This is a genomic window from Janthinobacterium sp. GW823-FHT03B06 (assembly GCF_058796955.1).
In genome coordinates this window covers 393968-451638 of the sequence record NZ_JBXAJE010000004.1, presented here as the reverse complement: position 1 = coordinate 451638, position 57671 = coordinate 393968, and the positions used below count along the sequence as shown (strand labels likewise).

48 protein-coding genes, 2 tRNA genes and 1 pseudogene (2 of these 51 running past the window's edge) are annotated in these 57671 nt (G+C 58.8%); 37 read left to right on the top strand and 14 right to left on the bottom strand.

All coding sequences use genetic code 11. From position 1 onward, the window contains the following. The 18 genes from AC1RBA_RS16710 to AC1RBA_RS16625 form a co-directional block, all read left to right on the top strand. Positions 1–643: the 3' portion of an ABC transporter permease gene (locus AC1RBA_RS16710; protein ID WP_070219239.1), read on the top strand. Its footprint begins 473 nt before the window's first position; 643 of the gene's 1116 nt are visible here — the last part of the coding sequence; the start codon falls outside the window, past its left edge; the stop codon is at positions 641–643. Positions 644–652: 9 nt separating this feature from the next. Continuing rightward, positions 653–2344 carry an ABC transporter ATP-binding protein gene (locus AC1RBA_RS16705; protein ID WP_492419192.1) on the top strand — a complete coding sequence of 564 codons (1692 nt, stop codon included), beginning with the start codon at positions 653–655 and terminating at the stop codon, positions 2342–2344. A 27-nt stretch (positions 2345–2371) separates the two neighbouring features. Further along, positions 2372–3334, top strand: a complete 963-nt coding sequence (locus AC1RBA_RS16700) for a VTT domain-containing protein (protein WP_492419190.1) — start codon at positions 2372–2374, stop codon at positions 3332–3334. Between the two features lie 378 nt (positions 3335–3712). Further along, positions 3713–4732: a glucokinase gene (locus AC1RBA_RS16695; RefSeq protein ID WP_070219236.1), complete on the top strand. Its 1020-nt coding sequence runs from the start codon at positions 3713–3715 to the stop codon at positions 4730–4732. Positions 4733–5146: 414 nt separating this feature from the next. Continuing rightward, entirely contained in the window at positions 5147–5941 is a 795-nt protein-coding gene (gene scpB, locus AC1RBA_RS16690) for an SMC-Scp complex subunit ScpB (RefSeq protein WP_070219235.1), read from the top strand. Next, on the top strand, positions 5934–8006 hold the full coding sequence (rluB, locus tag AC1RBA_RS16685) for a 23S rRNA pseudouridine(2605) synthase RluB (RefSeq protein WP_099410269.1): 2073 nt from the start codon (positions 5934–5936) through the stop codon (positions 8004–8006). Before scpB ends, rluB begins: the two co-directional genes overlap by 8 nt. A gap of 344 nt (positions 8007–8350) precedes the next feature. Then, positions 8351–8839, top strand: a complete 489-nt coding sequence (gene rimP, locus AC1RBA_RS16680) for a ribosome maturation factor RimP (RefSeq protein ID WP_035828693.1) — start codon at positions 8351–8353, stop codon at positions 8837–8839. Next, positions 8836–10401, top strand: coding sequence for a transcription termination factor NusA (nusA, locus tag AC1RBA_RS16675; RefSeq protein WP_070222358.1), 1566 nt, complete (start codon positions 8836–8838; stop codon positions 10399–10401). The genes rimP and nusA overlap by 4 nt, the downstream gene beginning before the upstream one ends. A 46-nt stretch (positions 10402–10447) precedes the next feature. Beyond that, on the top strand, positions 10448–13306 hold the full coding sequence (infB, locus tag AC1RBA_RS16670) for a translation initiation factor IF-2 (RefSeq protein ID WP_034760145.1): 2859 nt from the start codon (positions 10448–10450) through the stop codon (positions 13304–13306). Between the two features lie 120 nt (positions 13307–13426). Then, a complete protein-coding gene (gene rbfA, locus AC1RBA_RS16665; RefSeq protein ID WP_035825200.1) occupies positions 13427–13843 on the top strand; it encodes a 30S ribosome-binding factor RbfA in 417 nt (138 codons plus the stop codon). A 2-nt stretch (positions 13844–13845) separates the two neighbouring features. Further along, positions 13846–14781, top strand: a complete 936-nt coding sequence (gene truB / locus AC1RBA_RS16660; protein WP_492419188.1) for a tRNA pseudouridine(55) synthase TruB — start codon at positions 13846–13848, stop codon at positions 14779–14781. Between the two features lie 342 nt (positions 14782–15123). After that, on the top strand, positions 15124–16956 hold the full coding sequence (typA, locus tag AC1RBA_RS16655; RefSeq protein ID WP_070223676.1) for a translational GTPase TypA: 1833 nt from the start codon (positions 15124–15126) through the stop codon (positions 16954–16956). A gap of 119 nt (positions 16957–17075) precedes the next feature. After that, on the top strand, positions 17076–18071 hold the full coding sequence (gene dusA, locus AC1RBA_RS16650) for a tRNA dihydrouridine(20/20a) synthase DusA (RefSeq protein ID WP_070291210.1): 996 nt from the start codon (positions 17076–17078) through the stop codon (positions 18069–18071). After that, positions 18071–18535 (top strand): hypothetical protein, encoded by a 465-nt coding sequence (locus AC1RBA_RS16645; protein ID WP_492419186.1) that lies wholly within the window; start codon positions 18071–18073, stop codon positions 18533–18535. The genes dusA and AC1RBA_RS16645 overlap by 1 nt, the downstream gene beginning before the upstream one ends. A 521-nt stretch (positions 18536–19056) precedes the next feature. Then, positions 19057–20820 carry a methyl-accepting chemotaxis protein gene (locus AC1RBA_RS16640; RefSeq protein WP_254679555.1) on the top strand — a complete coding sequence of 588 codons (1764 nt, stop codon included), beginning with the start codon at positions 19057–19059 and terminating at the stop codon, positions 20818–20820. Between the two features lie 60 nt (positions 20821–20880). Next, the gene (locus AC1RBA_RS16635; RefSeq protein WP_070218202.1) at positions 20881–21228 is read left to right on the top strand and encodes an energy transducer TonB; all 348 of its coding nucleotides are present in this window, start codon (positions 20881–20883) and stop codon (positions 21226–21228) included. A gap of 168 nt (positions 21229–21396) precedes the next feature. Further along, complete coding sequence (locus AC1RBA_RS16630) at positions 21397–21969, top strand: hypothetical protein (RefSeq protein ID WP_492419184.1); 573 nt, start codon at positions 21397–21399, stop codon at positions 21967–21969. A 150-nt stretch (positions 21970–22119) separates the two neighbouring features. After that, positions 22120–22503 carry a hypothetical protein gene (locus AC1RBA_RS16625; protein ID WP_070311565.1) on the top strand — a complete coding sequence of 128 codons (384 nt, stop codon included), beginning with the start codon at positions 22120–22122 and terminating at the stop codon, positions 22501–22503. A 516-nt stretch (positions 22504–23019) separates the two neighbouring features. On the opposite strand, the gene AC1RBA_RS16620 is transcribed toward AC1RBA_RS16625, so the two are convergent. The 3 genes from AC1RBA_RS16620 to AC1RBA_RS16610 form a co-directional block, all read right to left on the bottom strand. Further along, on the bottom strand, positions 23020–23469 hold the full coding sequence (locus tag AC1RBA_RS16620; RefSeq protein WP_492419182.1) for a hypothetical protein: 450 nt from the start codon (positions 23467–23469) through the stop codon (positions 23020–23022). Between the two features lie 259 nt (positions 23470–23728). Beyond that, the gene (locus tag AC1RBA_RS16615; protein WP_070218193.1) at positions 23729–24388 is read right to left on the bottom strand and encodes an FxDxF family PEP-CTERM protein; all 660 of its coding nucleotides are present in this window, start codon (positions 24386–24388) and stop codon (positions 23729–23731) included. A 326-nt stretch (positions 24389–24714) separates the two neighbouring features. Next, positions 24715–26820 (bottom strand): TonB-dependent receptor family protein, encoded by a 2106-nt coding sequence (locus tag AC1RBA_RS16610; RefSeq protein WP_492419181.1) that lies wholly within the window; start codon positions 26818–26820, stop codon positions 24715–24717. Positions 26821–27107: 287 nt separating this feature from the next. Between AC1RBA_RS16610 and AC1RBA_RS16605 the strand changes: the two genes are divergently transcribed. From AC1RBA_RS16605 to AC1RBA_RS16595, 3 genes are all read left to right on the top strand, one after another. Beyond that, on the top strand, positions 27108–27554 hold the full coding sequence (locus AC1RBA_RS16605) for a response regulator (RefSeq protein WP_162995554.1): 447 nt from the start codon (positions 27108–27110) through the stop codon (positions 27552–27554). A gap of 151 nt (positions 27555–27705) precedes the next feature. Next, positions 27706–28092 carry a BPSL0067 family protein gene (locus AC1RBA_RS16600; protein WP_492419179.1) on the top strand — a complete coding sequence of 129 codons (387 nt, stop codon included), beginning with the start codon at positions 27706–27708 and terminating at the stop codon, positions 28090–28092. 8 nt (positions 28093–28100) lie between these two features. After that, a complete protein-coding gene (locus AC1RBA_RS16595) occupies positions 28101–28556 on the top strand; it encodes an STY0301 family protein (protein ID WP_492419177.1) in 456 nt (151 codons plus the stop codon). An 82-nt stretch (positions 28557–28638) separates the two neighbouring features. Here AC1RBA_RS16595 and AC1RBA_RS16590 read toward each other — a convergent pair. From AC1RBA_RS16590 to AC1RBA_RS16575, 4 genes are all read right to left on the bottom strand, one after another. Beyond that, positions 28639–28714: transfer RNA gene (locus AC1RBA_RS16590), tRNA-His, on the bottom strand. Between the two features lie 133 nt (positions 28715–28847). Continuing rightward, positions 28848–29693 (bottom strand): glutamate racemase, encoded by an 846-nt coding sequence (murI, locus tag AC1RBA_RS16585; RefSeq protein WP_492419175.1) that lies wholly within the window; start codon positions 29691–29693, stop codon positions 28848–28850. A gap of 67 nt (positions 29694–29760) precedes the next feature. Beyond that, positions 29761–31302, bottom strand: coding sequence for a fumarate hydratase (locus tag AC1RBA_RS16580; protein WP_086144995.1), 1542 nt, complete (start codon positions 31300–31302; stop codon positions 29761–29763). A 71-nt stretch (positions 31303–31373) separates the two neighbouring features. Next, entirely contained in the window at positions 31374–31988 is a 615-nt protein-coding gene (locus AC1RBA_RS16575) for a YqhA family protein (protein ID WP_070218187.1), read from the bottom strand. A 294-nt stretch (positions 31989–32282) separates the two neighbouring features. Between AC1RBA_RS16575 and acs the strand changes: the two genes are divergently transcribed. The 5 genes from acs (at position 32283) to AC1RBA_RS16550 (ending at position 37502) form a co-directional block, all read left to right on the top strand. Continuing rightward, complete coding sequence (gene acs / locus AC1RBA_RS16570) at positions 32283–34289, top strand: acetate--CoA ligase (RefSeq protein WP_492419173.1); 2007 nt, start codon at positions 32283–32285, stop codon at positions 34287–34289. A gap of 213 nt (positions 34290–34502) precedes the next feature. Then, positions 34503–34593: transfer RNA gene (locus AC1RBA_RS16565), tRNA-Ser, on the top strand. A 221-nt stretch (positions 34594–34814) separates the two neighbouring features. Next, on the top strand, positions 34815–36104 hold the full coding sequence (locus AC1RBA_RS16560; RefSeq protein ID WP_219117035.1) for a tyrosine-type recombinase/integrase: 1290 nt from the start codon (positions 34815–34817) through the stop codon (positions 36102–36104). Positions 36105–36114: 10 nt separating this feature from the next. Then, complete coding sequence (locus AC1RBA_RS16555; RefSeq protein ID WP_492419171.1) at positions 36115–36738, top strand: Arm DNA-binding domain-containing protein; 624 nt, start codon at positions 36115–36117, stop codon at positions 36736–36738. Positions 36739–36950: 212 nt separating this feature from the next. Next, positions 36951–37502: a hypothetical protein gene (locus tag AC1RBA_RS16550; RefSeq protein ID WP_492419169.1), complete on the top strand. Its 552-nt coding sequence runs from the start codon at positions 36951–36953 to the stop codon at positions 37500–37502. A 162-nt stretch (positions 37503–37664) separates the two neighbouring features. Here AC1RBA_RS16550 and AC1RBA_RS16545 read toward each other — a convergent pair whose 3' ends face one another. Next, positions 37665–37973 carry a helix-turn-helix transcriptional regulator gene (locus tag AC1RBA_RS16545; protein WP_492419167.1) on the bottom strand — a complete coding sequence of 103 codons (309 nt, stop codon included), beginning with the start codon at positions 37971–37973 and terminating at the stop codon, positions 37665–37667. Between the two features lie 898 nt (positions 37974–38871). Here AC1RBA_RS16545 and AC1RBA_RS16540 point away from each other — a divergent pair. From AC1RBA_RS16540 to AC1RBA_RS16525, 4 genes and pseudogenes are all read left to right on the top strand, one after another. Continuing rightward, a pseudogene (locus tag AC1RBA_RS16540) lies at positions 38872–39169 on the top strand (integrase domain-containing protein); the annotation flags it as partial. Positions 39170–39440: 271 nt separating this feature from the next. Next, entirely contained in the window at positions 39441–40463 is a 1023-nt protein-coding gene (locus AC1RBA_RS16535) for a DNA cytosine methyltransferase (protein WP_492419166.1), read from the top strand. Further along, the gene (locus AC1RBA_RS16530; protein WP_492419164.1) at positions 40438–42243 is read left to right on the top strand and encodes an ATP-dependent nuclease; all 1806 of its coding nucleotides are present in this window, start codon (positions 40438–40440) and stop codon (positions 42241–42243) included. Before AC1RBA_RS16535 ends, AC1RBA_RS16530 begins: the two co-directional genes overlap by 26 nt. 17 nt (positions 42244–42260) lie before the next feature. Beyond that, complete coding sequence (locus tag AC1RBA_RS16525; protein ID WP_492419163.1) at positions 42261–42962, top strand: hypothetical protein; 702 nt, start codon at positions 42261–42263, stop codon at positions 42960–42962. 265 nt (positions 42963–43227) lie between these two features. Here AC1RBA_RS16525 and AC1RBA_RS16520 read toward each other — a convergent pair whose 3' ends face one another. Then, positions 43228–44547, bottom strand: a complete 1320-nt coding sequence (locus AC1RBA_RS16520) for a hypothetical protein (protein WP_492419161.1) — start codon at positions 44545–44547, stop codon at positions 43228–43230. Positions 44548–45280: 733 nt separating this feature from the next. Then, positions 45281–46735 carry an MFS transporter gene (locus tag AC1RBA_RS16515; RefSeq protein WP_492419159.1) on the bottom strand — a complete coding sequence of 485 codons (1455 nt, stop codon included), beginning with the start codon at positions 46733–46735 and terminating at the stop codon, positions 45281–45283. Between the two features lie 118 nt (positions 46736–46853). Here AC1RBA_RS16515 and AC1RBA_RS16510 point away from each other — a divergent pair, with 118 nt between their 5' ends. From AC1RBA_RS16510 to AC1RBA_RS16495, 4 genes are all read left to right on the top strand, one after another. Beyond that, positions 46854–47684 (top strand): AraC family transcriptional regulator, encoded by an 831-nt coding sequence (locus AC1RBA_RS16510; protein WP_492419158.1) that lies wholly within the window; start codon positions 46854–46856, stop codon positions 47682–47684. A gap of 466 nt (positions 47685–48150) precedes the next feature. Then, the gene (locus AC1RBA_RS16505) at positions 48151–49137 is read left to right on the top strand and encodes a hypothetical protein (protein ID WP_070291185.1); all 987 of its coding nucleotides are present in this window, start codon (positions 48151–48153) and stop codon (positions 49135–49137) included. 262 nt (positions 49138–49399) lie between these two features. Continuing rightward, a complete protein-coding gene (locus AC1RBA_RS16500) occupies positions 49400–49786 on the top strand; it encodes a BPSL0067 family protein (protein WP_492419156.1) in 387 nt (128 codons plus the stop codon). Between the two features lie 10 nt (positions 49787–49796). Continuing rightward, positions 49797–50231, top strand: a complete 435-nt coding sequence (locus AC1RBA_RS16495) for an STY0301 family protein (RefSeq protein WP_492419154.1) — start codon at positions 49797–49799, stop codon at positions 50229–50231. Between the two features lie 181 nt (positions 50232–50412). On the opposite strand, the gene AC1RBA_RS16490 is transcribed toward AC1RBA_RS16495, so the two are convergent. Together AC1RBA_RS16490 and AC1RBA_RS16485 are read right to left on the bottom strand one after the other, a co-directional pair. Continuing rightward, positions 50413–51993 (bottom strand): isocitrate lyase, encoded by a 1581-nt coding sequence (locus AC1RBA_RS16490; protein ID WP_070310553.1) that lies wholly within the window; start codon positions 51991–51993, stop codon positions 50413–50415. 338 nt (positions 51994–52331) lie between these two features. Beyond that, positions 52332–53636, bottom strand: coding sequence for an MFS transporter (locus AC1RBA_RS16485; protein ID WP_492419152.1), 1305 nt, complete (start codon positions 53634–53636; stop codon positions 52332–52334). 152 nt (positions 53637–53788) lie between these two features. On the opposite strand from AC1RBA_RS16485, the gene AC1RBA_RS16480 reads away from it, so the two are divergent. Then, the gene (locus tag AC1RBA_RS16480) at positions 53789–54505 is read left to right on the top strand and encodes an SDR family oxidoreductase (protein WP_492419150.1); all 717 of its coding nucleotides are present in this window, start codon (positions 53789–53791) and stop codon (positions 54503–54505) included. A gap of 3 nt (positions 54506–54508) precedes the next feature. On the opposite strand, the gene AC1RBA_RS16475 is transcribed toward AC1RBA_RS16480, so the two are convergent. Together AC1RBA_RS16475 and AC1RBA_RS16470 are read right to left on the bottom strand one after the other, a co-directional pair. Further along, positions 54509–55027, bottom strand: coding sequence for a hypothetical protein (locus tag AC1RBA_RS16475; RefSeq protein ID WP_492419148.1), 519 nt, complete (start codon positions 55025–55027; stop codon positions 54509–54511). Positions 55028–55078: 51 nt separating this feature from the next. Next, positions 55079–56269, bottom strand: a complete 1191-nt coding sequence (locus AC1RBA_RS16470; protein ID WP_492419146.1) for an Lcl C-terminal domain-containing protein — start codon at positions 56267–56269, stop codon at positions 55079–55081. 129 nt (positions 56270–56398) lie between these two features. Here AC1RBA_RS16470 and AC1RBA_RS16465 point away from each other — a divergent pair, with 129 nt between their 5' ends. Then, complete coding sequence (locus AC1RBA_RS16465; protein ID WP_492419144.1) at positions 56399–56830, top strand: hypothetical protein; 432 nt, start codon at positions 56399–56401, stop codon at positions 56828–56830. An 83-nt stretch (positions 56831–56913) separates the two neighbouring features. Then, a protein-coding gene (locus tag AC1RBA_RS16460) for a bifunctional helix-turn-helix transcriptional regulator/GNAT family N-acetyltransferase (protein ID WP_492419142.1) crosses the window boundary here: on the top strand, positions 56914–57671 show its 5' portion. It continues 199 nt past the right edge of the window; 758 of the gene's 957 nt are visible here — the first part of the coding sequence; it begins with the start codon at positions 56914–56916; its stop codon lies beyond the right edge, outside the window.

Here is a 57671-nt window from a genome sequence, read left to right as displayed (position 1 = left end):
CGATATCGTGCAGAAAACCATCAAGGGCGGCGAGACGTCGATCGTCGTGGGCCTGGTGGCGGCCTTGCTGGCCGTGGTGCTGGGCACGATCTTTGGCGCCGTGTCCGGCTACTTCGGCGGCATCGTTGATGATTTCTTCAACTGGTTCTACAGCATCTTCACGTCGATCCCGTCGATTTTGATGATCTTGACGGTGGCGGCCGTGCTGCAGCAGAAGGGCGTGCTGACCATCGTGCTGATCCTCGGTTTGACGGGCTGGACGGGGCCATACCGCCTGATCCGCGCCGAATACATCAAGCACAAGGCGCGCGAATACGTGATGGCGGCCGACGCCATCGGCGCCTCGCACTGGCGCAAGATGTTTTCGCACATTTTCCCGAACGTGAGTCACGTTGCTTTGGTGCAAATGTCGATTCTCGTGGTGGGCTTCATCAAGGCGGAAGTGATCTTGAGTTTCCTCGGCTTTGGCGTGCCGGTAGGCACCGTCTCGTGGGGCAGCATGCTCAATGAGGCACAAAATGAACTGATCCTGGGCAAATGGTGGCAGCTGACAGCCGCCGCCACGGCGATGGCCGTGCTGGTGACGGCGTTCTCGCTGTTTACCGATGCCTTGCGCGATGCGCTCGACCCCAAAGTGAAATAGGAGTTGCTCATGGACCAGAATAACCTGTTGGAAGTGCGCGACCTGCGCGTCACCTTCCGCCTGGACAAGAAGACCACGTTCGAAGCCGTCAAGGGCATCTCGTTCAACGTGCCGCGCAACAGCACCGTGGCCCTGGTGGGCGAGTCGGGCAGCGGCAAGTCCGTCAGCTCCCTGGCCGTGATGGGCCTGCTGCCGCCTGACAGCACCATCATCGACAAGCAATCGCGCATCCACTTCGGCGGGCGCGACCTGCTGCAACTGTCGATCGCCGAGCGGCGCACCATGTGCGGCAAGGATATCTCGATGATCTTCCAGGAGCCGATGTCGTCGCTGAACCCCGTCTTCACCGTTGGCTTCCAGATCGCCGAGGTATTGCGCCAGCACATGGGCATGAACCGCAAGCAGGCGCGCGCGCGTACCCTGGCATTGCTGGAGGAAGTGGGCATACCCGACCCCGCCACGAAGATCGACGCCTACCCGAGCCAGATGTCGGGCGGCCAGCAGCAACGCGTGATGATCGCCATGGCGATCGCCTGCGAGCCGAAACTGCTGATCGCGGACGAACCGACGACGGCGCTGGACGTGACGATCCAGAAGCAGATCATGGACCTGATCGCGGCGCTGCAAAAGAAGCACCAGATGTCCGTGCTCTTCATTACCCACGACCTGGGCCTGGTGGGGGAGATCGCCGACCAGGTGATCGTCATGCGCCACGGCGAAGTGCGCGAGACGGGGGAAGTGCGCCAGGTATTCGAAGCGCCGCAAGACAGTTACACGAAAGCGCTGTTGCATTGCCGCCCCTCGCTGGACGAGCGCCCATGGCGCTTGCCCGTCATCGCCGATTATATGGAGGGCAAGGCGGGACCCGGCGTGGAGGTGAAACAGCGCACGCGCGGCTATACGCCGGGGGACGAACCGGTGCTGGTGGTGAATAACCTCAGTAAAAGCTTTTATACGCGCGAGGGCCTGTTCGGCAAGCGCGAATTCCAGGCCGTCAAGGACGTGTCGTTCACTTTGCCGCGCGGAAAAACCCTGGGCGTGGTGGGCGAATCCGGCTCCGGCAAGACGACGGTGGGCCTGACCCTGCTGCGCCTGCACCAGGCCACGGGCGGCACGGCCATGTTCCACGGCAAGGACCTGATTGCCATGCCGAACAAAGAGTATTTGCCCTATAAACGCCGCATCCAGATCATCTTCCAGAATCCGTATGCGTCCTTGAATCCCCGCTTTACGGTGGGGCAGATTTTGCTGGAACCCATGCGCATCCACAAGATCGGCGTCGATGACAAGGAACGCATCGCCAAGGCCTACTGGCTGCTCGATAAAGTCGGCTTGCCGGAACAGGCTTTCCACCGCTATCCGCACGAGTTCTCGGGCGGCCAGCGCCAGCGCATCGCCATTGCCCGTTGCCTGACCATGCAGCCGGAGATTCTGGTGTGCGACGAATCCGTCTCGGCGCTGGACGTGTCCGTGCAGGCGCAGGTGCTCAACCTGCTGCAGGATTTGCAGGATGAATTCGGCCTGTCCTACATCTTCATTTCGCACGACTTATCAGTGGTGAAATACATCGCCGACCAGGTGATGGTGATGCACAAGGGGCAAGTGGTGGAGCTGGCCGATTCGGACGAGCTGTACCGCAATCCCGTGCATCCGTACACGCGCACCCTGTTGAGCGCCATACCGAAGGGCGTGCAGTTGTAGGGGGCTTTTTACGGTAAGATAGCGGCCATGCCCAACCTCATTTATCTGCTCGAACATTACGGTGTCCTGATTGTCTTTGGCATCGTGCTGGTGGAGCAGCTCGGCCTGCCGATTCCCGCCTTTCCCATTCTCGTGGTGGCGGGGGCGCTGGCCGTCGATGGCGACATGAATGGGGGGCTGGTGCTGGCCGCCGCGCTGGGCGCCTGCCTGATCAGCGACTTCACGTGGTTCCGCGCGGGCCGCCATTTCGGCAAGCGCATCCTGCGGCTGCTGTGCCGCATCTCGCTGTCGCCCGATTACTGCGTCAGCCAGACGGAAGACAAATTCAAGCGCTGGGGGCCGAAAGCCCTGATCGTCTCCAAGTTCGTGCCGGGATTCAATACCGTGGCCGCGCCCATGTCGGGTGCGCTGGGCACGCCGCCGCGCCTGTTCTTCCTGTATGCGGGCCTGGGTGCCTTGCTGTGGAGCGGCACCGGCATCGCCGTCGGCGTGATCTTTCACGCCAGCGTGCAGCAGGTGCTGGACTTGCTCAGCACCATGGGCAGTACGGCCTTGCTGATGCTGACCGCCTTGCTGGGCTTGTTCCTGCTGTACAAATTCCTCGAACGCCGGCGTTTCCGCCAGGCCTTGCAGATCGAGCGCATCGGCATCGATGAATTGCTTGAACTCATAGAGCAGGGCGAGGAGCCGCTGATGGTCGACGCGCGCAGCGCCACGGCGCAAGCGCTGGAACCGGCCGTGCCGGGCGCCTTGTTCTTCAATGGCAAGGAGCCCGTGCCCGCCATGATCGCCATGGACAAGGACCGCCACATCATCGTGTATTGCAGCTGCCCCAACGACGTGACGGCCGCGCAAGTGGCCAAGCTGCTGCACCAGCACGGCTTTCACCGGGCCAAGCCCCTGCATGGCGGCCTCGACGCGTGGAATGCCGCCTACCGCTCGGACCAGCCGGCACCCGCCAGCCTGCTGGGCGAAGGCTTGCCCTCCTGATCGGCGCATGCCTGCCGCATCGCAGGCCGACCGTAAAAACCGGTAGTAATAATACGAAAGCGCTGTCGTGGGGCCGCCAAGACGGCGCCGCCACGCCTGCGCCGCCCCCTACAAAGCGGCTTTGCGCAAACTGCGGCATACTCTTGTTTTCAGGCGATTCCTGCTGCTATGCAGCATGCTTTTCGTGCGCCTACTGAGTGCAAGTACTTACTATAAATCATTGTTTTCGAGTAACTTTAGCCTTGCCTGTTGCATTTGGAGTGGAACTACCAATAAAGGCTTGTTTTGATGTACTTAAACTACAAACTTTGCTTGCCTCCGGGCGCATTCATCCTTTAAGCTTGGCGTCCCATGCGTCCCACTTCATCATTTAAAATCATGAGCGCTTCGTCTTCTCCCGTACTGCCGACTTCCGCCTTTGCCGATGGACCGCGCCTGCTGGCCGACGTGGGCGGCACCAATGCCCGTTTCGCCCTGGAAGTGGCCGCCGGCCACATCACCCTGGTCGAAGTGCTGCCCTGTGCCGATTACCCGAGCCTGTCCGCCGCCCTGCAAGCCTACCTGGCCCTGCCGCACATCGCTGCCGCAGGCGGGCAAGCCGTGCGCCATGCCGTGATCGCCATTGCCAACCCCGTCGACGGCGACTTCCTCAGCATGACGAACCACCACTGGTCGTTCTCGATCCGCGCCATGCGCGAAGAGTGCGGCTTCACGACCCTGGACGTGGTCAACGATTTCACGGCCCTGGCGCGTTCCTTGCCGCAGCTGTCGAGCGAACAGAAGCACCAGGTGGGCGCGGGCACGGCCCGTCCGAACACGGCCATCGGCCTGATCGGCGCCGGCACGGGCCTGGGCGTGTCGGGCCTGATTCCTTCGCACGGCGGCTGGATCGCCCTGCAAAGCGAAGGCGGCCACGTCAGCTTTGCGCCGTTCAATGAGACGGAAGTGAGCATCCTGCAATTTGCCTGGCGCGAATACGAGCACGTCTCGGCCGAGCGCCTGATTTCCGGCGATGGCCTGGAACTGATCTACCGCGCCCTGGCCGACCGCGCGGGCGTGCCGGCCGAAGCCTTGCCGGCGGCGGAAATCACGCGCCGCGCGCTGGCCGGCGAATCCCAGCTGTGCGACGACGTCATCGAAGCGTTCTGCTGCATGCTCGGCACGGTGGCGGGCAACGTCGCCGTTACCCTGGGCGCGCTGGGCGGCATTTACATCGGCGGCGGCATCGTGCCACGCCTGGGGGCGCGTTTCGACCGCTCCGGTTTCCGCGCCCGCTTCGAGCGCAAGGGCCGCTTCGCCAATTATGTGTCACAAGTGCCGACCTTCGTCATCACGGCGCAGTATCCAGCTTTCCTGGGTGCATCGGCCATTCTTTCGGAGAAACTCGCCTCCCTGTGATGCGCAAGGTACGGGCGATGTGTCGCGCCAGGGCCGGGTAAAACGCGTGTTTTGCCCGGTTTTGCGCTTTTCCGCTTTTTATCAGGTACAATTGGCATCGTTGGATGAAACGACGACTGTCGCTCTCCTGTCTGGCTGGTTCGCCGCCACGGGAAAAGCAGCTGCTCCGGAGATCGTTTCATTGCTGGTTACTTAGTGAAGGTTAATTAAGGCCAGCACCATGGATGGCAGGACTTTCACTGCATCCGCTTTAATCCCGCTTTGCGCGCATCGGCCAAGGCGTCGGAAAAACAGCCTCAACTAGTAACCCAGCACGGCGTCATTATCGATGTCTGCCATCTGTTACGTTGAAATGAACGTTTTTGATTTCTTTCTCTGCATACGAATTGCAACACACATCCGCACAGAATTGCTATGAATACAATTGAGGCTAAAAAAGTCCTCGAAACCGCGTTGCTGTGCGCTCGTGAATCGCTGACGATCCACAGCCTGAAAAAGCTGTTCGTCGATGCGGACGAGAATGGTCGTGTGCGCGGTGTCGGCGTTGGCGCCGACACGATCAAGCAATTGCTGGAAGAGTTGCGCGACGAGTGGGAAGGACGCGGCATCGAGATCGTCAGTCTGGCTTCGGGCTGGCGCTTTCAAAGCCGCCCGGAAATGAAGATGTATCTCGACCGGTTGACGCCCGAGCGGCCGCCCAAGTATTCGCGGGCGACCCTGGAAACCCTGGCCATCATCGCCTACCGCCAGCCGGTGACGCGCGGCGATATCGAGGAAATTCGCGGCGTTGCCGTCAATTCGCAGACGATCAAGATGCTGGAAGACCGTGGCTGGGTCGATGCCATCGGCTACCGCGACGTGGTGGGACGGCCGGCCTTGCTGGCCACCACCAAGCAATTTTTGGATGATCTGGGTTTGCAATCGCTGTCCCAGCTGCCGCCTTTGCAGCAAATCAGCGAGATGCAGGGCAATGGGCTTGAAGCCCTGGAAGCGGCCCTGCAGGAAAATTTTGACAAGGCAAGCAATGAGCTTGTCCCCCAGCTTGGTGCAGGTAGCAATACGGCTGTGACAGATGTAGATGTGACAGCAAGCCTTGATGCCGGCCCCGATGCTTCGCCCATGGACGAAGCCTACACTCACGACCCTGCGCCAGAACTAACGGTTGACGCTGCGCCAGGTCAGCACAGCCAAGAAACGAAGAATGAATAATCCGAACACACCCGAGACAGTAACCGCCAGCGACGAAGCCATCGTTGCCAAGCCCAAGCGCCGCACCAAGGCCCAGATCGAAGCTGACGCGGCTGCTGCCGGCACGGCTGGCGACGCTGTCGCCGCCAAGCCGAAGCGCCGCACGAAAGCCGACGTGGCCGCCGATGCGCCCGTCGCTGAAGCTGTCGCCGCCGACGCTGCGCCCGCCGCCAAGAAAACCCGCGCCAAGCCGGCCCTGAAGGCCGTGGCCGACGCCGCTGAAGCGGCTGCCGAAGCCGTCGCTGCACCTGCGCCGCGTCCGCCGCGCGCCCGCGCCGCCGCCAAGGCCGCTGCCGCCGTCGCTGAAACGGCGCCGGAAGCCGTCGCTGACAAGCCGGCCGAAGCACGCCCGACCCGCGGTCCGCGCCAGATGCGCGGCGTGCAGGCGGAGCGCGCCTTGCGCCAGCCGCCGCGCGCCGAAGCGCCGCAGGCGGCCGATGCCGTTGCCGCAGCGCCTGCCGCAGAGCAAGCTGCCGCGCCTGTCGCCGACGTGTTCGATGCCGAAGGCAACCTCGTGTCCGGCCCGCGCCTGCCGCGCGGTCCCCGCAACGACGTGCCGGGTGCCGGCAAGAATGCCGGCAAGAGCCGTAAAAAGGGCAAGGGCCGCCAGGCTGCGCCAGGCAAGCTCAGCGACGCTGATGCCGTCTTCTCGTTCGTTACTTCCGACGCCTTCGACAGTGAAGAAGGCGGCACGGGCCGTGTACAGAAAGCGGCCGTGCGCCGCGACCTGACGTCCGACGACGATGCGCCGAAGCTGCACAAGGTACTGGCCGAAGCCGGTCTCGGTTCGCGCCGCGACATGGAAGACCTGATCATTTCGGGCCGCGTGTCCGTGAATGGCGAGCCGGCCCACATCGGCCAGCGCATCTTGCCGAGCGATCATGTGCGCATCAACGGCAAGTTGATCCAGCGCCGCGTCAGCAAGAAGCCGCCGCGCGTGCTGGTCTACCACAAGCCGGCCGGCGAAATCGTCAGCCACAACGACCCGGACGGCCGTCCATCCGTCTTCGACCGCCTGCCGACCATGAAGGCGGGCAAGTGGCTGGCCGTTGGCCGCCTCGACTTCAACACGGAAGGCTTGCTGTTGTTTACCACGTCCGGTGACCTGGCCAACCGCCTGATGCACCCGCGCTACGGCATCGACCGCGAGTACGCCGTGCGTACCCTGGGCGAGCTGGAGGAGGGCATGCGCCAGAAGCTGCTGGCCGGCGTCGAGCTGGAAGACGGCCTGGCGCAGTTCTCGAAGATCGCCGATGGCGGCGGCGAAGGCATCAACAAGTGGTACCGCGTGGTGATCGGCGAAGGCCGTAACCGCGAAGTGCGCCGCATGTTCGAAGCCATCGGCCTGACCGTTTCGCGCCTGATCCGTACCCGCTACGGCGCCATGACCCTGCCGAGCGGCCTGAAACGCGGCCGCTGGGAAGAGATGGATGAAAACACCGTGCGCGACCTGCTGACCGCCTACGGCATCGAAAAGAAAATGCCGGCATCGGGCGACCCCCGTGCCGCTGGCGCCGCCAAGGGCCGCGAAGCGCGCAAGGCCAGCCGCGATGACGAGCCGAATGGCAACCGCATCGATGTGAGCAACCGCAACGCCGATCCGTTCCCTGTCGCGCCGCGCCGTGGCCAGCCGCAAGGCCAGTTTGCCCGTCCGCAAGGCCAGGGCCGCCCGGGCGGCGCCGGCCGTCCAGGCGAAGCGCGTGGTCCGGGCCGCGGCCAGCCGCAAGGTCCGTTCCAGGGCGGCCAGCCCCGTTCGTCGGCATCGTTCGAAGGTGCGCAAGGCCAAGGCCAGGGCCGTCCGCCGCGTGCGGCAGGCCAGGGCCGTCCGGGTGGCGAAGGCCGCGCGCCGCAGCGCGGTCCGCGCCAGCCCGATCCGCTGCAAACGGCCTTCGGCTTCGCCAACACGGGTCCGCGCCGCAATGCCGGCGGTGGTGCCGGTGGGCAAGCACGTTCCGGCGGCCAGCCGCGCGGCGGCATGGATCGCGGCGGCATGGATGGCATGCCGCGCCGCCGCAGCAAAGGTTAATCGGGAAGAGTTTCTTCTTGCGCGCCCGCCGATCTGCCGCGGGTGCGCGCTCTTGTAACTGTTGTAAGCCGGGCCGCTCCTCGTGTGCGGCATTGCGGCGAAGTTAATAAGAGGTTATAATCTGCAGCCTAATAAAAGTTCTCCGCAGGGTTGTTTGGTGGGGAGTGCTTTCATCTGGTTGGGAAAATACAAGAAGATGGGCAGATGCCCATTTTTTTTTTGTTGAACCGTTTGTAATGGCTCCGCAAGGGGCCATATATGACTTGAATGCGTGTTTTTGCATGTTGTCGGCGCTTATTGCGGCGCTGTCATGCCGAAAACGGGCCTTATTTCTGGAGAATTTCTTGCAGCAGTTGGGATTAATTGAAAAGACAGTTACAGGTCTGGGCTATGAGCTCGTTGATGTCGAACGTGCCGAGCGCGGGCTGCTGCGCGTCTTTATTGATTTCAGCGCCGCCGATGCCGCTGAAAAAGGTCCGATCACGGTCGAAGACTGTGCCACGGTCAGTCACCAGTTATCGCATGTGTTGACGGTAGAGAACGTTCCTTACGAGCGTCTCGAGATTTCTTCCCCGGGTCTCGATCGTCCGGTGCGCAAGCTGGAAGACTTCGTCCGTTTCGCAGGCCAGGAAATCATCGTCAAGCTGATGGTGGCGATGCCGGGTACGAACAACCGGAAATCGTTCCAGGGGATCTTGCAAGAACCCGTGGGCGATAAATTGTCGTTGGAATTTGAAGGTAAGGATGGTCCGGCGATGTTGGAGTTTACGCTCGCCGATGTGGATAAGGCACGCTTGGTGCCGCAGGTGGTTTTTAAGGGACGCAAAGCATGAGCCGCGAAGTTTTATTATTGGTTGACGCGCTGGCGCGCGAAAAAAACGTCGATAAAGATGTCGTCTTCGGCGCCCTCGAATTCGCGTTGGCGCAAGCCACGAAGAAACGGTATGAGGGTGAAGTAGACATCCGCGTTTCGATCGACCGCGAAACGGGCGAATTCGAATCGTTCCGCCGCTGGCACGTCGTGCCCGATGAAGCGGGCCTGCAATTGCCGGATCAGGAGATCCTGCATTTCGAGGCAAAAGAACAGATTCCCGATATCGAAGTCGATGACCATATCGAAGAACCGATCGAATCCGTTGAATTCGGCCGCCGTTTCGCCCAGGATACCAAACAGGTGGTCCTGCAGCGCGTGCGTGACGCCGAACGCGAACAGATCCTGGTCGACTTCCTGGAACGCGGCGATTCGCTCGTCACCGGCACCATCAAGCGCATGGAGCGCGGCGACGCCATCGTCGAATCGGGCAAGATCGAAGCACGTCTGCCACGCGACCAGATGATCCCGAAAGAGAATCTGCGTATCGGCGACCGCGTGCGTGCATACATCTTGCGCATCGACCGTAATATGCGCGGCCCGCAAGTGATCCTGTCGCGCACCGCGCCGGAATTCATCATGAAGCTGTTCGAGCTGGAAGTGCCGGAAATCGAGCAAGGCATGCTGGAAATCAAATCCGCAGCCCGCGATGCCGGCGTGCGCGCCAAGATCGCCGTCTACACGGCCGACAAGCGCATCGACCCGATCGGTACTTGCGTCGGCATGCGCGGTTCGCGCGTGCAGGCTGTCACCGGCGAGTTGGGCGGCGAACGCGTCGACATCGTGCTGTGGTCGGAAGATCCGGCGCAGTTCGTCATCGGCGCCCTGGCGCCGGCGAACGTGTCGTCGATCATGGTCGATGAAGAAAAACACGCGATGGATGTCGTCGTGGATGAAGAAAACCTGGCAATCGCGATCGGCCGTTCCGGCCAGAACGTGCGCCTGGCCTCGGACCTGACCGGCTGGAAGATCAACATCATGACGGCCGAAGAATCGGCCGACAAAGCTGCCCAGGAAACGGCTGCCGTGCGCATCCTGTTCATGGAAAAGCTCGATGTCGACCAGGAAGTGGCCGATATTCTGGTGGAAGAAGGTTTCGCCAGTCTGGAAGAAATCGCTTACGTGCCAATTTCCGAAATGCTGGAAATCGAATCGTTTGACGAAGATACCGTCAATGAACTCCGTACCCGTGCGCGTGATGCGCTCGTGACCGAAGCGATCGCTTCGGAAGAGGGTCTGGAAGGCATGGACGAGGCGTTGGTGAATCTGGAAGGCATGGATCGCATCACCGCCGGCAAGCTGGGTCTGGCTGGTATCAAGACCGTAGAAGCATTTGCAGCACTGGCATACGACGAATTTGGCGCAATCCTGGCCTTGTCTGCGGACCGTGCGCGTGAACTGATTACAAGTGAATTTAAAGATGTGACCGACGATGAGATGAAGTTGGTTGACTCGAAATACGACGATCGTGCCAAGGCGTTGCAAGCCAAGGCATGGAGTCTGGCCGAATCCGCAAAGGCTTAATTTGAGTATCTTTATCATCTCCGCGACACATAGAAAAGAGGACTGAATGGCGAGTAACAACGTAGCCCAATTTGCCACCGAACTGAAGATGCCTGCAGATTTGCTGCTGACGCAGCTGCGTTCTGCCGGCGTCGAGAAAAGTTCGACGTCAGATCCATTGTCGAAAGATGATAAGGACAAGCTTTTGGATCATCTGCGCCGCACACACGGCGCAGCGGCTGACACAGAAAAGAAAAAAATCACCGTGACCCGCAAGGAAACGACTGAGATCAAGCAAGCAGACGCCACCGGCAAATCGCGCACGATCCAGGTGGAAGTGCGCAAGAAACGCACTTTCGTCCAGCGTGACGAAGCTGCGCCGGTCGCGGCAGAACCGGTCGCGCCTGCCGCGCCGGTGATCGATCCCGCCGACGTGGCGCGCCGTGAAGAAGAAGCCCGTAAACAGGCTGAACTGATCGCCCGCCAGGAAGCCGATCTGCGCGAAAAGCAAGAACGTCTGGCCAAGCTCGACGCGGAAAAAGAAGCCCAGGCGAAAGCCACGCAACAGGCTGAATTGGCTGCGAAGAAAGAAGCGGAAGCGGAAGCGAAGAAAGCGGCAGCCAAAGCTGCCGCCGCGCCTGCCGCCAGCGCCGCTGCGCCTGTCGTTGACGACGCCGCCGCCGAAGCGAAAAAAGCCGCTGCCGCTGAAGAAGCGAAAAAGAAAGCCGCCGCCGCTGCTGTTGCCGCCAAGGAAGCCGCTGACAAAGCGGAAGCCACCGAGCGTGCACGCAAGGCCGTTGCCGACGAAGTCGCCCAGATCAAGGCCATGATGAACGCGCCACGCCGCGCCATCAAGGCACCGGAACCCGTACCGGTTCCCGTCAAGCCAAAGGCGCCGGAAGGCACGCTGCACAAGCCTGCTGACAAGAAACCTGGCGACAAGCCGGGCGACAAGAAGCCTGCTGTCGCAGACAAGAAATCCATCAAGTCGGCCAATGTGTCGTCCACCTGGTCCGATGACGCGAAAAAACGCGGCACCACCGGTGGTCCCAAGCCACGCGGCAATAGCGGCCCAGGCGGCCGTGACAGCTGGCGCGGTGGCGCGAAGGGCCGTCGCCCGACGCACCATGACGACCGTGAATCGAACTTCCAGGCACCGACGGAAGCCGTCGTCAAGGACGTGCACGTACCGGAAACGATCACCGTGGCCGAACTGGCGCACAAAATGTCCGTCAAGGCATCCGAAGTCATCAAGCATTTGATGAAATTGGGCCAGATGTGCACGATCAACCAGGTGCTGGACCAGGAAACCGCCATGATTCTGGTGGAAGAAATGGGCCATAAGGCGTTCGCCGCCGAACTGGACGATCCGGAAGCGCTGCTGGCCGACGTGGGCGAACACGCGCACTTCGAAACCAAGCCACGCGCACCGGTGGTCACCGTCATGGGTCACGTCGACCACGGCAAGACCTCGCTGCTCGATTACATCCGTCGCGCCAAGGTAGCATCCGGCGAAGCGGGCGGCATTACGCAGCATATCGGCGCTTACCACGTCGATACGCCACGCGGCATGATCACCTTCCTCGACACCCCGGGCCACGAAGCGTTTACCGCGATGCGTGCCCGTGGCGCCAAGGCAACCGACATCGTGATTCTGGTGGTTGCCGCCGACGATGGCGTGATGCCGCAAACGAAAGAAGCGATTGCCCATGCGAAAGCAGCCGGCGTACCGCTGGTGGTGGCGATCAACAAGGTCGACAAACCGGGCGGCAACGTGGACCGCGTGACGCAGGAACTGGTCGCCGAACAAGTCGTGCCGGAAGAATACGGTGGCGAATCGCCATTCGTGCCGGTATCGGCCAAAACGGGCCAGGGCATCGACGATCTGCTGGAACAAGTGCTGTTGCAAGCTGAAGTGCTGGAACTGACGGCACCGGTCGATGCGCCAGCGCGCGGCCTGGTAGTCGAGGCGCGTCTGGACAAGGGCCGTGGTCCTGTCGCGACGATCCTGGTGCAGTCCGGTACCCTGAAACGCGGCGACGTGATTCTGGCGGGCTCTTCGTATGGCCGTGTTCGCGCCATGCTGGACGAGAACGGCAAGTCCATCGCTGAAGCGGGTCCTTCGATTCCGGTCGAAATCCAGGGTCTGACGGAAGTGCCGGTTGCCGGTGAAGAAGTCGTCGTCATGGCTGACGAGCGCAAGGCGCGTGAAATCGGTCTGTTCCGTCAAGGTAAGTTCCGCGACGTGAAACTGGCCAAGCAGCAAGCTGCGAAACTGGAAAACATGTTCGACCAGATGGCCGAAGGCGAAGTGAAAAACTTGCCGTTGATCATCAAAACCGACGTGCAAGGTTCGCAAGAAGCGCTGGTCGGTTCGCTGCAGAAACTGTCGACCTCCGAAGTGCGCGTACAAGTGGTTCACGCGGCAGTCGGCGGCATCACGGAATCGGACGTCAACCTGGCAGTTGCCTCGAAAGCGGTCATCATCGGCTTCAACGCCCGTGCTGATGCCCAGGCACGCAAGCTGGCCGAGTCGAATGGCGTGGACATTCGCTACTACAACATCATTTACGATGCGATCGACGAGATCAAATCGGCGTTGTCGGGCATGTTGGCACCAGAGAAACGCGAAACCGTCATCGGCCAGGTCGAGATCCGCCAGGTTATCCTGGTCTCGAAGGTCGGCGCGATTGCCGGTTGCCTGGTCACCGATGGCGTGGTCAAGCGTGCTTCTTCCGTCCGCCTGTTGCGCAACAACATCGTGGTGTGGAGCGGCGAGATCGACTCCCTGAAACGCTTCAAGGACGATGCGAAAGAAGTTCGCGCCGGTCTGGAGTGCGGCCTGTCGCTGAAGAACTACAACGACATTCAGGTTGGCGACACCCTGGAAGTGTTCGAAGTCCAGGAAATCGCTCGTACCCTGTAATCGTAGCAGCAATGAAAACCGCGCGGACATACCGTTGTCCGCGCAAACACGTGGGGCGCATTGGTCAACGGGCAACCGTTTGACCCATGCGCCCTGCGGCACTTAGGACAGCATAAAATCATGGCTAAACATAGCAAAACCATGCCAGCGCGCGGCTTGCGCGTGGCCGACCAGATCCAGCGCGATCTGGCTGAGATCGTCGCCTACGAATTGAAAGACCCGCGCGTGGGCACGATGATCACCATCACCGAAGTGCAGATCACGCCCGATTACGCGCACGCCAAGGTGTTTTTCACGATGTTGAAAGACAGCAAGGAAGCCATCAAGAACACCACCGAAGGCCTGATGGCCGCGTCGGGCTTCATCCGTGGCTTGCTGGGCAAGCGCCTGCACATCCACACCCTGCCGATGCTGCATTTCGTGCACGACAGCTCGACCTCGCGCGGCATGGAAATGTCGCTCCTGATCGACAAGGCCAATGCCACGCGCGCGGCCGACGCCGAGCCGGATGTCAAACCAGAAGCGGACGAGCAATAACAGTGGCGGGTCCGAAGAAACCACCGGGCATCAAGCGGGTGCGCGACCTGGTCGATGGCGTCTTGCTGCTCGATAAGCCCGTGGGCTGGTCCAGCAACGATGCCCTGATCAAGGCCAAGCGCGTGCTGAACGCGAAAAAAGCGGGCCATACGGGCACCCTGGATCCGTTCGCCACGGGCTTGCTGCCGCTGTGCTTTGGCGAGGCGACCAAGTTCTCGCAGGACTTGCTGGAAGCCGACAAGACCTACGAAACCCTGGTGCACCTGGGGCAGACGACGGATACGGGTGACACGGAAGGCGAAGTGCTGGAAACGCGCGAGGTCAACGTCACGCAAGAGCAGATTGAAGCCGTGCTGGCGCGGTTCCGCGGGCCTATCCTGCAGACGCCGCCCATGTACTCGGCCTTGAAAAGGGATGGCAAGCCCTTATATGAGTATGCCAGGGAGGGTATCACGCTGGAGCGCGAAGCGCGCCCCGTGACCATCCACAAGCTCGAGTTCCTCGGCTACGAAGCCCCGTTCCTGAAATTGTCCGTGATGTGCAGCAAGGGCACGTATATCCGCGTGCTGGGCGAAGACATCGGCCACGCGCTCGGTTGCGGTGGTCATCTGAACGCCTTGCGCCGCACGCAGGTGGGCAATCTGACTTTGGACGGCGTCGTGACCCTCGATGAGCTGACGGCGCATGCCGCGCCGCTGAGTCTGCTGGCGCCCGTCGATGCGCTGTTGTCGAGTTTCCCCGCCGTGCAGCTGACGGAAGAATTGGCCAAGCGTTTCCTGCATGGCCAGCGCATCGCGCTGGGCAAGGAAGACGTTGCCGTACCAAACGAGCCGGGCAGGGTGCGCGTGTATCACGACAGCAAGCTGTTGGGCACGGGCCAGTTGCAGGAATACAGCATCCTCGCGCCCGAGCGCCTCATTGCCACGGCGCATCAGTGACCACCTGACCAAACCTACTGCGCGTCGTGATTTGCGGCCTGCGATGCTCACTGTGCATACGCACAGCTGCGCTTCTTAGCCACAACTCACTTCCGCTCGCTACGGTTTTGTCAGGTGTCGTTAAGTCATAGGTAAGTCATGGTCAAGTCATATTGATCAGCGACACTGCTAGCCCGGTGTCGTATTTTTAAACAATCCGTCCCCGACTGCGGGAGCCGCCAGCATTTTTAGATAGCGTTGCAACGCAACATGCTATACTACGCGGTTCCGGAAATAGATTAGCATTCGGGTATCTCGTACACCTTGTACGCACTCCGCAGTTTTTCAGTAACTACTACGACCATGTCAAATACAAAACGCGCAATTCGTAATATCGCCATTATCGCCCACGTTGACCACGGCAAAACCACGCTGGTGGATCAGCTGCTGCGCCAGTCCGGCACCTTCCGTGAAAACCAAGCGGTCGACACCCGAGTCATGGACTCGAACGACCTGGAAAAGGAGCGCGGCATTACGATTCTGTCGAAGAACTGCGCTGTTGAGTACGAAGGCACCCACATCAATATCGTCGACACCCCAGGCCACGCCGACTTCGGCGGCGAAGTGGAACGTGTTCTGTCGATGGTGGACTCGGTTCTGCTGCTGATCGATGCACAGGAAGGCCCGATGCCGCAAACCCGTTTCGTCACGCGCAAGGCGCTGGCACTGGGTCTGAAGCCTATCGTGATCGTCAACAAGATCGACCGTCCAGGCGCACGTCCTGACTGGGCCATCAACCAGACGTTCGAACTGTTCGACAAGCTGGGCGCAACCGACGAGCAACTGGATTTCCCTATCGTTTACGCTTCCGGCCTGAACGGCTATGCCGGCCTGACCGAAGACGTGCGCGGCGGCGACATGAAGCCGATGTTCGACGCCATCCTGGAACACGTTCCAGTACGTGACGACAATCCGGAAGGCCCGCTGCAAATGCAGATCACCTCGCTGGACTACTCGTCGTACGTCGGCAAGATCGGCATTGGCCGCGTCAACCGCGGTACCGTGAAAGTTGGTCAAGACGTGCTGGTCATCAATGGCCCAGGCGCCACGCCAATCAAAGGCCGCATCAACCAGGTGCTGAACTTCAAGGGCCTGGAGCGCGTGCTGGTGGACGAAGCTGTTGCCGGCGACATTTGCCTGATCAACGGTATCGACGAAATCGGCATCGGTTCGACCCTGTGCGCACTGGACACCCCGGAAGCGCTGCCGATGCTGACCGTCGACGAGCCGACCTTGACCATGAACTTCATGGTCAACAACTCGCCACTGGCTGGCCGCGAAGGCAAGTTCGTGACCTCGCGCCAACTGCGTGACCGTCTGGAAAAAGAATTGAAAGCCAACGTTGCTCTGCGCGTAGCGCCGACCGACGACGACACGATCTTTGAAGTTTCGGGCCGCGGCGAGCTGCACCTGACGATTCTGATCGAAAACATGCGTCGCGAAGGCTTCGAGCTGGCCGTATCGCGTCCACGCGTGGTGTTCAAGATGGTCGATGGCGTGCGCCACGAGCCGTTTGAAAATCTGTCGGTCGACGTGGAAGAAGCCAACCAGGGCGGCGTCATGGAAGAACTGGGCCGTCGTCGCGGCGACCTGCAAAACATGGAATCGGATGGCAAGGGCCGCGTGCGTCTCGAGTACCTGATCCCGGCGCGTGGCCTGATCGGCTTCCAGGGCGAATTCATGACCCTGACCCGCGGCACCGGCCTGATGAGCCACGTGTTCCATGAATACGCGCCTGTCGACAACACCCGTGGCGAAATGGCTGGCCGTCGTAACGGCGTGCTGATCTCGCAAGATGACGGCGCCGCCGTTGCCTACGCTATCTGGAAACTGCAAGACCGCGGCCGCATGTTCGTGTCGCACAATGACCCAGTCTACGAAGGCATGGTCATCGGTATCCACTCGCGCGACAACGACCTTGTCGTCAACCCGATCAAGGGCAAGCAGCTGACCAACGTGCGTTCGTCGGGTACCGACGAAGCGGTGCGCCTGGTGCCGCCTATTCAGATGTCGCTGGAATACGCAGTCGAATTCATCGAGGACGACGAACTGGTGGAAATCACGCCTAAATCGATCCGTCTGCGCAAGCGCTTCCTGAAAGAGCACGAGCGTAAAAAAGCGTCGCGTGATGCGTAATCTGTTGTAAAGCATGGCCTGCGGGCCATGCCGCGCTCAAGCCCGTTGCTCCGCCTTTCCTTCACCGGTGAGGCGCGCAGCGGGTTTGTCATTTGCAGCCCCTGTTTTTTGTAGAGACCATGACTTCCTCTTCTTTGCCTTCCCGCCGCCTGTCCGTCGCCCCGATGATGGACTGGACCGACCGCCATTGCCGCAAGTTCCACCGCGAAATCACGCGCCACACCTGGCTCTACACCGAGATGGTGACGACGGGCGCGCTCGTCTACGGCGACGTGGAGCGCCACCTGCGCTTCAACGAGGAAGAGCATCCGGTGGCGCTGCAGCTGGGCGGCAGCGATCCGACAGACCTGGCCACCAGCGCCAAGCTCGGTGAGCAGTGGGGCTACGACGAGGTCAACCTGAACTGCGGCTGCCCGTCCGAGCGCGTGCAAAAAGGCGCGTTTGGCGCCTGCCTGATGGCCGAACCGCAACTGGTGGCCGACTGCGTGAAAGCCATGCGCGACGTGGTCGACATCGACGTCACGGTCAAGCACCGCATCGGCATCGACGACAGCGAATCGTACGACTTCGTGCGCGACTTCGTCGGTACCGTGGCGGACGCCGGCTGCAAGACGTTTATCGTGCATGCGCGCAATGCCATCCTGAAAGGCCTGAGCCCGAAGGAAAACCGCGAAGTGCCGCCCCTGAAATACGATTACGCCTACCGCCTGAAGCGCGATTTTCCCCAGTTCGAGTTCATCATCAACGGCGGCATCAAGACCCTGGACGAGATCGACCTGCATTTGCAGCACCTTGATGGCGTGATGCTGGGCCGCGAGGCGTACCACAACCCGTACGTGATGGCGCAGTTCGACCAGCGCTACTACGGCGACGACACGCCCGTGAAAACGCGCGAACAGGTGCTCGAGGCGATGATTCCGTACATTAGCGCGCAGCTGGAAAAAGAAGCGGGGCGTTTGAAACTGAACAGCGTCACGCGCCACATGCTGGGCCTGATGCAAAATCTGCCCGGCGCGCGCGGCTTCCGCCAGACCCTGTCGGACTCGAAGAAGCTGGCCTCGGGCGACCCCCGTTTGCTGCTGGAAGCGGCGGCGCGTTTGTCGCTGCCTGCCTGATGAGCGGCGACTGCCACAGCCTTGCGCGCGTGATCGAGGGCTACTTGCTGGCCGTCAGCGCCCTGAAGGATGACGGCAGCTTGTTTCTTTGCGAGTATCTGGAACCCGTCGCGCCGCAGGCATCGCTCGATGCCTTGTGCCGCGCGCTGCGGATTGCGCCGGCGGGCTTGTCCTTGCAGCCGCTCGAGAGCGTGGTGTGCAGCGGCATCGCCTGCACGCCGCGCCAGTGGTTGCTGGAGCGGTTTCGTCCCATGAGCGAGGCGGACCGCCAGCCGCTCGATGCGCGTTTATATGACGGTTTCGAGCGCGAACTGGCCGAACTGCTGCGCGGCGAGCCGCGCTGGTATCAATTGGTATCATCTGGCCAGATCAGCCTGACCGGGCAATTGGGCGCCATCTGGAGCGTCTTTGTCTTTGGCACAGAGTGCCACGCCTATGTGATGCATTGCAGCTGGGACAGCTGAGCCAACTTGTCTATACCGCTGCTTCTGCGCAGTGGTATTGTCCGTACTCCCCCTTCCTCTGAGCACCTCTTCCAAAACGATGCAATATGGCTACGCCATGTGTTGTAAATGCGCCGTTTCGGCGCACGCCCGCACTGCCATGGGGCATTTCTAAGAGGCAAGAATCGGCGTTGTTGCCATTTCCCCGAAGAAAGTTAATCTGCCATTTATTCAGGTACTTATTGCTTGCTTTGAGGCAAAATTTACACCTATAATTGATTATAGACAAATATTTCTCATATGAATGTTTGATGTTGATCTCATATCATCAGTGTCAAAAATTCAGCGTGTGGAGCAAGTTTGCATTCGCAGTCACTGGCTGTTTCAGGGCTGGCGAAGGACCAGGAAGTACCCCAGGCTGCGTGCAGCCGGATACCGCCAGCATACCAATGGGTAAGGGCGGATACCGGTGTACCGCAGCCTTCGTCTTGTCGTGCCGGGCAAAAAATCCTTATCAATAGTTTCATTTACGAAGAGCCGAAATGAATTTAGCAAAAATGAAGGTTGGTACCCGCCTGGGCCTGGGTTTCGCCCTGGTACTGGTTCTGCTGGTGGCCGTGACCGTCCTCGGCATCGCGCGCATGGCGCAAATCCAGGAACGTCTCGATCACGTGATCAATGTCAACAATGTCGTCACCCGCCTGGTGATCGATATGCGTGGCAACGTCAGCGACCGCATCACCTCGCTGCGCATCCTCACCCTGATGACCGACGCGAGCGATATGGAGCCGGAAATGGCGCGTATCAAGACGCAGACGAGCACCTATCAGGAAACGCAGAAGAAGCTCGAGGAGAAATTCGCCATCGAGTCGACTGCCGAAGAAAAGACCCTGCTCGCTTCGATCAAGGAATACGAAGCGGCCGCCATGCCGGCCATCGCCAAGGCATCCGCACTGTGGATGGCCAACGATGCGGAAGGCGCCACGCGCGTGATGATCAAGGAAATCCGCCCGGTACAGAAAAAATGGATGGAAGCGCTGGAGCAGCTGGCCACCCTGGAAGACAAGCTCAATGAACAGATGCAGTCGGATGCCCGCAAGGCCTTCGACAGCGCGCGTTTGTTCATGATCATCCTCGGCGTGCTGGCCGTAGCGATGGGCGTGGCGGCGGCACTGGTGATTACCCGCGGCCTGCTGAAACAGCTGGGCGGCGAGCCTGACTACACGGCATCGATCGCCGGCAGCATCGCCAATGGCGACCTGTCGATCGGCATCCACACCCAGCCATCGGACAATTCCAGCCTGCTGGCGGAAATGAAGGAAATGCGCAACAGCCTGGTGGGCATCGTCGGCCAGGTGCGCGTCGGTACGGAAACCATCGGCACGGCATCGCGTGAAATTGCCGACGGCAATATCGACCTGTCGTCGCGCACGGAAATGCAGGCCAGCGCGCTGGAAAAAACGGCGTCCGCGATGGAAGAGCTGACCTCGACCGTGAAACAGAATGCGGACAATGCACGGGAAGCGAACAAGCTGGCCGCGACCGCGTCGGACGTGGCCCTGAAGGGCGGCTCCGTCGTGTCGCAAGTGGTCGACACCATGAGCTCGATCAACGAGTCGGCCAAGAAAATCGTCGACATCATCGGCGTGATCGACGGCATCGCCTTCCAGACGAATATTCTGGCGCTGAACGCGGCCGTGGAAGCGGCACGTGCCGGCGAGCAAGGCCGCGGCTTTGCCGTGGTGGCGTCCGAAGTGCGCAACCTGGCCCAGCGCTCCGCTGGCGCCGCGAAGGAAATCAAGATCCTCATCGACGATTCGGCCGAGAAGACGGAACGCGGTACGCGTCTGGTCGGCCAGGCTGGCGTGACGATGGGCGAAGTGGTCGACAGCGTGCGCCGCGTGACCGACATCATGAGCGAGATCGCCAGTGCCAGCCAGGAACAAAGCGCCGGCATCGAACAGGTCAACCTGTCGATCATCGAGATGGACGGCATGACGCAGCAAAATGCGGCCTTGGTGGAGCAGGCCGCCGCTGCGGCGCAAAGCCTGCAGGACCAGGCGGCCGAACTGGCCCACGTGGTCAGCATCTTCAAACTGGTCGAAGGCGAACAGAAACCGGCAGCGGCGTCTGTGCCGGCACCCGTGGCTGCAGCACCAGCGGCCGTGCGCAAGCCGGCGCCCGCATTGCGTCCGGTGAAATCGCTGACCCGCAAGACCGAAGCGGCCGCGCCCGTGGCTGCCGCGGCACCACGCAAGGCGGCAGGGGCCGGCAGCACCAGCAATGACGAATGGGAAGAGTTTTAAGCGCGGCCAACAGCGCACAGGAAGTTGTAATTACCGTATCTGATAATCATGGGGAAGCACATGTTTGAGAATAAGCGTTTGATGAGTGTTGCAGCAGCCTTGCTGGTGTCCGTTTCTTCCGCAGCCTTCGCTGCCGAGGTACCCGCGTCGTTCGATGCCAAGAACTGCAAGGCCGACTATCCGAAAGCCTCGTTGATGAACGAAGAGCAGGGCACCGTGTCGATGTCCTTCCTGGTCAATGCCGATGGCAGCGTTGCCGATTCGAAAGTCGAGAAGAGCAGCGGCTTCAAGAACCTGGACAAGGCCGCCATCAAGGCCCTGTCCGCATGCAAGTTCAAGCCGGGCACCAAGGATGGTTCCCCTGCGCAAACCTGGACCAAGGTCGACTACGCCTGGAAGCTGGACTGATCCAGGCACTGCCGGGAGCGCTGCTCCCGGCATGACCGTATCCGCTACGGGCGGCGCCTGCGAGGGTGCCGCCCGTATTGTTATGTGCGGCAGCCAACGGCGCTGCCGCCGCGGATTCTGTTACCCTCGAAACATACCTTCGGGATATCCCACCACAAGAGGCCTACCATGCAGCGCATCCTGACACTTTCTTCCCTGGCGGCCACCGGCTTGCTGCTTTCCGCCTGCGCTTCCCTGGGCACGCCTGTGGGCTTGCAGGCGGGGCAGACCGTCGCCGTCGTCAACAGCCTGAGCTGGGACAATCCCCTGACGGGCAAGCGCGACGGCGTGCGCACCAGCTGGCCCATCAAGGATGGCAAGATTGCCCCTGAATATTTTCCGCTGGCGCAATTGAAGCAATGCGAGGCCGGCGGCAAGGCTTGCAGCTGGGGTGTGATGCGGGCGCAGCGCAGCGCGCCGAAGCTGGCCTATGCGGACGGCGGCGTCGACCTGGCCGTGAACGTTGCGATCGACGTGGCGCGGCGCCAGGATGCGCGCCAGGGCGAGACGCAAACGGCGATGGCGATACCGCAGGACGTGGCGGCCCTGGCGGGCAAGCAGCGTGTGCAGCCCAGCTGGAAATTGAAGTATGGCAAGGTCGAGCAGGTCGAGCTCGATTACGGCGTGCGCTACCAGGTGTGTGTGCAGCGCTACGATGCCGCAGGCAAGGCCATCGACACGTGCGACATTCCATTTATCTGAGGAAACATGGCGCATGGGCCGCTTGTGGCGCCATTGCCACATTTCATGTTGCGGCGTGCGTCGGGGTGTAACAATCGGTAAAAGCACAGCAAAGCACGGCGTAATTTCTTATAGTACTTACTCGAGGTAGTACATATTAGGAGAATTGCGATGAAAACCCTGTTGGCAGTAATTTCGCTGGCCGCATTGGGTGGCTGCGTCGTGGCCCCGCCCGGGCCCGCGTATTACGGTTCGCGCGCGCCGCAGGGGGCCTACAATCCCTATGAATGGCATACGGTCTCGTCCGAGCCGGTGCAGTCGGGCCGCGTGATGAGCGCGCCGCGCGTGGAATACACGAATGAGCCCGTCTACGTGCAGCAGTCGCCGGTCTACGTGCAGCAGCCCGTGTATGTGCCGGCGCCCGTGTACGCGCCGCAACCGTATTATTACAATCCGCCCGTATCGATCGGGCTGGACTTCATGTTTGGCTTTGGGCGCTATGGCGGACGCCGCGGCGGCTGGGGCGGGCATGGACACTACCACGGCCGCCGCTAGACGCGGGACGTAGTCCTTCTGGCGTGAGAAAGCGCGCCGTGCTTTACGAAGCACGGCGCGCTTTCTCATTGGCGATGACGAGCAGGGCCGCGAAGCTCAATCAGTGGAAATATACCGAACTCTGGTGCAGCACGTCCGCCGAGCACAGGATATACATCGCCGCCGCTGCCAGACCTATTTGCAAGGCGCCAAAGCTGATCGGGATGAGGCGGGACATGTCGTACTCCTGAATGGTGTGAGGTGGGTTGTCAGGCTTTCATCATAGGTCGAATAAATGCTCTCGGGCATCGGATGAATGTCCGCCACGATGTAGGACAACACCTCGTCGCTGAGGCCCCGCCTCGCTCTCCGGCGGCCTAAGTAACCCCCAATAAATTATTGCGATTTCTGACTTCTATAACCGGCGCTCTGCGGTGTTGCCCACTGCTAGCAGTGCTCGCACTAAGTCGCAGCGGGCGCCTTGCATAGCATCCGGTTCTATTCGTCATAACTTCACAATAATTTCCTGAGGATTACTTAGCGGTTTTTCCAGCGCAGCACCGGCTCTTCCGGCGCCGTGTCCGGCACGTTCGAAATCGCCAGCCAGTGCGTCAGGCGTTCCGGATGCTTGAGATTGATGCCCATGCCATCGATGATGCCAACCTGTTCCAGCATGCGCGCGTCGATCTTCGCCTTCGACACCGTGGGTGCGCCCATGACCATGCGGTCATATGCCTTGCGCGCCTTGTGTTCCCATTTGTGCAGATTGCTTTCGTCGAAGCGGTTCGCTTCGAAGTACACGGTCAGGGTGCCGTCGAGGTTGCCGAAGCCGACAATGCCCGCGCCCTTGCGGATGGTGGTGGTGTTGCTGATGTCGAATTCCGCCGTGGGCACGAAAATGCCGGCGCGGCCATCGATGTCGGGACGTCCCACGGGTGTTTCCTTGCCGTAGGAACTCGTTTCGGTAATGGTGTTTTCTGCGGACATGGTGCGTGTGTGGTGGCCGTGCCGGGAGCGCAATCGGGTCCGGCAGCGCCAGTCATCCTGTTCAAAAAATGCGTGCTGATGATCAGGGCGGGGTAGGGGCCCTGGCGGAGCGATGCTTGGCATTGCTTGATACCCCGCTATTGTAGCGCCAATTTAATTCTTTTGGGCAACATCTAATGCGGCAGTGCACGCTTCTTCGGACGTGAAAAAGCCGCCCGGCCAAACGGCGGGACGGCTGTTGCGTGGCGTCTGTCCGGACTCAGGCGGCTGTCTTGCGGCGTGCCATGAAACCCAGCAAGCCCAGGCCCAGCAGCATCATGGCGTAGGTTTCAGGTTCCGGCACGGCGGCCGTCACCGAGACGTTGTCCAGGTAGGAACCATAGGTCGGTGCGGAGACGGGGCCGATCGATTCGAAACGCAGCAGGCTCGACGAGCCGAGTGCGGTCACGTTCTGGCTGTAGGTTTGCCACACGCCGCTCGTGTTGCCGATCAATGCCGTTGGCGTCAGCAGGGTCGAACCCCAGTAGACATTCATCAGGCTGTTCGCGCCGCCCGCCGTATCGGGACGGCCCGAGTAGGCAAACGACAGCGCATAGGTGCTGCCGGCCGTGGTGGCGATCGCTTGCGATACCGACGTCAGGCGGTCCGTATTGAGTTCCAGGTATTGCGTGCCGCTGGCGGCGACGGGATTGAATCCGCCCTGGCCGCCTTGCGTGGCGCCTTTCTGGATTTCAAAGGCCGAATTGCCGCTGGCCGATGAAGTCCAGCCTGTGACGCTGCTGAGCGGGGCCCAGGCTGAGGCGATGACATTGTTTTCGAAACTGCCATTGACCACCAGTTCGGTCGCGGCGTTGGCGGCGCCAGCGGTGACCAGGGTGGCCAGTGCGGCGATCTTCAGGAGGGTGGCTGGCGTTTTCATGGGTTCTCGTTTGATTGGTTAAAAGATAATTTGATTTCTTAAATGACATTTAAAGAATATCACCAAAACTCACAAAAAGAACACGCGCTCGCTAAAATTATTTGCAATTGTGAAATCATTTGTGTCTACATGGAAATTAATTTCTATGGTGAATGAATTGCTGTGAAGCTCCAAGGCGAACGCAAGCTTGGAGTTACTTGCGTCACGGTATTTTTGTGACATCGGGACGTAAAAAAACCTGCATCGTAACAACAACGATGCAGGTTTTTTCAGGTAACTGCCGTGCGTAGCGGCATATCGATTCGATAGGCGCCTTCGCGCAGGCATCAGAACGCCAGGCGGCCCTGCAGGTAGACCATGCGCGGCGCGCCCACCAGCTTGCCCAGGTTGCCGTCCGAGGTGCGCGTGAAGTAGCGCTTGTCGGCGAGGTTGTTGACGCCGGCAACCAGCTCCAGGCCGTTCTGGCCCGGTACTGTCCATTTCACCTGCGTGTTCCATGTACGGAAGCCGGGAATCACGCCCAGGTTGCCGGCCGGGTTTTCCGCCACGGTATTCGCTTCGTCGGCGAACTGGCGGCTCTGATGGCTGCTCGACAAATCAACACCCCAGGCGCCCAGCTGATAGTGGACGCCGACGGTATCCGTGGTGCGCGAATAGAAGGGCACGTCGTTGCCCGCGTTCGCACCATCCTGCAAGGTTGCCTTGGTGTAGGTGTAGGTGGCGTAGGCGTTCAAGCCGGCCAGCGGGCCGGACTTGTCGAAGCGGTAGTCGACGGCCGTTTCCAGGCCGCGGTGGTGCGTGGCGCCCACGTTGTAGAAGACGACGTTCTCGCCGCTGCCCACGGACTGGATCTGGTTGTCGAATTTGATGTTGAACAAGGTGGCTTCGGCCGACAGCTGGCCGCTCTTCCAGCGCGCGCCCAGCTCGGCTGTTTTTGCCAGTTCCGGTTGCAGCGGGTTCTTGCTCGACTGCGCATTGAGCTGCGTATTTTGCACGGCGCCAAACGAGCTGTTGTAGTTGCCGAACAGGGTCACGTTGTTATTGAGCAAGTAGGCGACGTTCAGCGAGGGCAGGGCCTTGTTGTTGAGCAGTTCGATCTTCTGGTCGACCGGCAAATGGTTGAAGCGTTCCGTCTTGATGTGCTCGTAGCGTACGCCCGGCGTGATGCGCCAGGCGTCGATGGCGATCTTGTCATCGATATACACGGCCTGCGCATCGGTGGCATTGTCGGCAAAGCGCGTCGGCGCCTGCCGCACGCCGCTGGCGATGACCACGTTGTAGATGGCTTCGTCGGCGCGCTCGGCCAGGTAGCGGTAGCCGACGGTGACGTCCTGTGTGACCTTGCCGGTGATAAAGCGCTCCGTGTAGCGCGGCTCGATGGCCGTCGTTTCATAGTTGCGCGGCTGGTGGCCCAGGTTTTTTCCGCTGATCAGGGTGCTTTCGCGCGAGCTCTTGTTGTAGTAGGCGCGCACTTCGAATTCCTGCGTGTTCGAAATAGCATTCAGGTAGCCGATGTCGAAGGCCTTGCGCTCGCCGCTCCAGAAGTCGGTGGGGCGCGTGTTCTGGAACGGGTCCTGCTTGTATTGCGCAGCAGTCAGGCCGCCCGGCGTGCGCGACGTCACGTCGTAGTAGGACAGCTTGCCGTACACCTCGGCCGTCGGGCTCAGGTCGTAGCGGAATTTCAGGGCGAAGTCGTTGACTTTTTCATCGCTGCCCACGCGCCAGTCGCTGCCGCGGATGCCGGAATACAGCACCGCCAGGCCCAAGCCGCTGTCGAGCTGGGTACCGGCAAAGACGCTGGCCTGCGTGTTGTGGCCCACTTCGCTGTAAGAGTTGTAGCGCACCGTGGCGTCGCCCGTGATGCCTGGCGTGGTGGGCACGCGGCGCGTCTTGAAGTTGATGATGCCGCCCACGTTTTGCGGGCCGAAGCGCACGGCGCCGCCGCCGCGCACCACGTCGACAGTCTCGACATTGGCCAGGCTGACGGGCGCGAACGACAGTTGCGGCTGGCCATACGGCGCGACCGACATCGGAATGCCGTCAAGTAACACCGTGCTGCGCGGCGAATAGCGTCCGGCCAGGCCGCGCACGCCGATGTTGAGCGAAATGGCGCTGCCCGCGCTGCCCGAATTGTCGCTGATCTGCACGCCGGGAATGCGGCGCATCACGTCGCTGAGGCTGGTTGCACCCGAGTTCTCGATATCGTCCTTTTGCACCACGGTGCGCGCGCCCGCGAAATTCTTCGTGCTGGCGGCCATGCTGGTACCCAGCAAGTTGCTGCTGACCTGAATCGATTCGAGGATGGGACCGGCATTCTCAGCGCTATTGGCGTCCTGCGCCTGCGCGGCAAGCGGGGCACCCAGGCAGGCGAGGGCGATGGCCAGCGCGCACGGGCGCAGCGAAAAGGGCAGTGTGACAGGTGTGGCAGCCATGCATGGATCTCCGTAATGACAATGTTTGCGCGGGCAATCGGGCGGCGCGACAACATCGTGGCGTGGACATCCGGCGCAAGGGGATAAGAATGATAATGATTCTCATTTTATCCGTCAATTGCGCAAACTGCGTAGGATGGGCTTTGCCTGGAGAAAGGCGGGAAGTGTTGCTGGCGCGGTACAGGAAGGAGTTTGGATTGCCGCTTGGCACCATTGCTGGGGTGCGGCGGCATTTTGCGTGCTTCTTGTATACTGCCGCTTTTGCAGCCGTCAGACGTGAACGTACAATGAGCCAGACAACTGAAACGACACCAGGCGATTCCTCCGTGGAACGCCGCCAGGGCGACCAGCCGGCAAGTGCTGCGCGCAAATTGAATCTGCTGGTGGTCGACGACAACCAGGAAGTGGGCGAATCGCTGGCCATGCTGCTCGAAGCGCTGGGCCACCATGCGGTGGTGGTGCGCAACTGGCAGATGGCCGTCGAGCAAGTCAAGCTGTGCGTGCCCGACGCCGTCTACCTCGACATCGAAATGCCCGGCATCAGCGGCATCGAAATCGGCCGCCGCCTGCACCACAATCCCGAGACGGCCAACGCCGTGCTGATCGCCGTCACGGGCCACAGCCTGCCCATGTACATGGACGACGCGCTGGCCGTGGGCTTCCGCCACTTCCTCGTCAAGCCGGTGCGCCTGGACGACCTGGCGACGACGGTGCAGTCGGTGCTGGCGGGATAGGTATCCTGCAGTAAAAGACGAAGAGGGCCGGCTGCATGCCGGCTTTTTTGCAAGAATGCGCCTGGGATTGGGAAAACAGTTGTGCTTGCTTAAAAGCGCCGTCCCTGATCCGGCATAGAGTGGCATGACATCTATCTCAAGGAGATGATTCATGCCCTATATTTATTCCAATGTCGCCGAGTTGAAAGGCAGGCCCGTTGTCGGTAGTCGCCACTGCGTCGCTTTGGTGCAGTACTATGCTCGCGCGCCAGTCACGGCAAACTGGCGCGAGGGCGAAGCGGTGTTGGGGAACGCCATCATCAAACCGGGAACCGCGATCGCCACATTGGTCAGGGGGCGTTACCCGAACCGACCACATGGCAATCATGCCGCCTTGTTCATCGGCCAGGCGATAGGCGGGATCTATATTGCAGACCAATGGAAAGCCGACGGCAAGACCGAAATTTCGGTGCGGCTGATACGCTCGCAAGGCAAGGACAAGCGCGGTAATTACATCCACGCCAGCGATAACGCCGATGCATTTTCCGTGATTGAATGAGGTTGGTCATGGCATACTCAAAAACGACAATGGCAGCACGGATCTGCTGGCCTGCAATGGCACTGCTGGCCATATCGTGCCAGCAATCGACAGCCAGCGCCGCGCCCGTTGCCTGCCCAGTGTCGATTTCCCAGGGCTCGCTGCAGCTTGCCGATGTACCGCAAGGCTGGACCAGCTATGTCGGTTCGCCACTTTACCTGCATGCGGCGGCGCCGATGAACGGGCCACCGGAGCAGTTGGGCGAGCTGTCGGACTTCCGGCAAAAGCGCTTGAAAAAAGGTTGGGTAGATACTTATCGGCTCGATGGCAAGTTTCCGGACGGGAAATGGCTGGCCTGTCGTTACGGCGGCACGGGTCAGCTGACTTTGGCGATGCGGCTCGACGACAGTATCAACAGCTGTACTTTTACTTATCGGCAAGGTGAGCATGTCGGTGAGCGCAACATCGCCATCCTGTGCAGATAGTCATGGTGTTTGATTTACGCCATAAAAACCTGCTCTGAAATAGAAAAAGCCCGGTTTGAAAACCGGGCTCTTCTTTATTCTGTGGGGTGGCTGATGGGGCTCGAACCCACGACAACAGGAATCACAATCCTGGACTCTACCAACTGAGCTACAGCCACCACTGTCTTACTTGCCTGTTTAGCTGTTTTGCTGAACAGGTGCCGAATTATACAAAGAACTCGGCAAAGTGGCAAATCTAAATGCAGTCTTTTTTAAAGAATCGAAAGATTGCATGAAAACGCCTGTTTTCGCTCACACGGACAGGTGTTCGACAGGCGGGTGCAAGTCCAGCAAGCCGGCGAAGGCTTGCGCCAGGGATTCGACCTTGGCCGTTGTGTAGCCCTGCAGCTGGGGCGCATCGTTGTTGATGCGGCGTAAGCTTGCCGCGTCGAGCAGGCGGGCCAGCTGGCGCGCCACGGCGTCGCCCGTGTCGACCAGGGTGATCGTTTCCTGCGTATGCGCGCGCACCGTGCGTGCGATGGCGTCCTGCACGAAGGGGTAGTGGGTGCAGCCGAGCACGAGGGTATCGACGCCTTGTTCCAGCATGGGCGCGATGTAGCGTTCCAGCATGGCGCTGGTGGCGTCGAGCGGGTCGTTGCCCAGCTCGCACTGCTCGATGCGGTCGGCCAGGCCGATGCAGGGCTGCAAGATGAACGTGGCGCCCGTGGCTGCGCTCACCTGCTCGCGCAGGGCCAGCAGCTTGTCGCCGCGCAAGGCACGTTCCGTGGCCAGCACGGCGATCTTGCCGTTGCGGCTGATGGCGGCCGCCGGTTTCAGGCCCGGCTCGACGCCGACGATGGGCAGGTCGGGATAGCGTGCGCGCAGCGCCTTGATGGCGGCGATGGTGGCCGTGTTGCACGCCACCACCAATGCTTTCGCGCCTTGCTGCAACAAGAAGGCGGTGATCGCCAGCGAACGGTCGATCACTTGCTGTTCCGTCTTGTCGCCATATGGCGCGTAGGCGGAATCGGCAAAGTAAATCAAATCTTCCTGCGGCAGCTGCGCGCGGATATGGCGCAGCACCGACAGGCCGCCCACGCCGGAGTCAAAGATGCCGATGGGCGCGTCTGGGCGGGCAGTGCTTGCAATAGAAGTCATATAAAGCCGAAGAAGATAAAAAAACGCCGCGCTGGTGTTGCCGCGCGGCGTCTATGGTAGAGCTTGTTTAAGCAACCGTCACGGGAATCTTGCTCACGCTATTGAGTTGCTCGATCTTCGCCTGCCACTCTTTCGGGCCCGTGTTGTGCACCGACGTGCCCTTCGCATCGACGGCCACCGTCACCGGCATGTCGACGACGTCGAATTCGTAGATCGCTTCCATGCCCATGTCGGCAAAGCCCAGCACCTTGGCGTGCTTGATGGCTTTCGACACCAGGTAGGCGGCGCCGCCCACGGCCATCAAATAGGCCGACTGGTGCTTCTGGATCGATTCGATGGCGACCGGGCCGCGTTCGGCCTTGCCGATCATGGCGATCAGCCCCGTTTTTTCCAGCATCATGTCGGTGAACTTGTCCATGCGCGTGGCGGTCGTCGGACCGGCCGGGCCGACGGCTTCGTCGCGCACGGGGTCGACGGGGCCGACGTAATAGATCACGCGGTTTTTAAAATCGACCGGCAACTCTTCGCCCTTGGCCAGCATGTCCTGGATGCGCTTGTGCGCGGCGTCGCGGCCCGTCAGCATCTTGCCGTTCAACAGCAAGGTCTGGCCCGGCGTCCACGAAGCGACTTCTTCCTTCGTCAGGGTGTTCAGGTCGACGCGCTTGGATTTTTCCGTGTCCGGCGTCCAGTGCACTTCCGGCCACGACGACAGCGACGGCGGCGTCATGTAGGCAGGGCCGGAACCGTCGAGCACGAAGTGGCCGTGGCGCGTGGCGGCGCAGTTCGGGATCATGGCGACAGGCTTCGACGCGGCGTGCGTCGGGTGCATCATGATTTTCACGTCGAGCACGGTCGTCAGGCCGCCCAGGCCTTGTGCGCCGATGCCCAGCGAGTTGATTTTGTCGCACAGCTCGATGCGCAGTTCTTCCAGCTTGTTCTGCGGGCCGCGTTGCTTCAGCTCAAACATGTCGATGTCCTCCATCAACACTTCTTTTGCCATCAGCATGGCTTTTTCGGCCGTGCCGCCGATGCCGATGCCCAGCATGCCGGGCGGGCACCAGCCGGCGCCCATGGTCGGCACGGTCTTCATGACCCAGTCCACCAGCGAATCGGACGGGTTCATCATGATCATCTTGGATTTGTTTTCCGAGCCGCCGCCCTTGGCCGCCACTTTCACGTCGACGGTATTGCCTTCGACCAGTTCCATGTGCACCACGGCTGGCGTGTTGTCCTTGGTGTTCTTGCGGTCGAAATGCGGGTCGGCCACGATGGAGGCGCGCAGCTTGTTGTCGTCGAAGTTGTACGCGCGGCGCACGCCTTCATTGACGGCGTCGGTGACGGTGCCGCTGAAACCTTCGAAGCGCACGCCCATGCCGATTTTCAGGAAGACGTTGACGATACCCGTGTCCTGGCAGATAGGACGCTTGCCTTCCGCGCACATGCGCGAGTTGGTCAGGATTTGCGCGATCGCATCTTTTGCCGCCGGGCTTTGCTCGGCCGCATAGGCGCGCGCCAGGTGCTCGATGTAATCAGCAGGGTGGTAGTAGCTAATGTACTGCAACGCTGCGGCGACGGATTCGATCAGGTCTTCTTGCTTTATGACAGTCATGGTGTTCTCGCGGTGGATAAGAAGGGTAGGACTTTGATGCTGTTTGCTAATCAGTATGGGAGCGCCAGAACTTAGTGGGGCGCCCTGGCTTGGTTCTGCGTCACCGTCATGATGCGGTCCGTGTACGCAATCGCCATCGCCGACAGGATGAAGACCATATGGATCACCGTTTGCGCGATGATCACTTCGATCTTGTACGAGTTGGCATTGATAAACGTCTTCAGAAGGTGGATGGACGAGATGCCGATGATGGCCATCGCCAGTTTCGTCTTCAGCACGGACGCATTCACATGCGACAGCCATTCCGGCTGGTCCGGATGGTCGTCGAGGTGCATGCGCGACACGAACGTTTCGTAGCCGCCGATGATGACCATGATCAACAGATTCGAGATCATGACCACGTCGATCAGGCCCAAGACCACCAGCATGATGGTCGCTTCATTGAGCTTGGTCGGCAGGGCGCCGCCCGGTACGGCCACGGCCGTCAAGACGTGCTGCAGGGCCGCGTCATTGCCGAATACGGCGCCGATCAGGTCCGACAGTTCCACCCAGAAATGAAATACGTAGACGCATTGGGCAAGGATCAAACCCAGGTACAGCGGCAGCTGCAGCCAGCGCGACATGAAGATGAAGGCGGACAGGGGATGCAGTTTGCTATGTTTGGGTTTTTGTGAATGGTCGATCATCTGGAGTTTCCTGGGGGTAAATACCAATTTTTGGTATGCCCGACATTTTACACTTGCTGCTGATCACTGCGCATGCCCTCGATTTGGATTCTTGGGCTTGATGAAACACAAAGCGACGCCAACTAATTGACTTGTTATCAGTTTTCCCATCCAGAATGCTGGGCGGCGCGCGCTTGACGCCCGTCGCCGGTGGCGATTATGGTTAGAATGGATCGGGGAAAACGCTGCATGTAAGGCGTCCGTAAGACAGCAGGAATATTGTGTTAATAAACAATTACTACACTGGAGACTAGCATGGCCGCTATAGAGAACCAAGGGCAGGGCACTGAGCAGCAGGGACCGGAAGAGTCGCGCGTATTTGAACCGTCGGCAGCGTTTGCCGCACAGGCAACGATTTCCGGCATGGACGCCTACCGCGCCATGGTGGCCGATGCCGAACGCGACTACGAAGGCTTCTGGGCCAAGCTGGCGCGCGAGAACCTGAGCTGGAAAAAGCCGTTCACCCGCACCCTGAACGAAGACAACGCCCCGTTCTACAAATGGTTCGAAGACGGCCAGCTGAACGTGTCGTACAACTGCCTGGACCGCAACATCGAAAATGGCCTGGGCGACAAGACGGCCATCATCTTTGAAGCGGACGACGGCACCGTTACCAAGGCAACCTATAAAGAACTGCACGAAAAAGTCTGTAAGTTCGCCAACGGCCTGAAATCCAAAGGCATCGCCAAGGGCGACCGCGTCATCATCTATATGTCGATGTCCGTCGAAGGCGTGGCCGCCATGCAAGCCTGCGCGCGCATCGGCGCCACCCATTCCGTGGTGTTCGGCGGCTTCTCGGCCAAGTCCTTGCAGGAACGCATCATCGACGCGGGCGCCGTGGCCGTCATCACGGGCGACGAGCAATTGCGCGGCGGCAAAAAGCTGCCATTGAAATCCATCGTCGACGAAGCCCTGGCGCTGGGCGGCTGCGACTCCGTGAAAAACGTCATCGTGTATCAACGCACGGGCAGCGACCTGCCGATGGTGGCTGGCCGCGACACGTGGCTGCACGACCTGGTCGAAGGCCAGAGCGCGCAATGCGAACCGGAATGGGTCGATGCCGAGCATCCACTGTTTATCTTGTACACCTCCGGCTCGACGGGCACGCCGAAGGGCGTGCAGCATTCGAGCGGCGGCTACCTGCTGTGGGCCGCGCTGACGATGAAGTGGAGTTTCGACATCAAGCCCGACGACGTGTTCTGGTGCACGGCCGACATCGGCTGGGTGACGGGCCACAGCTACATCGCGTACGGCCCGATGGCCGTGGGCGCCACGCAAGTGGTGTTCGAAGGCATCCCGACCTACCCGAACGCGGGCCGTTTCTGGGAAACCATCAAGAAACACAACGTCAGCATTTTCTACACCGCCCCCACGGCCATCCGTTCGCTGATCAAGGCGGCCGACGTGGACCCGAAAGTCCACCCAAGCAACTACGACCTGAGCAGCTTGCGTTTGCTGGGCACGGTAGGCGAGCCGATCAATCCAGAAGCGTGGATGTGGTACTACAAGAACATCGGTGGCGAGAAATGCCCGATCGTCGATACCTTCTGGCAAACGGAAACGGGTGGTCACATGATCACGCCATTGCCTGGCGCCACGCCGATGGTCCCCGGTTCCTGCACCCTGCCATTGCCGGGCATCATGGCCGCCATCGTCGACGAAGCGGGCCAGGACGTGCCGAACGGCCAGGGCGGCATCCTCGTGGTGAAGCGTCCATGGCCATCGATGATCCGTACGATCTGGAACAACCCCGAGCGTTTCAAGTCCAGCTACTTCCCGGAAGAGCTGGGCGGCAAGATGTACCTGGCAGGCGACGGCGCCATCCGCAACAAGGACACCGGTTACTTCACCATCACGGGCCGCATCGATGACGTGCTGAACGTGTCGGGCCACCGCATGGGCACGATGGAAATCGAATCGGCCCTGGTGGCCAACCCGCTGGTGGCCGAAGCGGCGGTAGTCGGCCGTCCGGACGACACGACAGGCGAATCGATCTGCGCCTTCGTGGTGCTCAAGCAGGCGCGTCCGACAGGCGAGGAAGCCAAGAAGCTGGCCCTGGAGCTGCGCAACTGGGTCGGCAAGGAAATCGGCCCGATTGCGAAACCGAAGGAAATCCGTTTCGGCGACAACCTGCCAAAAACCCGCTCCGGCAAAATCATGCGCCGCCTGCTGCGCGTGCTGGCCAAGGGCGAGACGATCACGCAAGACGTGTCGACCCTGGAAAACCCGGCGATTCTGGAGCAGTTGAAGGAAGCGTCTTAAGAAGGTCAGTCCCTTCTGGATCGGCCTGCGCCCCACTGGGACGCAGGCCCCCTCAGGGGCCGACCCTAGTCCTTCCGGGTTTACTTTCGATGCCTGAATGTTTTACCCCACGGTAAATAACTTTGGCAGTCCGTAGAATCTTTGCTATAATCTGCGGCTTCGCGACAAGCGAGAAATAGTACGCAATGCGAGCAAGTAGACGCATTGCCTGCAGGAGAGGTGGATGAGTGGTTGAAGTCGCACGCCTGGAAAGCGTGTATAGGTTCATAGCCTATCGGGGGTTCGAATCCCCCTCTCTCCGCCAAAGATACAAATTGGCCAGTTCAAGGAAGTCCAAGAACGTCCACAAAAAACCGTTTTAGCCCGTGCTAAAGCGGTTTTTTTGTATTCTGGCGTCCAGTACTGTCCAGCTGCAGCCAGCAAAAATCGGAGCTAGATACAGATCAGCTTACCCCAAGTCTCGCAACCAAGCCCTCATTCGCCGGTCTAAAGTGATTTCTGACGCATATGCTGAGGAGACCAGCCATGGCCAAGATTATCCCTCCCCTGACCGAGTTCCAGGTCAAAAATGCCAAGCCCAGGCAAAAGTCATACAAGCTGTTCGATGGCGGCGGCCTGTACGTTGAAGTGATGCCCAGCGGTTCGCGGATCTGGCGAATGAAATTCCGTCAATCGAACGGCAAGGAAAATACGCTGACCTTCGGGCCTTATCCGGAAATTTCGATCATGGTGGCGCGTGAAAAGCGCACGGAAGCGCGCCGCTTGCAGCTGCAGGGAATCGACCCCGGCAAGTACCGAGACGACGCCAGGCGGCTCGCCGCCGAAAAAGCATCCAATACCTTCGAGAAAATCGCCCGCGAGTGGTACGCAAACAAGGTGCCAACCTGGAGCGAGCGCACTTCCAAGAACATGCTGCAGCGCCTGGAGGCCGATATTTTTCCACGTATCGGCGACCGGCCGATCACGGAAATCAGGCACCGTGAACTGATTGCCACGCTGCGCAAGATCGAGGAGCGCGGCGCCACCGAGATCGCGCATCGCCTGAAAGCCGTCTGCTCGCAGATATTCAGCTACGCCATCCAGTGCGGCCTGGCCGACCGCAACCTGGTGGTGGACATGAAGGACGTCCTGAAGACCAAGCGCGTTTCGCACTTCGCCGCTATCGATGCCGATGAATTGCCCGTTTTCCTGGACACGCTGGCGCGCAACGAGGCGCGCATGTTCGAGCCGACGCGCATCGCGCTGCGCCTGATGCTGCTGATCTTCGTACGCACCAGCGAACTGATAGAGACGCCATGGAGCGAAGTCGATCTGGAGAAGGGCGAGTGGATCATTCCCTGGCAGCGCATGAAGCGCGGCAAGCTGACCGTCAACCCCGACACGACCAATCACCACGTCTGCCTTTCGCGCCAGGCGCTGGCCTTGCTGCGCCAGCTGCACACCATCACGGGCCGCGGCACGTACCTGTTTCCGAACCAGCGCGACCACGACAAGCCGTTGAGCAACAACACGCTGCTGGTGGCGCTGGCCCGCATGGGCTACAAGGGCCGCATGACCGGCCACGGCTTCCGGGCGCTGGCCATGAGCACCATCAAGGAGCGCCTGGGCTACCGCCATGAAGTGGTGGATCGCCAGCTGGCGCACGCACCCAAGGACAAGGTGGCCAGCGCCTACGACCGCGCCCAGTTCCTGTCTGAGCGCCGCAAGATGATGCAGGAGTGGGCCGACTACCTGGAAGCCGTGGAGCGCGGCGATACGCCGAAGCCAGGCCATCATGGATCGCTGGAACTGGTGTGGCCAGCGCCGCGTCGTTAAGGAGGCAGCCATGCCAAGACGAATTGAACCTCTGACAGAGCAGCAGCTGTTACAGGCAGAGCCTGGGGACAAGCCATTCAGGTTATTCGATGGCTACGGCCTGTATGTTGAAGTCATGCCGACTGGCTCGAAGGTCTGGCGCATGAAATTTCGCCAGAAGGACGGCAAGGAAAATGCCCTGACATTCGGCCACTACCCGGAAGTCTCGTCGGCGCTTGCTCGATGCCGCCGCGCAGTCGCCCGCCAGATGCTGCATGATGGGCTGGACCCGCGTACAGAGTTCGACGCGGCCCACATGCGTCCACCGAAGCCCGTCAGGCGGCATTGCCTGCTTCCAGTTGCCATGGACGACAGAAAGGTGGAGCGCTGCGTAAGCCAGGTTGGCAGGCAAGCGCTGGAGCGGTTGCACGGCCTTGTATTCCCGGCGCTGAGCCGCGTCGTGGCCGACGAAGGCGTGAGAAGCGACATGCAGATCATACTGGAGAAAATCCAGAAGGAGCGCAGCGCCGAAGTGATTGATTTGCTGTACGACTACTGCGCCGACATCATCTTTGGCTGCCTTGGATTGGGCATTGATGAAGATGATTTGATCGAGGCCATGAGGGATGCCCGGGTGGCGCAGCGGCGGAGGTGAATGCCTGCTTGCAGCGGCTGTATCGTTGCAGGTGTTGCGGCTTTCTCGATGCTTGGCTAGTTGGGAGTGATTTTGCTTGTCGAGATTTTTGTTGTGCTAGTTATCAAATGAGTTAAAGTCCTATGAGAATAGCTTGCCTGCACGTGCGGCGGTGGCGATCAACGGCAGCGAATGGCTATTACCTGATAGTTAACTTCACTCTGCGGAGCGCAATGAAGACGATACGCTTGCCATCCCGTCTACTATCACCAACTACCCGCAATAGCCCCACCCTTGGCTGGCCGCAACTGTCATTCTTTACTGGCTTGGCAGTCGGAGCGGGCTGTTTTGTTTATTATTCCTCGGCGCCGGTCCTATATATAGCGGCTCTCCTGGTATGCGTGTTCTGCTGCTTCACCATTGTCTTGAATCGACGAGAGCGGCATCGACTTGAATTACTGGCAAATTCTCGACATGGCGAGTCAATCTGCAACTTTGCTCGCAGCTTTGATACGCGGCTTACCGACACCTGGGTTATTCGTGCTGCGTATCAGGAAATTCAGCTCCTGCTGCGCTCCTATGTGGCAGCGTTTCCTGTCCGTGCTTCAGACTCGCTATTGGTAGACTTACGAATAGACCCGGAGGATGTAGAGGATTTGTTGCGGGATATTGCAGAGCGAAGCGCGCACACATTGGTCCGGGTTGAGGAAAATCCGCTGTATGGGAAGGTGAACACAGTGATGGATTTAGTGCTTTTCATCAATGCACAGCCTGGGAAAATCTAGCCTGTTACCGTGCTGGAACTGTCATGGGCCTTAGCGGCGGCATCGGCCAAGGAAACTAAATCTTGCATTGCTCTTCATGGCTCCGACCGCTTTGGGGGGGGGGGCTGAGACAGGGTTGGCTGGTTATTGTGTTTATACCGGAATAATCTCGGTTACTTGCCCTCAGGTACCTCGCTTGCCGATACGATCAATGCCTGGGGAATGATCGTTTATTGTGGACGCCGTAGCTGTCGGCCTGCTGGTCTCGATACAAGCTTGCATCCAGCGTAGCACCTCGCTTCTGAGCCAGGCAGAGGAACGTCCCTGCAGCTTGACAGGGGGAGGGAAGGTGCCCTCCTTGATGCCCGCATAAACGCTGCTGCGCGACTTGCCGCAGGTTGCCAGCACTTCGCCCAAGCGGATGAAGCGCTCTTCACCCATGCGAGGTTCAACGCGGCGCTCTTTCAGGTATTCGGCTGTCGCTGCTTTCATGGCGTCCCCTTTCGTGAACCAAAAATGCCAGCGGCAACACCGAGGCGAATGGCATATGTGGCAGGCCTTGCCCTGCCACCGATTCGTCCTTCGTCGAGACGCGCTCGCAATCATTATTCCGAAAACATGGGTCCAGTATCGAATGCCGTAATCGCTGGTGCAACAAGAATCGGCCTGCCATGCCACTTGGATCAAGCCTGCCGCGCACTATGCGTGAGATCAAGGCTGGACACAGGAGCGGGTTCGTGGAAGCTTTAGCAGCTAAAAATTGGGCAATCGACAGCGCATTCTTCATGCGATAGATGCATTGGCGCGGCCCTGATTTCATTGGTCCTGTTGCTGTATCGCCGCCACATGTGCATGCGACTGCTTGCATCTCACGCCGTCAATACCTGTCAGTAATCGTTTTGACCGTCTCCAGGGGGAGCTCTTTCTGTCCCGCGGAAAGGCGCAGCCATCGGAGGAGAAGCGCGCTATTGCCGTGTAGTACTCGTACAGCAGACTATGAAAATTTGTTGCTGACATTGATCAAGGTCGGCCCAGATGCATGTCAAATGTTCCCACTTGGACGCTGCCTATTGCCGCTGATCAACCGTGCTACTTTCGGCATACATTCCTGCTAAATCTGCTCTCGTACCTGCAAAAAAATGGTTCGACCGAGGTATTACCCGGTGATTTAAGGGGGCAGTCGCTGCACGGGGCGGAACTACCGTGCTAGTTTCGGCATACATTCCTGCTAAATTTGCTTTCGTACCTGTAAAAAAATGGTTTGGTCGAAGTTGTGTCCGACGATTTTTGTGGTTTAGTCGCTGCGCGAAGCGGGGCAGGATAGGTGAAGTTAGCTAACCTTTGGTTAGCTAACTTCCCACCTGCTTATTCGCACTTCGTGCTCAACGGTCATACGCGCCCGTCCTTGCAGTTGCAGGCGGCGTTTGGATTGCGGCGCGAGGAAAACATCAAGATCAAGCTGTGGTGGGCCGATGGCGGGAACATCCTGAGGCTGCAGGATAGTTGGACCAAAGGCGGCAAGTACCGGGCGGTGCCGATTGCCACCATGCAGCAGCGCACTGCGCTGCAAGCGGCCAAGGCGCTGGCGGGCAAAGGCAGCTTGATTTCGGCGCAGTTGCGGGGACCAGTTGAACCGCTCTCGTGCGCAGTGTGACAAGGCTGGCCCCTGTGGCAAGCAGATTTTACGCCGGATGAGTTGACAAGTTAGTGAGCAAGGTCCGATGGCGGCCGACCCGTTCACTTTATGGCGATGGGCGTTGATAATGACAGGCGTTTGGCGACGCCGATGACCTCGTGCAAAGTGTTCTCTCACAGATATCCTTCAAAGTGTTGGGAAATCATCTGCACCACGTTATCTAAATGAGAACGTCGAACTTTTAGATGTTATATTCATAACAATAGGTTTCGATACTCACTCTGGTACGGTATACTTGTGTCGACCCAACTAGAGCTTCTTGAATGCCAAAATCACCTCGCCAGCTACGCGCAATAGACCTCTTTAGCGGATGCGGAGGGCTTACGGCTGGGCTACGCCAAGCTGGCTACGATGTCGTAGCAGCTATTGAAATTGACGCGAAGGCTAGATATACCTTTTCTTTGAATCATCCAAACACCCCAATAGTAGGTAGTGATATCCGCGAAGTTGACCCCGGGCAACTAATGGTCAATTTAGGTTTAAAGCCAGAGGAATTGGACCTCTTAGCTGGATGCCCTCCATGCCAAGGGTTCTCTCGGATGCGTAAACGTAACAAATCCGTATCTGCAAAAGATGACCGGAACGCGTTGATAGAAGACTTTCAGCGATTTGTATTAGCATTCCGTCCTAAAAAAGTGATGATGGAAAACGTGCCGGGACTTCTCGATTATTACAGATTCAAAAAATTTAAATCTGTCTTAAGATCTGCTGGTTACAGCGTAGTTGCGGAAGTGTTAAATGTGGCTGATTTCGGTGTTCCCCAGCGGAGAAAACGCCTAATTGTCTCGTGCTCTTTATATGGGTCTCCAGTGCTGGCGATGCCTACCACCACACGTATAACGGTGCGCGACGCTATCGAACACTTACCCACGGCGGGACAAAGTGGGGATGCGCTTCACGATATGGCTGAAAAGCGCTCTGATAAGGTGAAAGAACTAATCAAACTAATTCCACTAGATGGTGGAAGCAGGAAAGACTTGCCTCTAGAAAAGCAACTTGACTGCCACAAAAAATCTGACGGTTTCTCGGATGTGTATGGCCGAATGGCGTGGGATGAGGTTTCGCCAACGATAACAGGTGGCTGCTTCAATCCATCAAAAGGACGATTTTTACATCCAGTTTTTCACAGGAATGTGACTTTACGTGAAGCCGCCCTATTGCAAAGTTTTCCTCCCGACTACAAGTTTGAAATAAAACATGGAAAAGAGGCGATTGCCCTGATGATTGGTAACGCACTTCCTCCGAAGTTTATCGCTGCTCATGCTGCCGCAATTGCTAAATCGTAATCCAATGCCAAAAAATCTCGATATTCCTGCATTAGTTACCTCCCTATCCCGTTTTAAGCCAGGTCGTCCACTTGAAAACTTCATCGGTGAAGCCACGTTCTCTAATTTTAAGGGTTTAGCACCGGGTACCAAGATATCTTTTGATTTTCCTGTAACTGTTATTGTTGGCCCAAACGGCATAGGCAAGAGCTCAATCTTACATGCACTGTGGGGCATGCCATTAAGAAAGAGTACAAGTAGATTCTGGTTTTCAACCGCTGTAGACCCGATTGTTGAGGGAGGAGGGAATGGTATTCCTCGCTACCATTATAAGCACTGGATTAAAGATTTAAATCGTTATGTAGAAACGCGTAAAGTACGCGGTAGGAAACGTTTAGGTTATTGGGAGCCGGCACGTGCTTTGCCAAGCGATGGCATGGCTGTAATGCCAGACCTGAACGAAAAAGATAGTCCTTTTCGTTCGGCAGACCGTTGGACACCCACCGCGCGCGAAGTCAAATATTTAAATTTCAAATGTGAATTTAGTGCGTTCGATAGGATTTTTTATTTCGCAGATAGAAGTCAGACCTTAGAAGAGCGCCAAAGAGAAATTGCAAAAGATGCAATTAGGCTGAATCGCGTAATTAAAAAAGGGTATCAATCTTACAAGCCTGGCGGCCACCAAGCTGTTTTTGAGAACAGAGACTTAACTGGTGAAGAATTGGAATGGGTTAGCTATATTCTCGGTCGTGAATATCTAAGCGCGCGGTACGTACTACATAGGCTATATAGCCATCTAGAAGCCCCTACAGTGGTTTTCAAGAGACCAAACTTAACCTATTCGGAGGCTTTTGCTGGTAGTGGAGAGTTAGCAGTAGTTCGCGCTGTAATTGAAATCTTAAGCTATCCGCAGTTCTCTCTAGTACTCTTAGACGAGCCTGAGACTTCCCTCCATCCTGGCGCGCAAGAACGTCTTATGGGCTTTCTCATGGAAATGGTCAGGACTCGACATTTTCAAGTTGTCATTTCCTCCCATTCGCCGACTCTTGTTAATATTCTTCCACCAACCGCAGTTAAAATTCTCGAAGAAACGCCGGATGGTAAAACGCAAATCGTCGCAGTAAATCACACCGAAGCGGCGTTTAACGTGTTAGGCCACCAATCAAAGGATAAGATTACGGTAGTCGTAGAGGATGCTCTTTTGACCGCATTAGTTCAGATGGCGGCCAAGAGACTCTCAGTTGGCGACCAAGCAGCACTGATATTTCATACCCCTGCTACTGGCGCGGATAATATTTTAACTTACGACATTCCTGGTTGGCTTGCCGAAAAAAGAAATGTTTTCGTTATATTGGACGGCGACCAGAAACCAGTGGATGCAATAGATTTAGAAGATTTTACAGATAAGGAAAAGCTGAAGTTAGGAACTCTCACACATAACAGATATAAAGTCCGCCCGATTCATGTCAAAGATGGTCATTCAGAGCCTGCATTATCTTATTTGAAATGGGTTCGGGATCGAGTATTTTTTCTTAATGCTGTATGTCCAGAGCAGGTGCTTTTCGAAAAATTGGTTGGTGTAGATAAAGCAAAATCAAGTGCCAATGATAATCAACTCGCTAAGAAAAATCTTGTAGCGGAACTCGAAAGTAGAGGTCATGCCACAGATGCGAACGCATTGCGAGCTTCGGTTAGCTTTATAATCGATAACGGCGGCGCAGGTAACCCTTACATTGAGGCTCTTACGGTAACGCTTTCCGATATCATTAAATTTGATGCAGCGCAACGCGCAGCAAGATGACGATTTAACTACTAAAAATGGTAGAGAAATTCATTTTCCCATCTCGTGGCTTCTACATTGTCGCTCAGAAGTTTGCAGAGGCTGATTTCTTCTTGGAAAAGATGCGTGAAACTCAGTTTCATTTTGATGATTTCTCGTTTAACTTAAGTGCCTTTTCCTCGGCAGCTCGAAGTATAACTTTTTCGCTTCAAGCTGTGATGTGTAAATACCCTAATTTTGATGTCTGGTATGCTCCGCATCAATCCAGTTTGAAATCTAATGGATTAGCAAAGTACTTCGTAAATCTTCGCAATCATATGCAAAAAGTAGGCGATGCTCCTGTCCGTCATTCCGGGGCCACTAGATTTGGAAAGTTAAGGAGTGGTGCGCACTTCATTGATGTAGAGGGTTTAAAGGGAGCCCCAGAAGGTGAAATTCTACAGTTATCTGAGCAATATTTAATTGAAATACTTAAAGTCATTCATCTCTGCTATAGAGACTTTTGGCAATATATTGACCCAAGTGCTATTTTCACAGAAAGAGGACTCAGTCTATTGGGTTGGTCTATCGAAGACATAGAAGAGGCGTTCGGGCTTCCTCGTGGCTGGACTGATGTGCCATACAATGACTCCGATAAGCTCTTTCAACGTCTTCGCCTACTGCAGCGCCAATTTGGCGGTAACGATTCAATGTCAAAATTTTTCGAGAAATATGGTTTAACACAGCAAAGCCCGGAGTAAAGGGCCGGGGTCAGATCCACCATTTGTACACGGGCTGATGCATTGAGCACTGCAGAAGCCCGGTCAGTTAGAATAAAGAACGCACGTCCTCGGCACGCGATGCTGCCGACAAGAACCTAAGGGCTTCTACTGCAACCACAGTACCAATCCGTATCCAAATGGCGGACCTGACCCTGCGCGCGTTAGACCAGCGTGCATCAGATGTTCATCACTGGCCTGCTCGATAACTTCCCGGGCTTAGCCGAGCCAGAATTACCGAATGTAGTCAATTTCCCGAATTGTCTTTCTGTATTGGCATTGGTTGCAGGAATCGATCAGAATTAATGTCAATTGCTTCGACCATTTCCGTGCCCTCCAGGGGAAATTGGTCACCAAGAAATGCATCGAAATACGTTGAAACGTTCGCGCCATTCACAGAATTAAATGATGCGGTGCCTCCAGCGAAGACCTTGTCGAAAATAATGCTGGTCAAGAACGCTTCCCGTTCATGCGTCGGTCGTGTCCACGGTTTTATCGGAATATTGTTGGCGATACGCCTGTCTAGATCGCGTCGAATATTTCCGGAAACCATGTTGTAAACATGTTGTCGGGTGTAGTTGCGATCCTGTGTTAATTTTACAATGTTTCCTATGACGCACCAGATTACGTTCCAAACCTGTGGGATCGAAGCTCGCTCGATACAGTAACGAATCGATTCGGCAACCCGTTCCGTGTATAGAGTGGCGCTTGGTAGACGAAAGCGATCACATTGCTCAAAAAAATATCGTTTGCATTCGTCTACCGCGACTAGGTACCATAATTCTTTTAGCGCAGCAGGATCGGGGTAGGCAATCTTTTCTTCTAACAAGCCTAGCAGCATACTCGCCGGCAGCCCTGACGCGTCCGTTGCCAGAACCCAGTCAACGCCTTCCGGATCAAAGTTAAAGCCTCGGTTGTCGTCCAGTAATTCAATTGCTGATGAATCCGATGATGCACTAAGTGACAGCACACCTTCCCTATACAGGCGCACATAGATTTCAGCGCCTAGGTCGGCGGTGGGAGTGAATCCACTGGATTGTGATCTCAGTGACGCTAGGTCGCGGTCCTGCCAGTCATCATTTGCTGCGACGAGCGCTGCGTACAAGAGCACAGTGTTTGTGTAGCTGAGCGAGCTATAGTCGTATGGAGACTGATTGGCCTCTGATATTTGAAGTGCCTGCGCGATCCTATCGCTCAGATTTTTGGCTGCTGTTTCAGCAGCGCGTTGTTGCACAATGCGAGCGTTGGCCCTGCATTCATCACACGTGTTCGCATATTTTGAATAGCGCCCAGACGCGAATATGGACTTGGAGGTGTTGTAGTCGGTACGTGATGTGACCTCGGCGGGGCTATTACATTCGGCGCACCTGCCCGCAAGCATATAAGCACGACATGAAGCTTTTAGAAGCTTGGTGACATTCTGTTTTGTTAGACCTCGTTCCTGAGCAAGATCGTTCAGTTCTACGGTCCACTCGCCTAGCGAGTCGCGTGCCCAATATTGCAAACAAAGTGAGTTGTCATCGTCGTTGCTGCCGAGAAAGCATAGAAATGGAGAGGCGTTAGGCATCGCAGTGTGTTTTCCGAGCTTGAAAGGACTGAGATTATATCCTTGGCAGAGTGTGTCGTAAGAGAAACGGGTGCGGATTGTAACTGATTCTTGGGCGATGGCGGATCACAGATCGTTTGCGGGAATGCTTACTGCGAAATTGGTGGAATTTTTGGAAAAATCGGGGAAATTTTTACGGACCCTGCCTACATGAGCTCGGGCCTCCCATGGAAGAAAGACGCCTGTGTCACTCGTTCCACTTTTGGGGCGAATTTGCCAAAGTTATCTTACCTATTGGCTACCTTTTTCATTGCGAAAAAAGAGCTACAGGATTTCGTTTGTAACTCTTTGATTTTATTTAATATTCTTGGTGGCCTGGGCGGAATCGAACCACCGACACAAGGATTTTCAATCCTTAGCTCGAATGGATATTTTTTGTTGCATTAATTCATGGTATAGGTAGACAACTCTTTGGGAAGGGCATCGTTGGGGGGATTCTCCAATTTACTATCCGTCGAACTCAGCCACCCATGCGTGTTACCAGCCATGATTTGAATCCCCCTCTCAAAAAAGAAAAAGCTACCTTCGGGTAGCTTTTTCTTTTTTCGTCTATACGCGGAGAGAAGCACTTCGTTCCTCAGGCGCAGGGCAGTGCGCTTCGAATCGACCAACTGCTGTCGCTGCGCTGAAGCCCAGCGCATTAGTGGTTCTAATCAATTTTGTGAATGAGCATGCTTTTACGGCGCCTAGCGTATCAGTTCGTGTCCAAATGGCAGACCTGACCCTGCGTCCTTCGAAGCATGAGCGACGCAACTGCCGAGACAACGCTGACGATGCCTGCTATCAAGAATGCGAACCGGTAACCCGCAAGTTCGGCCGCCTGGGGGAGTTGCCCGCCGGCCAATTGCGTCGCCATTACTGAATGGGCGACGGCACCGAGTACTGCTATGCCCACTGCGCCACCCAGCTGGCGTGCAGTGTTCTGTAGTCCTGCTGCAAGACCCGAGTCTTTCCGTGGAACGCCTGAAAGAACTGCTTGCGTGGCACTCATCATCACCAAGCCGTTGCCAGCGCCGACCAGCAATGTAGGCAGCAGAAATTCGCTGACCTGCAATGGGTGAACAGGTAGCCAATTGAGCCAGATCAGGCCTGCTGCCGACACGAGGCTGCCAATGAAGGGCAAATGTTTAAAGCCAGCGTCCCGCAAATAGCGTGATGCGATCGATGCGATAGCCAGTGCCGAAGCCATTGGCAGTAAAGCCAGTCCGGTGTCGAGCGGACTGCGCCCGTCGATTCGCTGCAGCGCCTGCGACAGAAAGAACATCGACACCGTGAGAACCGCGCCGAGGCTCAACACCATAGCCATTCCGACCGTTACGTTTCGCAGGCGAAATATTTCGAAATTGATCAGGGGCTGGGCCGAACGGCGTTCAGCTGCGATGAAGGCGACGAACATGATCAGCGCGGTAGCCAAGGCACTGAGCACGGTACTGGATGTCCAGCCTGCATGTACCGATTCTGAGATCGCATAGAGACACGAGGCCAACGCCAGCGTGACAGTGGACGCTCCCAGAACATCGAGCTTCGCCCGGGCGTCGTCCGTTAGCTGTGGTCGCAGACAGCCGGCAACAACCGCAGCCAGGACGATACCGACAGGTATGTTGACGAACATCACCCAGCGCCAGCTGGCTAGGCTCGTCAGCAAGCCGCCAATGACCACGCCAAAGGCGGAGCCCATCGCGGCGCAGGCCGCCCACAGGCCGATCGCTCGTTCCTGACTCGCCCCCTTGGGATGGGCGGCGACGATGACTGCCAGCGGTGAGGTCGCCAGTACCGACGAGCCCAAACCCTGCACTGCGCGCGATGCCAGCAGCATGCTCCCGGAAGTCGCAAAGCCACCTGCCAGGCTGGCTCCAGTGAACAGCGTCAAACCCCACAACAGAAGGCGCCGGCGCCCATAGATGTCGCTGGCGCGTGCAGCGAGCAACATGAAGCCACCCAGCAACAGCAGGTAGATGTCGACTACCCACTGCAATTGGACAGGTGACAGACCCAGGTCATCGCGCATCGCCGGTAGCGCGACGTTCACGATGGCACCGTCCACCACGACCATGAAGGCACACACGCAGGCGACGAAGGTAGCAATCCAGGTCGATACGCCACTGCGCAGCAGCGGTGGCGGCATCGCCGGTACGGAAGATATAGACATTTGTTGACCTTTCAGCACGATGACGGCGGCGACTGCCGCCTAAAAGTTTGGTAGGAGCCAAGTATGCTGAACAGCATGAAAAGTCATATAACGGTAAATGGACTTAAAATGGTGATAAATGGCCAAACTGAATCCTGAGCATGAGCAACCGGAAGACAACTTCAGCGAGTGGTCGGATGGCCCTCGTCTGATCGCCTTGTTGGGGAATGACGATCAGGCCAGCGAGTACCGCCTCGGAACACGCGAGTACGGTTTGCATCACCACCATCGAGGGCAGGTGTTCTGCGTAGAAGCCGGGCTCATCCATGTGCGGACAGCTCACGGGTCGTGGTTGCTCCCGCCGAACCGGGCCGGCTGGATGCCGCCAGGGGTACCGCATCAAGTACGTGTCAGCGGTGCTCTTGCCGGCTGGAGCGTGTTCATCACGCCGAAATCCAGTGCGTGCTTGCCGAGCCAGCCTTGCGTGATCGGCATCACCGAGGTGTTGCGCGCATTGGTGCGCCGGGCCGCCGAATGGGACAAGTCCGCTCAGCTGGCACTGGACCAAGAGCACGTCGTTACCGTCATCCTTGACGAAATCCGTCGCGCGCCGCATGAGTCGCTGCACTTGCCAATGCCGACAAATGCTCGGCTGGAGCGCATCGCTCGGGCGATCCTGGACGATCCCGGTTCGATTCGAACATTGGAAGCTTGGGCAGATTGGGGCGCGATGTCGGCTCGAACGCTGCGCCGTCAGATGCAGGCTGAAACAGGCCTGAGCTTTGCCCAATGGCGCCAGCAGGCACAACTCACGCACGCCTTGGAAATGCTGGCGCGTGGAGACTCGATCACGCATGTTGCCGACACGCTGGGCTATGCCTCACCGAGCAACTTCATCGCCATGTTTCGCCGTTCCTTCGGCGACTCCCCGGCACGATACTTTGCGGCGCGTTCTGTTGGCGGCAGTTGAAGCACTGACATCAATCGGCTGCCTCCCATCATGGAGATCGGGCAGGCACGCGCTTGGACGATGCGTACACGCTGGCAGCATCTTTAAAAATGACAGGGGGGATATTCATGCCTGTTTTCTCATGCAATATTGGTCGAACTCGGCAGCTCGGAGGAGAGGCGCTGCTCTCTGCAACATCGGTCCAGGCCGCATGAAGCATGGGTTGTTGAATTAGGTAAGTCCGTTTCTATTGACCTATCACATACCTTGCCGTGGGTGTTGAGCATACCTTTCAGTGTATGAATTGTGCTGCGCCCACGTAGCAGTACTCATTGCCATTCCCCTTATTTGCAAGAAGAATTCTATTTTAGTTATGTGGGGTAGACGTCGGTGATCTATCCCTGTTTGTGATGTGGGAGGGCCTTCTTGATGTCATCGTTGATGATGCCGAGGTTCGAACACATAACAACAAGGAACGGGTGCAGCCATGGATGTATGGAAAGCGATAACCTATGTGAGTTCGCCTCTGACGCTCGTAGCATTCCTTGCTGCCGTTGTGGCATGGGTTTATGTCACCCAGCTTAAACGTACTGAGGTACTAATCAATAGCGCCAAAGAATCTGACAGGCGCATATTGCTCGAAGGCGTGCTGGAGGTGCTTCGTGTCAATGTGGACAAATTACCTCTGGCGCGGCGATTTGAGATTGCTACACAGCTTCTGCACGGAAGGGCACTTAAACTCAAACTGGCATTTGCTGCGTTCATGGTGGTGGCGTTTGGAATGCTTGCTTTGTCAGCTTTCGCCATTTATCAATTACCAGCGGAACAATCTATCAAGGATCTGCTGGAGGGGCAGCAAAAGCTAGAGGCAGTGGCTGCACTGAAGAGACATCAGATATATCCTATTTCTGATACTGATTTGCCTCGTGCTCTGAGCGAGCTAGTAAAACTCGACAAGAATGAGTTGAAGTTGGGGATACTTGAGAGAACGCAGAAAATGCAGGAAAAAATTGACGCAGCTCCATCTGTCGCCGAACTACGGAGACGGGCGGAGCGAACGGAGGCTCCCTTTGAACGTCTGGGCCTCAAGCTATGGGCAGGCGTTCCCAAAATAGGTCCAGATCAGCCACGTCGGTTTTATGTCAATGTACCAATAGGTGCAGACTATGCATGGAAAAGGCTGAGGATTATCAATCCAGCCACAAATGAGGAAATCAGGGTGATTGCACGCCCAGTGATAGATGATCAGATTCGAGACGTTGATATTCACCTTAATTATCAACAAGCCGCACAGCTTTTTGGTACGCAGATTTCTGAAAGAAAGAAGGAATTATGGGCGCAGGTGCTGGGGCCGGGTCAGCTTTATGATCCAAGTTGTGAACCAGCTCGCAAGCCGGCGGAAAAGAGGCGGTTGGCACAATGTGATCCTGAAGAGTCACCTGACTATTTTGTTATGTTAAAGTCCCGGCCATAAGCATGTCGTGCTGAGTCTGCTCGAGCGTGACACTACAGCCATATCTTCGGGAGCAAGGTACGCGCAAATACATAATCTGTTTTGTCGACGATATGCGGCTTACCGAAGTCCTGTACAACCCATGTACTGCACGGCGACGCGGGATGCGTAATTCACGGACGCCGCCACCGCCGTTATTCCCCCGCAAACCTTATCCCATCTCAACTCCCCTATTGTTTCCCGCATGTATCGTAAGCCTCTCCCATCACCCCCGGAGAGTCCCGTGCCCTATGCCTGCACCAAAGTCGACGATCTGGAAAAAACCACCATGGTTGGCAACCACCAATGCGTCGCGCTGGTCCGCCACTACGCGGGTGCGCCTGCCACATTGGCCTGGAAGCAGGGCGAGGCAGTGCTGGGGAACCGTTTGCTGCGCAATGGCACGGCCATTGCCATATTCGTCAACGGCAAGTATGCGAATCATCAGCAAGGCAATCACGCGGCCCTGTATATGGGACAGGCGCTGGACGGGATCATTGTCATGGACCAGTGGGCGGGCAAGCGCCCGGGCATCGTGACTTCGCGCACCTTGCGTGCCAAAGGCCAGTACAAGAATGGCTTGCATATCGACCCCAGCAATAATGCCGACGCTTTTTTCGTCATCGAATAAGGGAGCATCGATGCAACATCAACGTTTGCTGGCCGGTGCCGCCTGCTGCCTATTCCCTGTGTTTGCGCAGGCTGCGCTGCCCGCCGTGAATGCTTGCCCGGACAGCGTGCCTGCGACAACGATCAGCCTGAGCGCCGTGCCGGCCGGCTGGACGCCGTATATCGGCGGCCCCCTCTACCTGAGCGCCGCGGCGCCGATCGACGGTGCGCCGGCGCGCAGGGGGCAGCTCGTGCCCAGCGGGGAGCGCACGAAGCAAGGGAGAGCGACGCTCAGCTACCGGCTGGAAGGCCCCTACCCAGACGGCAAGTGGCTGCAATGCAGCTATGGCGTGCATGGTGAAGTCACGCTGTCGCGGAGGATGGACGACAGTGTCAGCCTGTGCGAGTTCACCTACAGGAAAGGCCGCAAGGCCGGGCAGAACGAGATCGATATCGATTGCCGGTAAGTGAGTTGGTATCAGCGGTATTGCCGGGTGAATCGCAGGCCGTTGCAATCAGTGCTTGCGGCTGTGCATGTCGGCTTACGCGTTCCGCTAAGCCGACCTACGCAACTGCCGCCCGCCGGCGGGCCAGACGCAAAAAAGCCCGCCGAAGCGGGCATTGTCACTCTACAGTCAAGCCAAAAGCTCAGAACTGGTTCATGGTGTTGTCTTTACCAGCCGCCTTGAGCGCCGCTTCGCCGCTGAAGTAATCCTTGTGATCGTCGCCGATGTCCGAGCCGGACATGTTTTGATGTTTCACGCAGGCGATGCCCTGGCGGATTTCCTTGCGCTGCACGCCGGCCACGTAGCCCAGCATGCCCTGGTCGCCGAAGTATTCCTTGGCCAGGTTGTCGGTCGACAAGGCGGCCGTGTGGTAGGTCGGCAGGGTGATCAGGTGGTGGAAGATGCCGGCTTCGCGGGCCGAGTCGGCCTGGAAGGTGCGGATCTTCTCGTCGGCCTGGACTGCCAGTTCCGTCTGGTCGTATTCCACGCTCATCAGCTGGGCACGGTCGTAGGCGGACACGTCTTTGCCTGCCGCTTTCATCGCGTCGAAGATTTGCTGGCGGAAGTTCAGGGTCCAGTTGAACGACGGGCTGTTGTTGTACACCAGCTTGGCGTTCGGGATGACCTTGCGGATTTCGCTGACCATGCCGCCGATTTGCGCGATATGCGGTTTTTCCGTTTCGATCCACAGCAGGTCGGCGCCGTTTTGCAGCGAGGTGATGCAATCGAGCACGCAACGCTCTTCGCCGGAACCGGCGCGGAACTGGAACAGGTTGCTCGGCAGGCGTTTTGGACGCAGCAGCTTGCCTTCGCGCTTGATGATGACGTCGCCATTGCCCAGCGCGTCGGCCGACACTTCTTCGCAGTCGAGGAAGGAGTTGTATTGGTCGCCCAGGTCGCCTGGTTCAGTCGTGACGGCGATCTGCTTGGTCAGGCCGGCGCCCAGCGAATCGGTGCGGGCGACGATGATGCCGTCGTCCACGCCCAATTCCAGGAATGCGTAGCGGATGGCGCGGATCTTGGCCAGGAAGTCTTCGTGCGGCACCGTCACTTTACCGTCCTGGTGGCCGCATTGTTTCTCGTCGGATACCTGGTTTTCGATCTGGATGCAGCAGGCGCCCGCTTCGATGAACTGTTTCGCCAGCAGGTACGTTGCTTCGGCATTGCCGAAACCGGCGTCGATGTCGGCGATGATGGGCACGACGTGGGTCACGTGGCCGTCGATCTTGGCCTGGATCGCTTGCTTTTCAGCACCTTGGGCCGCATCCAGCTGGCGGAACAGGCCGCCCAGTTCGCGGGCATCGGCCTGGCGCAGGAAGGTGTACAGTTCCTTGATCAGTGCCGAGACGGCGGTTTTCTCATGCATCGACTGGTCCGGCAGCGGGCCGAACTCGGAGCGCAGGGCGGCAACCATCCAGCCGGACAGGTAGAGGTAGCGGCGGTCGGTGCTGTTGAAGTGCTTCTTGATCGAGATCATCTTCTGTTGACCGATGAAACCATGCCAGCAGCCGAGCGACTGGGTGTACTTGGATGGGTCCGCATCGTAGGCAGCCATGTCGTTGCGCATGATCTTCGCCGTGTACTTGGCGATGTCCAGGCCGGTCTTGAACTTGTTCTGGGCGCGCATGCGGGCGGCGGACTCGGGATTGATGGCGTTCCATGCGCTGCCTTGTTGGTCTTTCAAACCAGCAACAGCTTTGATGTCGTCTTGATATTGGGACATGTGAATCTCCTAAAAAGAAAAGCTATGTTTGAGAAAATCGCCGAGTGCGCCACAACGTCTTGTCGAAGCAAACTGCATGACTAAATAGTAGGCCGATTCGCGCCGATCTTCAAGTCTTATATAAGACATATAACTTAAATTAAGTCTTTGTTTTTCAACGGCTTAATTATTATTTTTCATGATGTGAAATGAATTTTCAAAAAGTGAGAGGATTTATTGCTGAGTCTGCTGTTCGGAATTCCGCGATGTGAAACGTCTTTTCAGAATTTGGTGCAGCGCGACAAAATCTGGGCGGAAAAAAAGCCACCCGAAGGTGGCCTTGGCCGCTGGCGGCTGATTTAGCGTCCCACGGTCTGCCGCTGATCCTTGATGAACAGCGCCGTCAGCATGCCGATCACGCACACGCCGATCACGTAATAGGCGGGACCCAGCACATTGTTCTTCAGCATCAGGGTCACGACCACGGGCGTCAGGCCGCCGAAGATCGCATACGACAAGTTGTAGGAAAACGACAGTCCCGAGAAGCGCACCTGGGCCGGGAATGCTTGCACCAGCACGTAGGGCACGGCGCCGACGACGCCGACGAACAGGCCCGTCATCGCGTACAGGGGCAGCAGCAGGTCGGGGCGGTTGCCGACGGTGGTGTAGAAGAGATACGTACTGATGGCCAGCAGTACGGAGCCGGTGAAGATCACGCGCTTGCCGCCCAGGCGGTCCGCCAGCATGCCGGCGATGATGCAGCCGAAGGCCAGGCACAGGGTCGCCACGGTATTGGCGACCAGGGTGGTGCGCGGGGCGATGTGGTGGATCTTTTGCAGCAGGGCGGGCGTCATCAAGATGACGACGACGATGCCGGCCGACAGCATCCAGGTCAGCAGCATCGAGACGACGACGGCGCCGCGGTGGCTGCGCAGCACGGATTTCAAAGGCATTTCCGTCGCCAGCGCCTTGCGCTGCTGCATTTCCGCAAAAACAGGGGTTTCATGCAGCCAGCGGCGCAAATACATGGCGCCGAAGCCGAAGATGCCGCCCAGCAGGAAGGGATAGCGCCAGGCGCCCTCGCTGATTTCCGCCGGCGTATAGACGGTGTTGAGGCCCGTCGCCACGAGCGAGCCGAGCAGGATGCCCACCGTCAGGCCGGCCGTCAGCACGCCGCAGGCAAAGCCCGTGTAACGGCTCGGCACGTGTTCGGACACAAACACCCAGGCACCCGGCACTTCGCCGCCCACGGCCGCGCCCTGGAAGATGCGCATCAGCAGCAGCAGCAGCGGGGCCGCCAGGCCGATGCTGGCGTAGGTCGGCAGCAGGCCGATCAGCAGGGTCGGCACGGCCATCATCAGGATGGACAAGGTGAACATGCGCTTGCGGCCAAGCAAGTCGCCGAAGTGGGCCATGACGATGCCGCCCAGCGGACGCACGACGTAGCCGGCGGCGAAGATGCCGAAGGTTTGCAGCAAGCGCAGCCATTCCGGCATTTCCGGCGGGAAGAACAACTGGCCGATGGCGTTGGCAAAGAAGACGAAGATGATGAAATCGTAGAATTCCAGCGCGCCGCCGAGGGCGGCCAGCGACAGGGTTTTATAGTCTTGCTGGGTGAGGGGACGGCTTGCGGCGTGGATGGCGGCGGTGTTGGAAGTAGGCATGTGTCTCGTTCTTGTGTGTTATCGGAGATTGCCAGATCTAGCATACGCATTTCCGCCGCGTGAGTAAACGCGGGGCGTATGGGGATCAGCCTCAGCTGTGCTTAATACAACGCCGCTATCATCGGCGTTGACTTCATTGGAAAGGACACAGTATGCATATCATGATCGTGGGCGCCAGCCGGGGCCTGGGACGCGCACTGGTGGACGGTTTGCTTGCTGACGGACATGCTGTCATCGGCGTATCGCGCCAGCAACCCGCCGACTTGCCTGCCGGCCAGGGCACGCGGCTGCAATGGATCGCGGCGGACCTGGCCGCACCCGCGGAGGCTGTCGAACGCATCGCCCGCGAAGCGCCCGCTGTGCTGGACGCGGTGATCTATAACCTGGGCGTGTGGGAAGAAAAAGCCTTCAGCGATGACTACGCTTTCCTCGGCGATGCGGACGAAACTATCGTCGACATGGTCAATACCAACATCACGTCAACGATATTGCTGCTCAAGCGGCTGGTGCCGCGCTTGCTGCCCAGCGGCAAGCCGCAGCTGATCCTCACGGGGTCGACGTCAGGCTTGCGCCAGAGCGGCCGCCCGGAAGTGACGTTCAGCGCCTCGAAATTCGCCCTGAACGGCATCGCCGATGCCTTGCGCGAAGGTTTCCGTGCACAGGGACTGGCCGTGACGGCGCTGCAGCTCGGCTATCTGAATACCTACGATGGCTTGTCCGTGCCGCTGGCGGACGCCGCCGCGCGGGGCGAAGGCGAGCTGATCCCCGTGCATGACGTCGTCGCCGTCGTGCGCATGCTGCTGAACCTGTCGAGTGCCTCGTTCGTGCGCGAACTGGTACTGCCGGCGCTGCGCGACGAGCGTTTTTAGCCGCTAGGCGTCTTTGCCATAGACTTCGGACCAGCCGAGACGCTCTTCCAGCCACTCATCCGCTTCGGACGAGTCCATGTGCAGCAGCAGGGCGCCCAGCCGCAAGTTGCCCTTGGCCAGGGCCAGCACGGCGAACACGGATTCCAGCATGGCGGGATCCAGCTGGCCCTGCAGCTCGCGCGCGGCGATGGCGGGCAGCTGCGCCCAAGTAGCCTGGTAGCTGGCGGCCAGCCAGTCCGGCAGCGGCGGATTGTGCGGGCGGTGGCGCTCCAGCTCGATCAGGGCGATGAGCGCATAGAAATCTTCCTCGCGCGATGGTGCGTTGCCCAGCAGGTGGACGAGCTGGGGTACGGCCGCATACGAGGCGACGCCCACGTCGCCCTGGTGGTGCAGCTCTTCCCACAGCTCATGCCAGACGTCCTCGCCCGCCTGCATGGCCTTGAGCGCCCCGGCCGCGTCGTAGGGCATGCGGTAGCCGCCTTCCAGGGTGGGCCAGATGGGATCGTCGAGTGATAGCAGCATGGGTTTCCTTGATGGGACAGCTCGGGTGAGCAAACGCGCACTATACAAGCGCTAAGCAAGCACCCGGCGCACGCAGCGCGCATGGCCGTCAAATTCGCGCGCGTTCTGGTAGGCGACGCCCGTGTCGAAATCCTTGCACCAGGCTTCGTCCTCGATGTCGCCAGGCTCGCTTGACCAGTGCCAGTTCGGCCGGAACGCCTCTTTCAATGTCGCATACAGCAAGGTCTGCTCGCGCCGATCCGGCAGGCTGTGGCCCAGGCTGGTAGCCCAGTTGGATGCGGCTTGCCAGGAATGGTTCTCCTGCTCGTACTCGTCCGGCAGCAGCACCAGGTGGTAATCGGGCGCGCCATCCCAGCCGAGGATCAGGCCGGCATAGCGTTCGCCCGGCTGCAGGGCGATGGGCGCGTCGGCCGATGGCGCCAATGTGACCCGGCGCACGGCGCAGGCGCGGCCTGAATAAGTCTTGCGATAGTTGTACTGGGTGCCGTTGTCGAAATCGTGGCTCCACGCCATTCGGGGCAGGCTGGCGTCCGCTTCCGACGACCAGTGCCAGGCATCCGGGAATGCGTGGCCCAGGTTGGCGTGCAGCAGGGCCAGTTCGCTGCGCGTCGGCAGGCAGGCGCCGCGCGCTGCGGCCCAGTCCAGCGCGGCTTGCCAGGGCAGGGTATCGGCCTCGCCGGGCAGCAGGAACAACTGGTAGCCGGCGGTGCCATCCTGACCCGGAATGATGCCCGCGTAGCGTTCGCCGGCAGCGGCGCCCAGCACGCCCGGGCAATGCTCAAACCAGCCATCGTCTTCTTCCGTGGCAATAAATGCCGCGGTCAGCGCCTGCTGCGCGGGCGGCGCGGCGGCCAGCAGGGTGTTGAAGCAGGTGATGGCCGAGGCGTGGGGTGTGCCGGCGCCGTTGGCGATGCCAACGAGAAAGTCACCCGCCCAGTCGGGCAGGGTGGCGATCAGGCGCGGCAGTTCGTGCAGCAGGGCAGTGCAATACGCCGTCTCGCCGAAACGCCAGGCGGCGCGGTTGGCCGTCTGGTAGGCGCCGTAATCGTGCTCGGCCTGTACGGATTGCACAATCGCCAGCGCGTAGTGCGCGCCCTCATTCCCCGTCAGCGCATCGAGCATGGCGCAGTAGCGCTGGAAGCGCCGCTGCGCTTCATCGGGCGGCGTGTGCTTGTCGCCATCCTGGATAATGTTGCCCACAATTAGTAATTCGGCTTTCCAGAGTTCAAAGGCTGTTGGCATGGCTGTGGCTGGCGAGAGTGGCGGCGGACATGATTATGCCCGGATCATTGGTGTTTCAGCGTGACAATTGAACATGCTAAAGTCCGCCTATGCCGCCAGCCCGGTGCGGCTTTGCCTGGATCATGATTGATGCCCACCTGGACTTCCCCGCCCCAACTCGTCGCCCTTGCCGCCTTGTATGCGCAGGCGCAAGCCCATCCTGAAACGATCAGCGACGCGGCCTTCCTCGAGGCCGTCAAGGCTGCCCACTGGCCCACCAATTGCTGGAGTTACGTGGAAGCATCGTTTGCCATCATCGCGCCCGCCTGCCTGCTGCGTCCGCATCTGACCGCCGGGCTGATCGTATTCCCCATCGATGCCATGATCGCGGGCGGCCTGGACGATGCGGGGCAAGTCATCGCGATCGGCCTGGACTGCGCCACGCGCGACGCGCCGTATGTCGAGGTGAGCGAGGATGGCGGGCGCTGGCTGACACAGGTGTGGCCGGGACTGGGGGAGGTGGTCGAGACCGTGTTCCAGGCCAGGCTGCAAGCGGCGCTGGCCGATGACGATGATGAATAAGCGATCAACAAACGCTGAGGCTTGACGCCGAAAGCCCGTTTACGTTAGGGTATACGTAACTACTTACCTATATTCTGCTCAACATGTCCTCCAACCTGCAAACCTATGGCTCGCTGATGCTGGCCAGCCGCCTGCGCCGTCTTTCCGATCAACTGTATGCGGGCGTTGATACCAGCTATCTGGCGGCCGGCGTCGAGCTGACGTCACGCTGTTTTCCCTTGTTATTACTGCTGCGCGACAATGGCCCCACGGCGATCACGGCCCTGGCCGCGCAGATCGGGCAGACGCACCCGGTGGTGGTGCAGCTGGGACGCAAGCTGCTCGATGCCGGCGTGGTGGCGGAGCTGCCGGACGCCAAGGATGAGCGGCGCCGCCTGCTGGCGCTGTCCGACGCCGGGCAAGCCTTGCTGCGCAACATGGCGCCCCTGTGGGACGACGTGCGCGCCGCCGTCGATACGGTATTCGAGCAAGGCACGCCGCAGCTGATGGCCAGCCTGGACCGGGCCGAAGCGCGCTTGCAGGCGCAGGGCTTTGGCGAGACGATCGCCGCGTGCCGGCGCCAGCGCGAGCGGGCGGCCGTGGAAATCATCGACTACGACGCCGATTACGCGGCCGACTTCAAGCGCCTGAATATCGCCTGGCTGGAGCGCTATTTCTATGTCGAGGCGCTCGACGACAAGGTGCTGTCCGATCCGCAACGCTCGATCCTCGACGATGGCGGGCAGATTTTCCTCGCGCGTTTGGACGGCAAGATCGTCGGCACCTGCGCCCTGATCCGCGCCGGCGGAGACAGCATCGAGCTGTCGAAGATGGCCGTCACGCCGGAATGCCAGGGCCTGGG

Bases quoted from the DNA above. Each gene is read 5' to 3' on its own strand.
- AC1RBA_RS16475 (WP_492419148.1), bottom strand. From the start codon at position 55,027: ATGCTGCTATCACTCGACGATCCCATCTGGCCCACCCTGGAAGGCGGC.
- AC1RBA_RS16535 (WP_492419166.1), top strand. From the start codon at position 39,441: ATGCCAAAATCACCTCGCCAGCTACGCGCAATAGACCTCTTTAGCGGA.
- AC1RBA_RS16550 (WP_492419169.1), top strand. From the start codon at position 36,951: ATGAAGACGATACGCTTGCCATCCCGTCTACTATCACCAACTACCCGC.
- AC1RBA_RS16530 (WP_492419164.1), top strand. From the start codon at position 40,438: ATGCTGCCGCAATTGCTAAATCGTAATCCAATGCCAAAAAATCTCGAT.
- AC1RBA_RS16510 (WP_492419158.1), top strand. From the start codon at position 46,854: ATGGCCAAACTGAATCCTGAGCATGAGCAACCGGAAGACAACTTCAGC.
- AC1RBA_RS16575 (WP_070218187.1), bottom strand. From the start codon at position 31,988: ATGATCGACCATTCACAAAAACCCAAACATAGCAAACTGCATCCCCTG.
- scpB (WP_070219235.1), top strand. From the start codon at position 5,147: ATGAATACAATTGAGGCTAAAAAAGTCCTCGAAACCGCGTTGCTGTGC.
- dusA (WP_070291210.1), top strand. From the start codon at position 17,076: ATGACTTCCTCTTCTTTGCCTTCCCGCCGCCTGTCCGTCGCCCCGATG.
- AC1RBA_RS16520 (WP_492419161.1), bottom strand. From the start codon at position 44,547: ATGCCTAACGCCTCTCCATTTCTATGCTTTCTCGGCAGCAACGACGAT.
- AC1RBA_RS16465 (WP_492419144.1), top strand. From the start codon at position 56,399: ATGCCCACCTGGACTTCCCCGCCCCAACTCGTCGCCCTTGCCGCCTTG.
- AC1RBA_RS16560 (WP_219117035.1), top strand. From the start codon at position 34,815: ATGGCCAAGATTATCCCTCCCCTGACCGAGTTCCAGGTCAAAAATGCC.
- AC1RBA_RS16615 (WP_070218193.1), bottom strand. From the start codon at position 24,388: ATGAAAACGCCAGCCACCCTCCTGAAGATCGCCGCACTGGCCACCCTG.
- AC1RBA_RS16470 (WP_492419146.1), bottom strand. From the start codon at position 56,269: ATGCCAACAGCCTTTGAACTCTGGAAAGCCGAATTACTAATTGTGGGC.
- AC1RBA_RS16495 (WP_492419154.1), top strand. From the start codon at position 49,797: ATGCAACATCAACGTTTGCTGGCCGGTGCCGCCTGCTGCCTATTCCCT.
- AC1RBA_RS16580 (WP_086144995.1), bottom strand. From the start codon at position 31,302: ATGACTGTCATAAAGCAAGAAGACCTGATCGAATCCGTCGCCGCAGCG.
- murI (WP_492419175.1), bottom strand. From the start codon at position 29,693: ATGACTTCTATTGCAAGCACTGCCCGCCCAGACGCGCCCATCGGCATC.
- AC1RBA_RS16620 (WP_492419182.1), bottom strand. From the start codon at position 23,469: ATGTCCGCAGAAAACACCATTACCGAAACGAGTTCCTACGGCAAGGAA.
- AC1RBA_RS16605 (WP_162995554.1), top strand. From the start codon at position 27,108: ATGAGCCAGACAACTGAAACGACACCAGGCGATTCCTCCGTGGAACGC.
- AC1RBA_RS16695 (WP_070219236.1), top strand. From the start codon at position 3,713: ATGAGCGCTTCGTCTTCTCCCGTACTGCCGACTTCCGCCTTTGCCGAT.
- AC1RBA_RS16505 (WP_070291185.1), top strand. From the start codon at position 48,151: ATGGATGTATGGAAAGCGATAACCTATGTGAGTTCGCCTCTGACGCTC.
- typA (WP_070223676.1), top strand. From the start codon at position 15,124: ATGTCAAATACAAAACGCGCAATTCGTAATATCGCCATTATCGCCCAC.
- AC1RBA_RS16490 (WP_070310553.1), bottom strand. From the start codon at position 51,993: ATGTCCCAATATCAAGACGACATCAAAGCTGTTGCTGGTTTGAAAGAC.
- AC1RBA_RS16485 (WP_492419152.1), bottom strand. From the start codon at position 53,636: ATGCCTACTTCCAACACCGCCGCCATCCACGCCGCAAGCCGTCCCCTC.
- nusA (WP_070222358.1), top strand. From the start codon at position 8,836: ATGAGCCGCGAAGTTTTATTATTGGTTGACGCGCTGGCGCGCGAAAAA.
- AC1RBA_RS16480 (WP_492419150.1), top strand. From the start codon at position 53,789: ATGCATATCATGATCGTGGGCGCCAGCCGGGGCCTGGGACGCGCACTG.
- AC1RBA_RS16525 (WP_492419163.1), top strand. From the start codon at position 42,261: ATGGTAGAGAAATTCATTTTCCCATCTCGTGGCTTCTACATTGTCGCT.
- AC1RBA_RS16600 (WP_492419179.1), top strand. From the start codon at position 27,706: ATGCCCTATATTTATTCCAATGTCGCCGAGTTGAAAGGCAGGCCCGTT.
- AC1RBA_RS16625 (WP_070311565.1), top strand. From the start codon at position 22,120: ATGAAAACCCTGTTGGCAGTAATTTCGCTGGCCGCATTGGGTGGCTGC.
- rluB (WP_099410269.1), top strand. From the start codon at position 5,934: ATGAATAATCCGAACACACCCGAGACAGTAACCGCCAGCGACGAAGCC.
- AC1RBA_RS16555 (WP_492419171.1), top strand. From the start codon at position 36,115: ATGCCAAGACGAATTGAACCTCTGACAGAGCAGCAGCTGTTACAGGCA.
- infB (WP_034760145.1), top strand. From the start codon at position 10,448: ATGGCGAGTAACAACGTAGCCCAATTTGCCACCGAACTGAAGATGCCT.
- AC1RBA_RS16595 (WP_492419177.1), top strand. From the start codon at position 28,101: ATGGCATACTCAAAAACGACAATGGCAGCACGGATCTGCTGGCCTGCA.
- AC1RBA_RS16610 (WP_492419181.1), bottom strand. From the start codon at position 26,820: ATGGCTGCCACACCTGTCACACTGCCCTTTTCGCTGCGCCCGTGCGCG.
- AC1RBA_RS16705 (WP_492419192.1), top strand. From the start codon at position 653: ATGGACCAGAATAACCTGTTGGAAGTGCGCGACCTGCGCGTCACCTTC.
- acs (WP_492419173.1), top strand. From the start codon at position 32,283: ATGGCCGCTATAGAGAACCAAGGGCAGGGCACTGAGCAGCAGGGACCG.
- AC1RBA_RS16640 (WP_254679555.1), top strand. From the start codon at position 19,057: ATGAATTTAGCAAAAATGAAGGTTGGTACCCGCCTGGGCCTGGGTTTC.
- AC1RBA_RS16545 (WP_492419167.1), bottom strand. From the start codon at position 37,973: ATGAAAGCAGCGACAGCCGAATACCTGAAAGAGCGCCGCGTTGAACCT.
- AC1RBA_RS16515 (WP_492419159.1), bottom strand. From the start codon at position 46,735: ATGTCTATATCTTCCGTACCGGCGATGCCGCCACCGCTGCTGCGCAGT.
- rbfA (WP_035825200.1), top strand. From the start codon at position 13,427: ATGGCTAAACATAGCAAAACCATGCCAGCGCGCGGCTTGCGCGTGGCC.
- AC1RBA_RS16645 (WP_492419186.1), top strand. From the start codon at position 18,071: ATGAGCGGCGACTGCCACAGCCTTGCGCGCGTGATCGAGGGCTACTTG.
- AC1RBA_RS16700 (WP_492419190.1), top strand. From the start codon at position 2,372: ATGCCCAACCTCATTTATCTGCTCGAACATTACGGTGTCCTGATTGTC.
- AC1RBA_RS16630 (WP_492419184.1), top strand. From the start codon at position 21,397: ATGCAGCGCATCCTGACACTTTCTTCCCTGGCGGCCACCGGCTTGCTG.
- AC1RBA_RS16635 (WP_070218202.1), top strand. From the start codon at position 20,881: ATGTTTGAGAATAAGCGTTTGATGAGTGTTGCAGCAGCCTTGCTGGTG.